41 protein-coding genes (2 of these 41 cut by a window edge) are annotated in these 57,671 nt (G+C 71.8%); 23 read left to right on the plus strand and 18 right to left on the minus strand.

Annotated elements, in window-relative coordinates:
* Nucleotides 1–806, plus strand: the 3' end of a protein-coding gene (locus ACVCAG_RS17585) for an FAD-dependent oxidoreductase (RefSeq protein WP_440082854.1). Its footprint begins 937 nt before the window's first position; only the last 806 of its 1,743 coding nucleotides appear in the window; its start codon lies beyond the left edge, outside the window; it ends in the stop codon at nucleotides 804–806.
* A gap of 173 nt (nucleotides 807–979) precedes the next feature.
* Here ACVCAG_RS17585 and ACVCAG_RS17590 read toward each other — a convergent pair whose 3' ends face one another.
* Together ACVCAG_RS17590 and ACVCAG_RS17595 are read right to left on the minus strand one after the other, a co-directional pair.
* On the minus strand, nucleotides 980–3,889 hold the full coding sequence (locus ACVCAG_RS17590) for a M36 family metallopeptidase (RefSeq protein ID WP_447190027.1): 2,910 nt from the start codon (nucleotides 3,887–3,889) through the stop codon (nucleotides 980–982).
* A 210-nt stretch (nucleotides 3,890–4,099) separates the two neighbouring features.
* On the minus strand, nucleotides 4,100–6,136 hold the full coding sequence (locus ACVCAG_RS17595) for a beta-propeller domain-containing protein (RefSeq protein ID WP_447190028.1): 2,037 nt from the start codon (nucleotides 6,134–6,136) through the stop codon (nucleotides 4,100–4,102).
* 146 nt (nucleotides 6,137–6,282) lie between these two features.
* Between ACVCAG_RS17595 and ACVCAG_RS17600 the strand changes: the two genes are divergently transcribed.
* From ACVCAG_RS17600 to ACVCAG_RS17635, 8 genes are all read left to right on the plus strand, one after another.
* The gene (locus ACVCAG_RS17600; RefSeq protein ID WP_440082857.1) at nucleotides 6,283–7,806 is read left to right on the plus strand and encodes a succinic semialdehyde dehydrogenase; all 1,524 of its coding nucleotides are present in this window, start codon (nucleotides 6,283–6,285) and stop codon (nucleotides 7,804–7,806) included.
* 93 nt (nucleotides 7,807–7,899) lie between these two features.
* The gene (locus ACVCAG_RS17605; RefSeq protein WP_447190029.1) at nucleotides 7,900–9,591 is read left to right on the plus strand and encodes a GMC oxidoreductase; all 1,692 of its coding nucleotides are present in this window, start codon (nucleotides 7,900–7,902) and stop codon (nucleotides 9,589–9,591) included.
* Between the two features lie 199 nt (nucleotides 9,592–9,790).
* On the plus strand, nucleotides 9,791–10,159 hold the full coding sequence (locus ACVCAG_RS17610; RefSeq protein WP_447190030.1) for a response regulator transcription factor: 369 nt from the start codon (nucleotides 9,791–9,793) through the stop codon (nucleotides 10,157–10,159).
* Nucleotides 10,152–11,930 carry a histidine kinase gene (locus ACVCAG_RS17615; RefSeq protein WP_447190031.1) on the plus strand — a complete coding sequence of 593 codons (1,779 nt, stop codon included), beginning with the start codon at nucleotides 10,152–10,154 and terminating at the stop codon, nucleotides 11,928–11,930. Before ACVCAG_RS17610 ends, ACVCAG_RS17615 begins: the two co-directional genes overlap by 8 nt.
* Nucleotides 11,931–11,934: 4 nt before the next feature.
* The gene (locus ACVCAG_RS17620; protein WP_447190032.1) at nucleotides 11,935–12,591 is read left to right on the plus strand and encodes a response regulator transcription factor; all 657 of its coding nucleotides are present in this window, start codon (nucleotides 11,935–11,937) and stop codon (nucleotides 12,589–12,591) included.
* 110 nt (nucleotides 12,592–12,701) lie between these two features.
* Nucleotides 12,702–13,637, plus strand: a complete 936-nt coding sequence (locus ACVCAG_RS17625; protein ID WP_447190033.1) for a hypothetical protein — start codon at nucleotides 12,702–12,704, stop codon at nucleotides 13,635–13,637.
* A gap of 111 nt (nucleotides 13,638–13,748) precedes the next feature.
* Nucleotides 13,749–14,366 (plus strand): LGFP repeat-containing protein, encoded by a 618-nt coding sequence (locus ACVCAG_RS17630; protein ID WP_447190034.1) that lies wholly within the window; start codon nucleotides 13,749–13,751, stop codon nucleotides 14,364–14,366.
* A gap of 58 nt (nucleotides 14,367–14,424) precedes the next feature.
* On the plus strand, nucleotides 14,425–15,054 hold the full coding sequence (locus ACVCAG_RS17635) for a peptidoglycan-binding domain-containing protein (RefSeq protein ID WP_447190035.1): 630 nt from the start codon (nucleotides 14,425–14,427) through the stop codon (nucleotides 15,052–15,054).
* A gap of 275 nt (nucleotides 15,055–15,329) precedes the next feature.
* Here ACVCAG_RS17635 and ACVCAG_RS17640 read toward each other — a convergent pair whose 3' ends face one another.
* Nucleotides 15,330–15,797 carry an Lrp/AsnC family transcriptional regulator gene (locus ACVCAG_RS17640; protein WP_362839792.1) on the minus strand — a complete coding sequence of 156 codons (468 nt, stop codon included), beginning with the start codon at nucleotides 15,795–15,797 and terminating at the stop codon, nucleotides 15,330–15,332.
* Between the two features lie 65 nt (nucleotides 15,798–15,862).
* Between ACVCAG_RS17640 and ACVCAG_RS17645 the strand changes: the two genes are divergently transcribed.
* Entirely contained in the window at nucleotides 15,863–17,257 is a 1,395-nt protein-coding gene (locus ACVCAG_RS17645) for a pyridoxal phosphate-dependent decarboxylase family protein (protein ID WP_447190036.1), read from the plus strand.
* 126 nt (nucleotides 17,258–17,383) lie between these two features.
* Here the strand turns inward: ACVCAG_RS17645 and ACVCAG_RS17650 are convergent, their stop codons facing one another.
* Nucleotides 17,384–17,791, minus strand: coding sequence for a winged helix-turn-helix transcriptional regulator (locus ACVCAG_RS17650; RefSeq protein ID WP_447190037.1), 408 nt, complete (start codon nucleotides 17,789–17,791; stop codon nucleotides 17,384–17,386).
* Between the two features lie 84 nt (nucleotides 17,792–17,875).
* On the opposite strand from ACVCAG_RS17650, the gene ACVCAG_RS17655 reads away from it, so the two are divergent.
* A complete protein-coding gene (locus ACVCAG_RS17655) occupies nucleotides 17,876–18,715 on the plus strand; it encodes an NAD(P)H-binding protein (protein ID WP_447190038.1) in 840 nt (279 codons plus the stop codon).
* A 185-nt stretch (nucleotides 18,716–18,900) separates the two neighbouring features.
* On the opposite strand, the gene lanL is transcribed toward ACVCAG_RS17655, so the two are convergent.
* Nucleotides 18,901–21,894, minus strand: coding sequence for a class IV lanthionine synthetase LanL (gene lanL / locus ACVCAG_RS17660; protein ID WP_447190039.1), 2,994 nt, complete (start codon nucleotides 21,892–21,894; stop codon nucleotides 18,901–18,903).
* Nucleotides 21,895–22,408: 514 nt separating this feature from the next.
* Between lanL and ACVCAG_RS17665 the strand changes: the two genes are divergently transcribed.
* Nucleotides 22,409–23,932 carry a DUF885 family protein gene (locus tag ACVCAG_RS17665; protein ID WP_440082865.1) on the plus strand — a complete coding sequence of 508 codons (1,524 nt, stop codon included), beginning with the start codon at nucleotides 22,409–22,411 and terminating at the stop codon, nucleotides 23,930–23,932.
* Nucleotides 23,933–23,981: 49 nt separating this feature from the next.
* On the opposite strand, the gene ACVCAG_RS17670 is transcribed toward ACVCAG_RS17665, so the two are convergent.
* A complete protein-coding gene (locus ACVCAG_RS17670) occupies nucleotides 23,982–24,728 on the minus strand; it encodes an SDR family NAD(P)-dependent oxidoreductase (protein ID WP_447190040.1) in 747 nt (248 codons plus the stop codon).
* Nucleotides 24,729–24,973: 245 nt separating this feature from the next.
* Between ACVCAG_RS17670 and ACVCAG_RS17675 the strand changes: the two genes are divergently transcribed.
* The 3 genes from ACVCAG_RS17675 to ACVCAG_RS17685 all read left to right on the plus strand — a co-directional run bounded on the left by ACVCAG_RS17675 (nucleotide 24,974) and on the right by ACVCAG_RS17685 (nucleotide 28,888).
* Nucleotides 24,974–25,858, plus strand: coding sequence for an SDR family NAD(P)-dependent oxidoreductase (locus ACVCAG_RS17675; protein ID WP_440082867.1), 885 nt, complete (start codon nucleotides 24,974–24,976; stop codon nucleotides 25,856–25,858).
* A 28-nt stretch (nucleotides 25,859–25,886) separates the two neighbouring features.
* The gene (gene guaA / locus ACVCAG_RS17680; RefSeq protein WP_440082903.1) at nucleotides 25,887–27,458 is read left to right on the plus strand and encodes a glutamine-hydrolyzing GMP synthase; all 1,572 of its coding nucleotides are present in this window, start codon (nucleotides 25,887–25,889) and stop codon (nucleotides 27,456–27,458) included.
* 173 nt (nucleotides 27,459–27,631) lie between these two features.
* On the plus strand, nucleotides 27,632–28,888 hold the full coding sequence (locus tag ACVCAG_RS17685; RefSeq protein WP_440082868.1) for an acyltransferase family protein: 1,257 nt from the start codon (nucleotides 27,632–27,634) through the stop codon (nucleotides 28,886–28,888).
* Here ACVCAG_RS17685 and ACVCAG_RS17690 read toward each other — a convergent pair.
* On the minus strand, nucleotides 28,858–29,700 hold the full coding sequence (locus tag ACVCAG_RS17690) for a polysaccharide deacetylase family protein (RefSeq protein WP_440082869.1): 843 nt from the start codon (nucleotides 29,698–29,700) through the stop codon (nucleotides 28,858–28,860). The genes ACVCAG_RS17685 and ACVCAG_RS17690 overlap by 31 nt on opposite strands.
* Nucleotides 29,701–29,991: 291 nt before the next feature.
* Between ACVCAG_RS17690 and ACVCAG_RS17695 the strand changes: the two genes are divergently transcribed.
* Nucleotides 29,992–31,581: a hypothetical protein gene (locus tag ACVCAG_RS17695; RefSeq protein WP_440082870.1), complete on the plus strand. Its 1,590-nt coding sequence runs from the start codon at nucleotides 29,992–29,994 to the stop codon at nucleotides 31,579–31,581.
* Nucleotides 31,582–31,602: 21 nt separating this feature from the next.
* On the opposite strand, the gene ACVCAG_RS17700 is transcribed toward ACVCAG_RS17695, so the two are convergent.
* The 3 genes from ACVCAG_RS17700 to ACVCAG_RS17710 all read right to left on the minus strand — a co-directional run bounded on the left by ACVCAG_RS17700 (nucleotide 31,603) and on the right by ACVCAG_RS17710 (nucleotide 37,385).
* Nucleotides 31,603–32,730, minus strand: coding sequence for a glycosyltransferase (locus ACVCAG_RS17700; protein WP_440082871.1), 1,128 nt, complete (start codon nucleotides 32,728–32,730; stop codon nucleotides 31,603–31,605).
* 56 nt (nucleotides 32,731–32,786) lie between these two features.
* Entirely contained in the window at nucleotides 32,787–35,678 is a 2,892-nt protein-coding gene (locus ACVCAG_RS17705) for a CDP-glycerol:glycerophosphate glycerophosphotransferase (RefSeq protein WP_440082872.1), read from the minus strand.
* Nucleotides 35,679–35,798: 120 nt separating this feature from the next.
* Nucleotides 35,799–37,385 carry an NAD(P)/FAD-dependent oxidoreductase gene (locus ACVCAG_RS17710; protein WP_440082873.1) on the minus strand — a complete coding sequence of 529 codons (1,587 nt, stop codon included), beginning with the start codon at nucleotides 37,383–37,385 and terminating at the stop codon, nucleotides 35,799–35,801.
* A 478-nt stretch (nucleotides 37,386–37,863) separates the two neighbouring features.
* Here ACVCAG_RS17710 and ACVCAG_RS17715 point away from each other — a divergent pair, with 478 nt between their 5' ends.
* From ACVCAG_RS17715 to ACVCAG_RS17730, 4 genes are all read left to right on the plus strand, one after another.
* The gene (locus tag ACVCAG_RS17715) at nucleotides 37,864–41,325 is read left to right on the plus strand and encodes a CDP-glycerol glycerophosphotransferase family protein (RefSeq protein ID WP_440082874.1); all 3,462 of its coding nucleotides are present in this window, start codon (nucleotides 37,864–37,866) and stop codon (nucleotides 41,323–41,325) included.
* A gap of 166 nt (nucleotides 41,326–41,491) precedes the next feature.
* Entirely contained in the window at nucleotides 41,492–42,481 is a 990-nt protein-coding gene (locus ACVCAG_RS17720) for a CDP-alcohol phosphatidyltransferase family protein (RefSeq protein WP_440082875.1), read from the plus strand.
* A 25-nt stretch (nucleotides 42,482–42,506) separates the two neighbouring features.
* Nucleotides 42,507–43,517, plus strand: a complete 1,011-nt coding sequence (locus tag ACVCAG_RS17725) for a sulfotransferase (RefSeq protein ID WP_440082876.1) — start codon at nucleotides 42,507–42,509, stop codon at nucleotides 43,515–43,517.
* Between the two features lies 1 nt (nucleotide 43,518).
* Nucleotides 43,519–44,562, plus strand: coding sequence for a sulfotransferase (locus ACVCAG_RS17730; protein ID WP_440082877.1), 1,044 nt, complete (start codon nucleotides 43,519–43,521; stop codon nucleotides 44,560–44,562).
* Between the two features lie 70 nt (nucleotides 44,563–44,632).
* On the opposite strand, the gene ACVCAG_RS17735 is transcribed toward ACVCAG_RS17730, so the two are convergent.
* The 8 genes from ACVCAG_RS17735 to ACVCAG_RS17770 form a co-directional block, all read right to left on the minus strand.
* Nucleotides 44,633–45,790: a glycosyltransferase gene (locus tag ACVCAG_RS17735; protein WP_447190041.1), complete on the minus strand. Its 1,158-nt coding sequence runs from the start codon at nucleotides 45,788–45,790 to the stop codon at nucleotides 44,633–44,635.
* Nucleotides 45,787–48,570 (minus strand): bifunctional glycosyltransferase/CDP-glycerol:glycerophosphate glycerophosphotransferase, encoded by a 2,784-nt coding sequence (locus ACVCAG_RS17740; RefSeq protein ID WP_447190042.1) that lies wholly within the window; start codon nucleotides 48,568–48,570, stop codon nucleotides 45,787–45,789. The genes ACVCAG_RS17735 and ACVCAG_RS17740 overlap by 4 nt, the downstream gene beginning before the upstream one ends.
* Before the next feature lie 289 nt (nucleotides 48,571–48,859).
* Complete coding sequence (locus tag ACVCAG_RS17745; protein ID WP_440082880.1) at nucleotides 48,860–49,978, minus strand: SRPBCC domain-containing protein; 1,119 nt, start codon at nucleotides 49,976–49,978, stop codon at nucleotides 48,860–48,862.
* A 184-nt stretch (nucleotides 49,979–50,162) separates the two neighbouring features.
* Nucleotides 50,163–51,080 (minus strand): pyridoxamine 5'-phosphate oxidase family protein, encoded by a 918-nt coding sequence (locus tag ACVCAG_RS17750; protein ID WP_447190043.1) that lies wholly within the window; start codon nucleotides 51,078–51,080, stop codon nucleotides 50,163–50,165.
* 6 nt (nucleotides 51,081–51,086) lie between these two features.
* Nucleotides 51,087–51,530 carry a VOC family protein gene (locus ACVCAG_RS17755; protein WP_447190044.1) on the minus strand — a complete coding sequence of 148 codons (444 nt, stop codon included), beginning with the start codon at nucleotides 51,528–51,530 and terminating at the stop codon, nucleotides 51,087–51,089.
* Nucleotides 51,531–51,708: 178 nt separating this feature from the next.
* Nucleotides 51,709–52,284: an ABATE domain-containing protein gene (locus tag ACVCAG_RS17760; RefSeq protein WP_440082883.1), complete on the minus strand. Its 576-nt coding sequence runs from the start codon at nucleotides 52,282–52,284 to the stop codon at nucleotides 51,709–51,711.
* A 99-nt stretch (nucleotides 52,285–52,383) separates the two neighbouring features.
* Nucleotides 52,384–52,590: a hypothetical protein gene (locus ACVCAG_RS17765; protein WP_440082884.1), complete on the minus strand. Its 207-nt coding sequence runs from the start codon at nucleotides 52,588–52,590 to the stop codon at nucleotides 52,384–52,386.
* On the minus strand, nucleotides 52,580–54,148 hold the full coding sequence (locus ACVCAG_RS17770; protein ID WP_447190045.1) for a PspC domain-containing protein: 1,569 nt from the start codon (nucleotides 54,146–54,148) through the stop codon (nucleotides 52,580–52,582). The genes ACVCAG_RS17765 and ACVCAG_RS17770 overlap by 11 nt, the downstream gene beginning before the upstream one ends.
* Nucleotides 54,149–54,290: 142 nt before the next feature.
* Here ACVCAG_RS17770 and ACVCAG_RS17775 point away from each other — a divergent pair, with 142 nt between their 5' ends.
* The 3 genes from ACVCAG_RS17775 to ACVCAG_RS17785 form a co-directional block, all read left to right on the plus strand.
* Nucleotides 54,291–55,505 (plus strand): PspC domain-containing protein, encoded by a 1,215-nt coding sequence (locus tag ACVCAG_RS17775; protein WP_440082886.1) that lies wholly within the window; start codon nucleotides 54,291–54,293, stop codon nucleotides 55,503–55,505.
* Nucleotides 55,506–55,644: 139 nt separating this feature from the next.
* Nucleotides 55,645–56,283, plus strand: a complete 639-nt coding sequence (locus ACVCAG_RS17780) for a response regulator transcription factor (RefSeq protein WP_350943408.1) — start codon at nucleotides 55,645–55,647, stop codon at nucleotides 56,281–56,283.
* A gap of 74 nt (nucleotides 56,284–56,357) precedes the next feature.
* A protein-coding gene (locus ACVCAG_RS17785; RefSeq protein ID WP_440082887.1) for a glutamate-cysteine ligase family protein crosses the window boundary here: on the plus strand, nucleotides 56,358–57,671 show its 5' portion. The gene runs 156 nt beyond the window's last position; the window shows 1,314 of its 1,470 coding nt (coding positions 1–1,314); its start codon is at nucleotides 56,358–56,360; the stop codon falls past the right edge of the window.

Here is a 57,671-nt window from a genome sequence, read left to right on the forward strand (position 1 = left end):
ACCCGGCGGCGTCGCGGTCGGACATCGACTACGTCCTCGACCACGTGAACGAGGTGCTCTCGGTCCCGCTCACCCGCGAGGACGTCGAGGGCGTCTACGCCGGGCTGCGCCCGCTGCTGTCGGGGGAGTCGGAGGAGACGTCCAAGCTCTCCCGCGAGCACGTGGTGGCCCACCCCGTGCCGGGCCTGGTCATGGTGGCCGGGGGAAAGTACACGACATATCGTGTTATGGCGAAGGACGCGGTCGACGCCGTGGCGCACGGCCTTGACCAGCGGGTCCCGCCCTCCTGCACCGACCGGGTCCCGCTGGTGGGAGCCGAGGGCTACCAGGCGATGTGGAACTCCCGGCAGCGGCTGGCCCAGTCCTCCGGACTGCACGTGGCCAGGATCGAACACCTGCTCCAGCGGTACGGGTCGATGATCGACGAGGTGCTGGCGCTGATCGAGCGGGACCCGTCGCTGGCCAAGCCGCTGACGGGGGCCGACGACTACCTCCGGGCGGAGGTGGTCTACGCGGCGACCCACGAGGGCGCCCGGCACGTGAACGACGTGCTGACCCGGCGTACGCACATCTCGATCGAGACCTTCCACCGGGGTGTGGGGGTGGTCGAGGAGACGGCCCAGCTGCTCGCCGAGCCGCTGGGCTGGGACGCCGAGCAGATCAAGCGCGAGGTGGAGTACTACACCAAGCGCGTCGAGTCCGAGCGCCTCTCCCAGGAGCAGGACACCGACCAGGAGGCCGACGCCATCCGCCTGGGCGCTCCGGAGATCGTGCCGGTGGCCGGTCCCGAGACGAACCCGGTTTAGCCCATTCGGGGGCCGGAAGCGGAACGCGCCCGGAACAGAAAGGTCCCCGGATCCCGAGAGACTCGGGACCCGGGGACTCCTCCGGAGGGACTGACGGGCTCCGGAGGGGCCGGGCGGGTGTCCGGAGGGCCTGCCGGCCCTTCGGGAGAGGCCGGCAGGAGATTCCGGAAGGACTAGCGGGTGAAGGCCTGGAACTCGGCCGCCCGCAGGTGGTCCCTGGTGGGGCTGGCGGTGGCGCAGTCGGTGGCGGAGTTGGGGTCGGCGTCCTGCTCACCGGCGTAGACCGGGTTGCCGGTGCACTGGGTGGAGACGGCCCGCAGGGTCAGGTGGGTCGCGGTGGTCGTGGGGATCTTGAAGGACTCGATGACCAGGTCGGCGCCGCGAGGACGCGGCCGGCGCGTCTCGAAGGCGTTGGACGGGCTGGTGTAGACGACCGAGAAGGACGCGGGTGAGGAGCAGTCCTTCTTGGTGGCGTCGCAGGCCAGGACCTCGAAGGCGCGCAGGGCGCTGAAGCGGTTCTGGGTGCCGGGGTCGGCCGGGTCGGTGGGGGCGGGGGGCCTGAGCATGGCGCTGACCTGCACGCGGCGGATCTTCTCCGGCTCGGTCCCGGCCAGGTCCACGGTGACGGACCTGCCCTTGACCGGGCCGGTGAGCGAGGCCCAGTTCGTGGCCTCCGTCTCGTCGATCAGCTTGGCCTGGTTGACGCCGTCACCGGTCGCGGTGGCGCCCAGCGCCGCCGAGGCGAGGTTCTTCGGCACCGCGAGCGGCAGCGGCAGCTTCAGCCCGGGCAGCACCGCGAACTTCACCCGGGTGTGCCCGAACCCGTTGCCCGCGACCACGAAGTCGTAGATCCCCGGGGTCATCTCGACGGTGTCGCCGAGCTCGGTCGCCGGGTCGGTGTCGGCCACCGGCACGACACGGCCCTCGTAGTCGCCGACGTACAGCCGGAGCGCGGCGTCCTTGGCCTCGAGCAGCGGCTTGAGCTGGATCTTCCCGTTCTTGCCGGCCGGGTCGACGAAGCTCGGCGTCGGGTCGGGGTCGTTGGCCCCGACGCTCGCCGCGCCCTGGCCGAGGCCGTGCTCGGCGAACGCGCGCCACATGATGGCCTGGTTCGCGCCGCCGAAGCGGATGGCGTCGGCCGCGAGCAGCGCGTCGCGGTGGTCGACGTAGCTGACCGCGCCGGAGGCCATCAGCAGCAGCGCGTCGAAGGAGACCTGCGCCCAGCGGCGGTTGCCGGGGCACTCCCCGAGCGGGGTCTTGCCGTCGGCGCACGCCTTCTGCCTGGCCGGGGTGCCCTGGCCGTACTTCTGCACGAAGGCCTTGCGCACGTCGTACTGGGTCGCCGACCAGATCTCACCGTCGGCGTGCACCTGCTGGCCGACGATGTCGTACGCGATGTCGCTGTAGTTCAGCGGGGAGTTGGACATGTCGTAGTTGCGGATGCCCGCCTTCTTGTCGCCGGTGACGTAGCCGCCGGTGACGTACGGGGTGTCGCCCGCGGGGCGGAAGCCGTACTCGGAGAGATACTCCATCGCGAACAGGTCGGAGGTGCTCTCGTTCATCGCCCCGGCCTGGGCGCCGCTCCACCCGGCGTTCGGGCCGCCGATCATGCGGCCGGAGATCGCGTGGGTGTACTCGTGCCCGATCACCGACATGTCGTAGTCGCCGTCCACGCAGGGCGAGTAGAACGCGCCCGCGATCGGCTGCCACATGTACATGTTGGTGATGGGCGCGACCCCGTCGGGGCCGGTGATCTGGTTGGCGTTGTCGCGCACGCTGAGCACCCGGGCGCCCGCCTGGGCGTTGCCCTGCTCGGGGTCGCCGCCGAGGCCGCCGCGCTCGCCGTTGTCGTTCTGCATGTTCCAGGCGGTCTCGGTGAAGCCGAGCCGGTAGGACCAGTCGTGCATGCGGTTGTGCATGACGTGCAGGTTGGAGATGGCGGCTTCGAGGTCGGCCTCGCCGGGCTGGTCGAGGGAGGCCGGGTCGCACTTGGCCGTGTACCACTTGTTGGTCCACGGGTAGACGTACTCGCGGTTCGGCGTGGCCACGTTGCCGCGCGTGCCGACGGAGAACGCGTCGCCGCTGGCGCGGTTCTCCACGGTCCTGGCGGCGTTGCCGACGCTCGTGTTCGTCGGGGTGTCCGTGGCGTGGTCGACGTCCCACGCCTTGCCGGTGGCCGGGTCGGCCCCGACCAGGTCGCAGCCGGGCCCGGCCGTGGCGCACCACGTCGCGCGGGTGTCGGTGGAGGAGTAGTCGGCCGGGGGGTTGGCCGGGAAGGCCTCCCAGCGGGGGTCGTCCGGCGCGCTGTGGTGGTCCACCAGGTTCTCGCGGGTCAGGATCTCGCCGCTGACCGCGTCCACGTGCGTCGTGTACGCGGCGGGCTCGCCCTCGCCGCCGCCGATCAGGGTGATCTGGAACGCGTTGTGCGTCCCGTCGGGCGCGGGTACCGCCGTGGCGGTGGCCTTCTTGACGGTGGCCGTGGCCAGGTCGATCCCGCCGTCCCTGGCCGCGATCTCCAACGCCTGCCGCTCGGTGAGCCTGGCGGCGGGAGGCGCCTCGGAGGAGCGCGAGAGGGTCGAGGTGACGTGGAGGACCTTGCCGCCCTTCACACCGACCACGACCTGACCGTCCACGCCCGCGGGCAGGCCGCCGAACCTCTGCCGCAGGAGTACGGCGTACCCGTCGCCGATGGGGTTGGCGGCGATCTTCTCCAGCGCGTCCACGGCCTCGCCGGAGAGGCCGAAGAGGCTCTCGTTCGCCTTGAGGTAGGCCCGCGCGGCCCGCTCGGGGTCGGCGTCCAGGCCCTCGGCGAGGGGGGCGGAGCCGGTGACGACGGCCGGGGTGCCGAGAGCGTTCCACCGGATCGTCGCGGCGCTCGCCGCCGACCTGGAGAGCGAGGTGGGGGGTGCGACGCTGCCACGCCGGTTGTCCAGGTCGGGCTTGGCGCCGTGTTCGGCCTGGAAGTCGTGGACCTTGGGGGGCCGGCCGCCGGGTTCGCCCTGGGCGACCCCCGGCAGGGGAATGACGAGCGCCGCGGTGGCGGCGGCGATGACGGTAACGCGTGACCAGGGTTTGGTCGGCACCGATCCTCCTGCGAAAGATGGCCGTCGCCGGCCATGCACACGCGGATCACGTGTGTTGCGCAAGAGGTAACACCGATTCAAGTGTCATGACAAGATCTTGTAAAGGTGTATATGTCAGTGTTATAGGGCGGTCTGGACCGTGCAAACGGGTGCACCCCCGGCGGTCGGGCCGGGGGCGCGGGCTCTGGGGTTCGCCAGGTCGCGAGGGGGTCAGGAGAAGGGGATCCAGGCCTGGTCGGCCAGGTCCTTCATGTCGCTGACCTTGAGGCCGAGGTCGGAGACCGTCCACAGGCTGTCGCCGATGACGACCGAGCGGCGGATGCCCGGGTCGTACGAGGCCACCCGGGTGTTCTCCGCAGGCTTGGGCCTGGGGTGGCTGACCGTGCCGGTCCTGGTGACCGCGGAATCGTCGATCTTGAGGACCAGGGCGGTCCCGTTGGTCTGCTCGGTCCCCGTCCACGAGCTCACCGGGATGACCGCCATCCCCGTCCTGGCCCAGTACAGGAAGGCGTGCGGGTCCCACTCGGCCTCCGAGCCGGAGTCCTTCTGGAACATCTGGGACAGGCGGCGGGGGTTGGCCGGGTCGCCGACGTCGAACAGCGAGACCTGGGTGCCGAGCGTGCGGCCCTGCTCGCTGGCCTCCTGGCCCACGCCGATCAGCCGCCCGTCGCCCGCCGGGTGCAGGTACGCCGAGTAGCCGGTGATCTTCAGCTCGCCCGTCCTCCTCGGTGCCGCCGGGTCGCGCAGGTCGAGCGTGTAGAGCGGGTCCACCTGCTTGAACGTCACCACGTAGCCGACGGGACCGATGAAGCGGACCGAGTAGATCCGCTCGCCCTGTCCGAGCCCGCCGACCTCGCCGGTCTTGACCAGGGTGTCGGCGTCGAGCACGTAGACGGCGCTGGAGGTGTCCGGCGCGGCTTCCGGGGAGCCGGTCGAGGTGTCCCGCGCGGCGGTCGAGGTGGTGGCGACCCGCAGGTGCCCCTCGTGCTCCGACAGGGAGTACTGGTTGAGCAGCCTGCCGGAGACCTTGCCCGAGGCGACATAGCGGGGTGCCCCGGCCGCGGTGATGTCGAACCGGTGGATCTCGGTCTCCTCCGGCGGCGGCTCCGGGGCCGCCGTCGCGGTCGGCGTCGCGGTGGGCGTCGGGGTGGTGGACGGTTCGGGGAGGAGGGTCGGGGCGGGCTCGGCGGCCGGTGTCGCCGGGGCGTCCTCGACGATCACCCGGTCGACCGGGCGGGGCCACCACCAGTGCGGGTTGCTGGCCACGTACAGGCTGGTGCCCGTCCCGTAGACGGTGTCGCCGTCGGCCGCGACGCCGATCGGGGCCGTCTCGGCGAGCGCCTGCGACAGGTCGAGGCTGTGCACGGTCAGCATCGACGTCCCGCTGTACTCCGCGGGGTGGCTGACCTGCCCGCAGTCGACCTTGCGGTCCGAGGTGGCGCCGTCCGCGGACGTCAGCTCGTACTTCGGCAGCCACGCCTCGATCGGCGCCCTGGCGACGATCTCCGCGTTGCGCCGGGTGCGCTCGTCGTCCGACAGGCCGGGCCCGGCGTCGGGGAACTCGATCCGCGGCTGGCTGCGGACCACGATCCGCACGGTCGAGCCGACCATCCTGGCGTCCACGTGGGCGCCTTCGGGGGTGAGCGCGCCGATCACCTTCGGCTTCCCCGACAGGTCGACGAGGACGTAGCGCGGTCCCGGGCTCGCCGCGTGCTTGGCCGTCGCGCCGTACGGGATGATCCCGCCGCCGGAGAACAGCACCAGCGCCCGGTCGCCGCTGACCAGCAGGTCGGCCGGGACCCACGCCTGCTCGGCGTCCACGAGCCTGAGAGTGCCGGTGACCTTCCTGGTCGCGGTGTCCACCACCCGCAGCACGCCGCGGTTCACGGTGATCACCCGATCGCCGTCGGTCTTCACCAGGTCGGGCTCGTCGACCCCGGCCTCGTGCGTGTTCGTGGTGGAGTGCTCGGGCGCACCGGACGCGCGCTTGGCGGAGGCGTCCGACTGCGTCTCCGCGTACATGACGACCGGGCCGCCGATGCCCCAGGGACCGACGTTCCTCGCCGTCGCCGCGCGCAGGCCGGCCAGCATGTCGTCGCAGCCGCTGTAGGAGACGAGCTTGACGTTCCCCAGATCGACCGGCGCCGTACGACCTCCGGCGGTCCTCGTCTCCGTCGAACTGCACGCCGTGGCGAGCAGGGCGGCGGCGAGGGCGACCGCGCCGGCCGTACGAATCGATGTCCTCATGCCCCTACGACGGATCGGGAGGACGTGTGGTTCAACACCTCGCTACCCGCCGGTAGCCAGGGCACGCCTCCCACGATTACGCTGCGAACATGGCCGTTCCCCCTGAAATGACACGGGCCGAGATGACAAGGGTCCTCGCTCCCCGCATGATCGAACGCGTCGTGCGGCACGTGACCTCCGACGGCAAGACGCGGGAGATCACGGCGCCGTTCACCGGCGAGGTCCTCGCCGAGATGCCCGTCTCCACCGCCGACGACGTCCGCTCCGCCCACGCCGTGGCGCGGGAGGCGCAGCGGGCGTGGGCGGCCCGGCCCGCGCGGGAGCGTGCCGAGCCCTTCCTGCGCCTGCACGACGCCATCCTCGACCGCCGCGAGGAGATCCTCGACGTGGTCCAGTGGGAGACCGGAAAGGCCCGCAGGCACGCCTTCGAGGAGGTCCTCGACGTCGCCGGCTGCACCCTCTACCACGCGCGGCGGGCCCCCGGCCTGCTGGAGCCGAGGAGGCGCGCCGGGATCCTGCCGGTCGCCACCAGGACGGTCGAGACGCGCCAGCCCCGGGGGACGGTGGCCCTGATCTCGCCGTGGAACTACCCGCTCTCGCTCGGCGTCACCGACGCCGTTCCCGCGCTGCTCGCCGGCAACGCCGTGGTCCACAAGCCCGACACCCAGACCGCCCTGTCCACGCTGTGGACGATCGACCTGCTGGTCTCCCTCGGCATGCCCAGGGAGATCTGGCAGGTCGTCCTCGGCGACCCCGCGGAGGTGGGCGAACCGCTGCTCGACGGCGCCGACTACGTGGCGTTCACCGGCTCCACCCGGGCCGGCCGGAAGATCGCCGAGGAGGCGGCCCGGCGGCTGATCGGCTGCTCGCTGGAGCTCGGCGGCAAGAACCCGATGCTCGTGCTCGACGACGCCGACCTGGACGCGGCGACCCAGGGCGCGCTGCGCGCCTGCTTCACCAACGCCGGGCAGCTGTGCCTGTCCGTCGAGCGGCTCTACGTCCACGACTCCGTGCACGACGCCTTCCTGGAGCGGTTCGTCCGGCAGGTCGGGAACATGAGGCTCGGCGCCGGGCTCGACTGGAACGTGCAGATGGGCTCGCTCTCCTCCCGGCGGCAGCTGGAGGCGGTCGCCGCCCACGTGGACGACGCCGTCGCGAAGGGCGCCCGGGTCCTCGCCGGGGGGCGGGCCCGCCCCGATCTCGGCCCGCTGTTCTACGAGCCCACCGTCCTGGCCGACGTCGACGAGAGCATGGACATGTGCCGGGCCGAGACCTTCGGCCCCGTCGTCGCGATCTACCGCTTCGGCGACGACGACGAGGCGGTCGAGCGGGCCAACGACACCGCGTACGGCCTCAACGCCTCCGTGTGGACCCGCGACGTGCCGCGCGGGCGGGCGCTGGCCTCCCGGATCAGGGCGGGCTCGGTCAACATCAACGAGGGGTACGGCTCGGCCTACGCCTCCTACGACGCGCCCATGGGCGGCATGAAGTCCTCGGGCCTGGGCCGGCGTCACGGGGCCGAGGGGCTGCTGAAGTACACCGAGGGGCAGACCGTCTCCAGCCAGGCGTCCTGGCTGGGCTTCGAGCCGATCCTCGGCATGGCGTACGAGAAGTACGCCGACACCCTCGCGACCGCCTTCAAGGTCATGAAGACGCTCCACCTGAAGTGAGGGGCTCCGGTGACCTTTGACGGTCGCCGGGAGGCCGTCGAAGTCACCGGAGGCCGCCGTGATCGACGGGGTCGTCGTTCGAAGGGAGCCGCCGTGTTCGACCACGACGTGCTGGTGATCGGATCGGGGTTCGGCGGGAGCGTCTCGGCGCTGCGGCTGACGGAGAAGGGCTACCGGGTCGCCGTCCTGGAGGCCGGGCGCCGCTTCGACGAGACCACGCTCCCCAGGACCTCCTGGCGGGTCCGCGACTTCCTGTGGGCCCCGGCGCTGGGCCTGAAGGGCATCCAGCGCATCCACGTGCTCAGGGGCGAGAAGGGCACCGGCGTGATGGTCCTGGCGGGTGCCGGGGTCGGCGGGGGCTCCCTGGTCTACGCCAACACCCTCTACGAGCCGCCGGACGCGTTCTTCCAGGACGTCCAGTGGTCGTCCATCACCGACTGGAAGGCCGAGCTGGCCCCGTACTACGACCAGGCCTCGCGCATGCTGGGCGTGACGCTCAACCCGACGGTCACCCCGGCCGACGAGGTGGTGCGCGCGGTCGCCGAGCGGATGGGCGTGGGCGACACCTTCCACCTGGCGCCGGTCGGCGTCTTCTTCGGCACCCCGGGCGTGGAGGTGGACGACCCCTACTTCGGCGGCGCGGGGCCGCGCCGCAGGGGCTGCACCGAGTGCGGCGAGTGCATGACGGGCTGCCGCCACGGGGCCAAGAACATGCTGATCAAGAACTACCTCTACCTGGCGGAGAGGGCCGGGGCCAGGGTCCTCCCCGAGACCACGGTCACCTCGGTCGTCCCGGTGGACGGCGGCTACCGGGTCGAGGCGCGCGGGACGGGCGCGCCCTGGCGCCGCAGCGCGCTCACCGCCGAGCACGTCGTCTTCGCGGCGGGGACGTACGGCACCCAGCGCCTGCTGCACCGGCTCAAGGCCGCGGGCACGCTGCCCCGGCTCTCCGACCGCCTGGGCACCCTCACCAGGACCAACTCCGAGGCGCTGCTCGGGTTCGAACGCCTGTCGGTCGAGGGCGAGAAGCTCAACCGGGGGGTGGCGATCACCTCCTCGATCCACCCCGACGCCCGCACGCACATCGAGCCGGTCCGCTACGGAGACGGTTCCAACGCGATGGGCATGCTCCGCACCCTGCTCATCGACGGCGGCGGCGCCCCGCGCTGGCTGAAGTTCCTCGGCGAGGCCCTGCGCGCGCCCCACCGGGTGGCAAGGCTGTTCAACCACCGCCGGTGGTCCGAGCGCGGCATCATCGCGTTGGTCATGCAGGCGAAGGACAACTCGATCACCCTGTCCGCGCGCAGGGGGCCGTTCGGCCGGAGGCTGCGCTCGGAGCGGGGCCACGGCGAGCCCAACCCCACCTGGCTGCCCGCCGGTCACGAGTTCGTCCGGCACGCGGCCGAGGAGGTCGGCGGCATCCCCGGCGGCTCCTGGCTCGACCTGTTCGACATCCCGGCCACCGCCCACTTCCTGGGCGGATGCGCCATCGGCGCCGATCGCGACACCGGGGTGATCGACCCCTACCACCGCGTCCACGGCCACGAGGGCCTGCACGTCGTCGACGGCTCCGCGGTCTCCGCCAACCCGGGCGTCAACCCCTCCCTCACCATCACCGCCCAGGCCGAGCGGGCGATGGCGCTGTGGCCCAACCGGGGCGAGCCGGACCCGCGCCCCGCCCCGGGCTCCCCGTACGCCCGCCTCGCACCCGTCGCCCCCCGCAGCCCCGTCGTCCCGGCCGCCGCCCCCGGGGCCCTGCGCCTGCCCATCGTCGAGATCACCTGACGGGGAGATACCGGTTCCGCCAGGCCTGGCCCTGGCCATGGTCCGATCGCGTAGCCGGTCTCCGCGTCGCGGTCCGACCGCCGGCTCGTGATCCCTTGTCGACCGAGCCGCCTGGGACGCGGGGACTCCGCCATGCTCCGGGCCGCACATCAGGGCCAGCACGGATGCGCGAAACGACGGAACGCGTCACAGTTACGCTGTGCCCCGAGAACGTCTGCTGATCGTCGACGACGACCCGGTCTTCCGCGTCGTCGCCCACGATCTGCTCGACGGCGAACGATTCACCGTCGTCGGCGAGGCGGCGAGCGGCTCCGGCGGGCTCGACGCGATCTGGCGGCTGAGCCCGGATGTGGTTCTCCTGGACGTTCAGCTGCCTGACGTCAGCGGATTCGACGTCTGTCCCGCGATGGTGGACTCCGGCGCGGCTGTCGTACTGACCTCGATCAGGGACGCCTCGTCCTACGGATCCCTCGTCGAGCAGAGCGGGGCTCGGGGCTTCATCCTCAAGGACCACCTGTCCGTCGCGGCTCTTTCCGCGGTTCTCGGTGAAAGCGGGCCGAGTGGCTGACGCGCCGGTGGAAGGGTGGCGCCGGTGGTGGAAGTCCGACACGGTGATCTGGTCCGTCGCGACGGCCGGGCTCCTCTTCGGCGCCTACACGACCACCGCCGCCGCCCTGTATCCGGTGGCCGACCCCTTCCGCGTCGTCCTGCACGCGGTAACCGGCGTCCTGTACCTGTCGGCCGGTGTCGTCGCGCACTACAGGTACAGCGCGAACGCCATCGGCCCGATGATGCTGGTCGCCGGGATCGCGATGTTCGCCGAGGACCTCCAGCTGTCGGACGAGGCGTGGCCGCACACGGTCGGCCAGTTCCTGGTCGCCTCCTCCGGCGCCGTGGTCACGCATCTGGTCCTGATGTTCCCCACCGGGCGGCTGGAGACGCGAGTCCAGAAGGCCCTGATGGCCGTCGCCTACGCGTTCGCGGCTCAGCTGGGCGTTGCGGTGGCCTTCTTCATGGACCAGACGTCGGACGACGACCACACCCCGCCGGGCATGCTGTTCGTCCGCGACAACCCGGTGGTCGGCGGGCTGGCCGAATCCTCCTCCAAGGCCGCCGCCACGGTCGTGGCCGTCGGGCTGATCGTCGTACTCCTCCGCCGCTGGGTCACCGGGCACCTGCTGATGCGCCGGCTCCTGAGACCGGTGATCCTGCTCGTGCTGGCCACCGGGTTCGTCTCGGCGACCGGGCTGATCCTGCACGCCGATCCGTTTCCCGGGGCCCGCGCGATTCGCGACGGGCTCCTGCGGTTCTACGACGTCTTGTACGCCTCTGTCCCCTTGGCCATGTTCGTCGGCACCCTGTACTTCTATCTCGGCAACGGCGCGGTCAACCGGCTGCTCAACGAGCTGCGCGTCCTGACCCGGGCCGGCGACGTCGAGAAGCTGCTGGCGAGGTCGCTGCGCGACGATTCGCTGCGTCTCGCCTACCCGGCGCCGGCCGGTTTCCTGGACGCCGCGGGAGCCCTGGTGAGGGTCGAGCCGTGGCAGGCCGTGACCTCGGTCGGCGGCCCGCGCGGGGCGGTGCTGATCCATGACGCGCTGCTGAAGGAGGATCCGAAGGTCCTGGACGTCGTGGCGACCGCGGCCGGTCTGGCGCTGACGAACCAGTCGCTGGCGGCGACGGTGGAAGCCCAGCTCCAGGAGGTGCGCCGGAGCCGGGCGCGCATCCTCGCGGCGGCCGACAAGGAACGCAAACGCATCGAGCGCAACCTGCACGACGGGGCACAGCCGTTGCTGACGGCGGCCAAGTTACGCATCGACATGGCCCGCAGCGCGCTCAGGACCGACCCGGACAAGGCCGACGAGCGGCTCGTCCAGGCGCTCGAGAACGTGCAGCAGTCGATCGAGGAGATCCGGATCCTGGCGAGCGGCCTCTATCCGCAACTGCTGACCACGGCCGGCCTCGTGACGGCCGTACGGGAACTGGGGCGGCAGTGCCCCGTCCCGGTCACCCTGGACCTGGACGCGCTGCCGCGACTGGATCCGCTGGCCGAGGCGTCGGTCTACTTCGTCGCCGCGGAAGGGCTGACGAACGCGATGAAACACGCGCACGCGACGCGTGCCCGCATCGAGGCGCGGGTGACCGGCGACGACGTGACCCTGAGCGTCGTCGACGACGGTCGTGGCGGCGCCACCATCTCGCCCGGCTCGGGCCTGGCGCGGCTGGCCGACCGGGTCGCGGCGGCAGGCGGCAAACTGACGTTGTCCAGTCCCGCGGGCGGCGGGACCAATCTTGAGGCGGTAATCCCCCGTGAACCTCCCGCACCCACCCCTGCCTGACCCGGTGGCTCCCCGGGTCGTCGTCGCCGAGGACTCCCCGCTGCTGCGCGAACTGTTCGTCGACGCGTTACGCGAATCGGGCATCGACGTCGTGGCCGACGCCGGCGACGGGCCCGGCCTGATGGACGCCGTGGCCCGGCATCGGCCGGACGTGGCGGTGATCGACATCCGGATGCCGCCGCTGGGCGAGACGCAAGGACTGCGCTCGGCGGTGGAGCTGCGCGCCGCCGACCCGCGCCTGGGCGTGCTCCTGCTGTCGTCCCAGCTCCAGACCCGTGATCTGTTCACCCTGATGGGCAAGAGCGGCCGTGGCGTCGGCTACCTGCTGAAGGACAAGGTCGCGGGGGTGGAGGCACTGGCCGAGGCGGTCCACCGGATCCACCGGGGCGAGTACATCGTCGACGCGGACGTGGTGGCCGACATGATGCGCCGCAGAGGCGGCGAACGGCTGCCGCACCTGACACAGCGAGAGAAGGAGATTCTCGCCCTGATGGCCGAGGGCCTGTCGAACAAGGCGATCGCCGCACGAGCGAAGGTGATGCCGCGCACGGTGGAGGCACACATCAGTCACCTGCTCAACACGCTCGGCCTGCCGCCCGCGCCGGACTACCACCGGCGTGTGCAGGCGGTCCTCGCCTACCTGCGCGGCGAGATCGGCTGATCCCCACCGCTGGACCGTGCCAACACCTCCGTGCCTGCACGCATGCGCGACGACCGTGCGCGCCCGACCATGAGAAAGGCGAGAAGAAACCGACAGGCGGGAGAGATCGGATGCCGTACTCAAGCAAGCCGGGCGTATGGAGGACACGGACCAGAAAGCTCAGAACCGCCCTGCTCACGGCGACGGTAACGGCGGGGACCCTCGCCGGTCCCGCGCAGCCCGCGGCGGACGCCACACAGGCCTTCGACACCTGTCCCCAGGGTTACGTCTGGCGGGAGGCCATCCCGGGCGACCACGTCTGCGTCTACCCGATCCGCCGCCAGCAGGCCCGAGACGACAACAGGCTGGCCGCCGGCAGGAGCAACGGCGCCGGCGCCCGGTACTGCCGTAACGGCTTCGTCTGGCGTGAGGTCATTCCCAGTGACCACGTCTGTGTCATCCCCGCTCGGCGCACCGAGACGTGGCACGACAACGCGCAGGCGGCGGGACGCGTCCGCGAGGCGTTGCTGGACGCCACGTCCGCGTCCGCGGCTCTGCCGGCCGCGGCCCTCAAGGGACTGGTCACCAAGAGGTTCAGCGAACTCGTCAGGGGCCGGAACTCGGACGTCGGCATCCGTGGAGGACGCGGGACGATCTCTGTCGTCAGCGACACCAGCGACGGGTTCGAGGGGCCACGCAACCGCGTCGTCCGGATCGGCGTCCACGGTTTCGTCAGCGTGTCCGTCGTCCCCGACCCGGAGTTCTACGTCGAACTGGACCTGCGGATCCGCTCGGTCCCCAAGGACGGCGGCGCCGACATCGTCGCCGACCTCACCCACCTGCGCGTCCGCACTTCGGGTTTCGGCCACGGCGCGCTGCTGAGGAAACTGCGCGGCGGTATCACCGACGCGTTCGCCCAGCCGGTGTCCTTCGCACACATCCCCGCGGGCACGGACTTCGTCACCGCCGGAGTCCCGCTGAACGCGAGCCTCAAGCTCTACTTCAAGAACACCGTACCCGGCCGCGTCGCGGCCGGCATCACGCAGCGAAGGCTCGACGACATGTAGGACGTGCCTGGCCGGTGGTCGTGCCCGTTGATCCGCCGGGACCCATCGGCAGCACACGATCGGCCCCGGCGAGCACGGGCTCGACCGGGACACCACACCAAGGAGAAGATCATGAAACGCGTCGTCCTCGGAACGGCCGCACTCGTGGCCGCCGGACTCACCATCGCCGTCCCGGCCCCCGCGCGGGCCTCCACCGCCGGTGGCGCGTGTGACGCCTCCCTGGTGGCGGGGCCGGGCAGCCTCATCGGCGGCCTGTGGCGCTCCAACGGTGGTGAGAACAGCGTCTACGGCTGTCCCGTCACCAAGGAGTCCGGCTACCCCGACAAGAGGGGATCTTGGCAGCGCTTCCGCAACGGCCAGATCGGCTGGTCCCCGAACCTCGGGAACGGCACCCTGGTTCGCGTCTACGCGAAGGGAGACAACATCGTCTTCAAGTGGAGCGGCCTGAGCCGCGACTGGGACTTCTTCCACGTCCGCTGGAGTAAGAACGGCGGTAAGGCCACCCAGGTCAAGGTCGGCCGGCTGTCCCCGTGGAGCGGCCAACATCTGATGCCGCCGCCATCGAACTGTGTCAAAGAAGGCGGCGAAGAAGGGTGCCCCACCACCAACGGTCACCTGATCGACAAATTCGCTTTCACTGTCCAGGGCTGCGATAGAACTGGGATATTCCAGGCCGGATCCGACTGCGGCCCCTGGAGCATTCCCACCTCCATCGGCATCGCCCGATGATCCGGGGGGCGAAGTGTTCAGGTGGATAGCGGGAATCGCGCTTCTAAGCATTTTACTCATGGGATCGGGGCTCATTCCCATGCCGCCGACCGACGCCGGGCTGAGTGACTGCCCGCCCTTGCGGGCGGGCCAGGCCGACCCGATCGACGGGAAGGACTGCGTGCGTATGATCCAGCGGAGACTGATTGACATCGGCTATACGAGCCAGCGGGTGGACGGTGTTTTCGGGCCGCTCACCAGGGCGAATGTGGTGGCCTTTCAGAAGGCCTCCGGGCTGCGGCCAGATGGCGAGGTCGGTCCGCGGACCCTTGCGGCGTTGATCGACGGCTCCACGCCCCTCATTCTCGCCGGGCTGAACCTGGGCTCGCCGAACTGCCGAGACGACGTCTGTCATTTCGTCGTTCCTCGGGGTGTCACCCGTCAGGTGGGAAACTGGCTGGCAAACAATCCCGGCCTTGCCGTACATGTGTCCGTCAACCTGCTCGTGCGCGGCGTTTGTGGCCCGGCCAGGGTCCCGGCGATCGCCAGGCTGAGCTGCGAGAGATTGGTGTACAAGGAAGTCGGTGATTTTATCGCGACGCTCGGGTCCGCCGCCGGGAGGAACGCCTGCGTGCGGATCTCCGTCGGCCTTCCCGGGGGCAGGAAACCGAAATTCCTCAGATTCACCTCCGTGGCATGCCGGAGCTGAGGGCACTTTCTCGCCCGCCGATTGTCCCTCGGACGGGGATCTCGGCGTCGGCACGGTCGGTGCGGGAGGATCTCGTGTCCGGCCCGGACACGAGATCCTCGCTCACTCCGGTCACCTCGATCCCCGCCGAGCGCCCCCGGACGGCGTGCCCGAACGCATCCACGCTCTGCGCGAGTTCGAAGTCTCATGCAACGGGCACGACCCCACCGGGACGTCCGGGACCGTGGTCACCTAAGCGGTCCACCACGGCCTCCGTGGCCTCTTTCCAGGTGAGGTCAGCCGGTGGGCCGCTGGACGGGCTGGGTCTCGGTCCGGTAGATCAGGGTCGTCTCGACGTGCACGATCTCAGGCCGGATCAGGAACTTCTCCAGCAGCAGGCGGTGCAGGCGGTCGGCGTCGGCGACCGCCACGTGGACCAGGAAGTCCTGGGGGCCGGCCACGTGGAACAGGGCGATGGTCTCGGGCAGGCCCAGGACGAAGGCCCGCAGCGGGTCGACGAGCTGGCTGGTGTGCGGCCGCACCCGCAGGGCGAGCAGCGCCTGCAGGGGACGGCCCAGCGTCGCCGGGTCGACCTCGGCGCGGAAGGCGCCGATCACCCCGCGCCTCCGAAGCGAGCGCACCCGCTCCAGCGCCGTGGAGGGGGCGACGCCCACCCGTTCGGCCAGGTCCTTGTTGGGGAGTCGCGCATCCTTCTGCAGCTCGGCCAGAATTCGCCGGTCCACCGAATCCAGTTCGACACTCACCGGGTTCACCTCCGTCCAATTCGGCTCGCCTGGCGAGCTGTCGTGAATTCGACCAGTATCCCCGTGTGACGTGGAATGTTGAGGAATTCGTGAACGCGGCGACCATGACCGTCGACGAGCTGGCCGCCTACGTCGACGAGAGCCAGCGGGGCGTGCCACCCGTGCTCGGCCGCAGACCCCCCGGTGAGCTGGCCGAGCGGCTCGGGCTCGCCCGGTGGATCCGCGAGGGCGGGATGACCGCCGGCGACCACGCGGAGTTCCTGCGCACCTACCTCGCCGAGGGCACGCGGCTGCACCATCCCGCCTACCTCGGGCATCAGGTCGCCGCTCCCGACTTCCCCGCAGCCCTCGCCGACCTCGTCCACGGCGTGAGCAACAACCCGATGGCGATCTACGAGATGGGCGCCTCGGCGGCGACCGTGGAGTTCGAGGTGCTGCGCTGGATGCTCGGCAAGGTCGGTTTCGGCGAGGCGGGCGGCGGGGTGCTGACCCACGGGGGATCGCTGGCCAACCTCACCGCGCTGCTGGCCGCGCGGGCGTCGGTGGCCCCGGAGGCGTGGACCGAGGGCGTCCCCGGCGACCTCGCGCTGCTCGCTCCGGCGTCGTCGCACTACTCGCTCACCCGCGCCGCCGCGATCCTCGGCCTGGGGGAGCGGGCCGTGATGCCGCTGGAGGTGGACGGGCTCGGCAGGATCGACGTCGCCCGCCTGCCCGAGGCCCTGGAGCGGGTGCGCCGGGCGGGACGGCGGCCGATGGCCCTGGTGGCGAACGCCTGCGCGACCGGGACCGGCCTCTACGACGACCTGCGCGGGATCGGGGAGTTCTGCGCCGCCAACGGCGTCTGGTTCCACGTGGACGGCGCCCACGGCGCCTCCGCGCTGCTGTCCGGCCGGCACCGCCACCTGCTCGACGGGATCGGGCTCGCCGACTCGCTGATCTGGGACGCGCACAAGATGCTGCGTACCTCCAGCCTGGCCGCGGCGGTGCTGACCCGGCGCGAGGGCGACCTGGACGCGGCCTTCCGGCAGCGGGCCAGCTACCTGTTCTACGGGGAGCAGGGCTTCGACCTCATCGGCAGGACCGTGGAGTGCAGCAAGGCCGAGCTGGGCCTGAAGATCTTCCTCAACCTGGCCTGGCGGGGCGAGCGCGGCCTGGGCGAGTACGTCGCGCGCCGGTACGCCACCGCGCACCGCTTCTGGGAACTGGCCCGCGAACGGCCGGGCTTCGAGTGCCCGTACGAGCCGGAGAGCAACATCGTCTGCTTCCGGTACGGCACCGGCGACCAGGCGGACATCCGCGAGCGCCTGATGGAGGACGGGGCCTTCCAGCTGACCTCGGCCGAGGTCGGCGGGGTCCGCCACCTGCGGGTCACCGTGATGGCCCCCGCCACGGACGACAAGACGCTGGAGGCGCTGCTCGACCGGATCGCCGGACCTGAGGCCACGGCCGGTCCCCGGTGAACCCCCGCGAGGAGCGCCGGGCCGCTCCTCACCGAACCCGGTGCGGCCGGTGCGGCCGGTGCGGAAGGCCGGTCCTCGGGGGTCCGGGCCGGTCCCCGGGGGATCCCGGGGCGGATCCCGGCGCCCTCAGCGGATCCCGGAGTCGGGGTGGGCGGCGTCCCAGCGGCGGCGTGACTCGGCGATGCCGTCGCGGTGCTCGGCCGACCAGTCGACGAGGGTCCGCAACAGGTGGGTGAGGCTGTGCCCGGACGGGGTCAGCTCGTAGTCGACCTGAGGCGGGACGACGGGGTGGACGGTCCTGGAGATCAGGCCGTCGCGCTCCAGGCGGCGCAGGGTCAGGGTGAGCATCCGCTGCGAGATGCCGGGCAGGGCCCGCTGGAGCTCGCGGAACCGGCGCACCCCCTGGGCCAGCTCCACGACCACCAGCACCGACCACTTGTCGCCGATCCGGTCGAGGACCTCACGGATGCCGCAGTCCTCGCCTCCGCAGGAGACGACCGGCTCCGTGGTTACCGCGGTGTGCCCCACTGACATCGAAGTGCCTCCTTATGCCACGTGTCCTGGTTGTCGATGATGGACCCGGTTACCGAAGAGAACCACTCATACGGGGGAGATTCCATGATTCTCATGACGGGGGCGACGGGCGCACTGGGGCGGCTCGTCGCCGTGCGGCTGGCCGGGCGGGACGACGTGGTGATCGGCAGCCGTACCCCGGAGGCGGTCCCCGCCGGGACACCGGCCCGCCCGGTCGACTTCGAGGACCCCGCCTTGCTGGAGGAGGGCTTCGCCGGGGTGGACACGCTGCTGCTGATCTCCGCGGGCTACGGCGAGGACGACGTGGTGATCGCCAGGCACGGCGCGGCGATCGAGGCGGCGGAGAAGGCCGGGGTCTCGCACATCGTCTACACCGGCCTCAGCGCCGCCGGGGACCACCTGGCCTACGCGCTCGCCCACCGCTGGACCGAGCGCAGGCTCCGCGAGGGGGCCGCGAACTGGACGATCCTGCGCAACGGCCTCTACGCCGAGCTGCTGGCGACGCTCGCGCCCGCCGTGGACGGCAGGATCACCGCGCCGCTGGGAGCGGGACGGCTGGCCGCGGTGGCCCGCGAGGACCTGGCCGACGTGGCCGCCCTGGTCGTGACCGGTGCCTCCGCGCACGCGGGCCGGACCTACGAGCTGGTCGGGGAGGATGCGGTCGGCGGCGCGGAGCTGGCCGCGGCCCTCACCGGGGCCACGGGAGGCACCGTCTCGTACGAGCCCGGCACCCTCGCCGGGGCCCGCGAGGCGTTCACCGCCCTCGGCCTGGCGCCCTTCCAGGTCCCGATGCTGGTGAGCACCTACTCCTCGATCGCGAACGGGTTCATGGACGCGACGGGCGGCGACCTGCGGGCCCTGCTCGGCAGGGCTCCCCGGTCCGCCCTGGAGGTCATCGTCGCGGGACTTCGCGAACAGGGGTGAACAGGGGCAGGGCGCGCGACGGCCGAGGGCCCCCTGCCCGGCCGCGGAGAGGGCAGGGGGCCCGTGTGATCAGTTGTCGGTGCAGAACATGTGGATACGGCAGTTCGTGACGCGGCCCGCCTCGACGGCGGCCGGCTCGCGCTCCTGAAGACCCTGAAGGTCCTGAACGTCGAACGACATCGATTTCACCTCCTCGCCGATCTCGTGGCCGCGCCGGGCGCGGACCGCTTCTCCTTCCGCCGCCCCGGAGCGGGCGGCGAGCCTGGGACGGGGGGACGCCAGGCGTCCCCCACGACGTCGTCGAGCATCCACGGGCGCGCGTGCCGGTGGCGCAGCCGGACGAGGAAGGCGACGATCCCGGCCGTGCCGCCGAGGAACGTCGGGACGACCTTCGAGAAGGGGTCCGGCACGAGCAGCCTGCCGGAGCGGGTCACGGCTCTGGCCTCCAGGCATCCGGCCAGGTCCCCGGCCCAGCGCAGATACCGGTCGTCGGCCGTGAACCCGGCCATGTCGAGGAGGAACTCGCCGTCACCGGGCAGGCCGTGGCACGGCACCGCCCCCGACTGCCAGCGGGTCCTGTGCACCGCGACCGCCGCCTGACCGGCGAGCCGCAGGGCGTCCGGGTCGCCGGTGGCGCGCCAGTACCGGACGAGGAAGGAGCCGACCCCCGACGAGCCGCTGCACCAGTGCGGCCGGCGCGGCAGGACCGTCCGCGGATCCCCCGCGAGGGCCGGCCACCAGGCGGTGTCGCCGTCGACGTCGGCGTGCTCGTACAGGGCGCGGGCGACCTCGCGCACGGTCGCCATCCACTCCGGGCGGCCGAGGGTGACGGCGGCGTAGAGCAGCGCCGTGCCGACCCCGGCGATCCCGTGCGCGAAGCCGAGATGGTCGGCGCCCGCGAGACCGGAGTCGAACGACTCCGGCGTCGGCCACCGCGGGTGCCCCATCCGGTAGGACCGCGCGCCGTGCAGGTTCTCGAACGTCTCCACGGCCCGCCCGCGGAGCACGGGGTCGCCCGAGCGCAGGGCGAGGCGCAGCACCGTCATGCCGGACCCGGCCAGCCCGTGCGTCACGTCGGGGCTCGGGTGGTCCACCGGAAGCCGGGCCGCCGCCCGCAGCGCGAACTCCCGCGTCTCGTCGTCGCCCGCGGCCTCCGCCGCGTCGTGAAGGGCCCAGACGGCTCCCGAGCGCCCGAAGTAAAGGCCGGGGGTCCAGACGTCCTCGTCGGAGAGACGGCGGCGGAGCCACCCGGCCGCGGCGACCGCCGCGCCTCTTGCGCCCGCCGTGTCGTCTGTGAAGGCGTTGTCGGTGAGGGCGTTGTCTGTGACGGCGTTGTCGGTGACGGCCGCGCGGGAGGCGAGCGTCAGGACGGCCAGGATGCCCGGTACGCCCCCGTTCACCGAGCACGGGTCCGCCTCGGCCCCGCCGGCCCCGGCGACCGCGTTGGGCCACGGCGACGGGCTGTCCCGCCGGGGGTCCATGGTCTCCACCAGCCGCGCCAGCCCGTCCGCCATCAGGAGGTCCGCCTGTCGCACCCCGCCCGCCCTCGCCCCCGCGAGGACGGGGCCGGCCTTCCCCGTCTCCCCCGTCTCCCCCGTCTCCCGCGTCTCCCGCGTCTCCCGCGCCGTCGCGAGGTCGGCGGCGGGAGCCGCGGCGGGGGAGCCGGTGAGGCCGGTGGCGGAGGCCGCCGGGGCGAGCGCGTCCAGGTACCTCGCGCAGCGGTTCAGCGACCAGCGCTCCTCCGGCTCGGTGACCAGTCCCTCCACCAGGGGGCGGAGGAGGGCGAGGGTGGGGTTGGCCGCGGACACCGCGCCGACGTGGTCGAGGAGGCGCCGGCCGCGGGCCGGGCCCGTCGTGCCGTCCTCGGGGAGTTCCAGCCCGGCGCCGGTCGCGAGGAAGTACGCCAGCCCGCCGAGGCCGAACAGGTCGGCCGTCTCTCCCGGCGCCGGCCGGAGTTCGCCGGTGTGCGGCACCAGTTCCGGAGCGAGGTAGCCGGGGGTTCCACCGATCATGACGATGTCGCCCGGCACCGTCGCGTACTCCAGGTCGACGAGCCGGAGGTCACCGCCGGGCAGGAGCATCACGTTGTCCGGCGAGAGGTCGCGGAAGACGTGGCCGAGGTCGTGGACGGCCCGCAGCGCGTCGACGAGGCGCCGCAGGATCGGCCGGACCTCGGCGGCGCCGTTCCCGAAGCCGTCGTGCCCGAGGGGCCCGGCGTTCCCCTCGGACCAGCGCCGCAGCGTCGTCCCCGGCACGCGTTCCTCGACGAGGAACGCGTGCCCGCCCTGTTCGAAGAAGTCGACCACGGCAGGGACGACCCCGCTGGACGCCAGGGCCTCCAGCCGGGACCTCTCCGTCGCCAGCCGGTCGCGCGCGTCCCGGCCCCCGAGATCGGACGACGCGTGCGGCCGGCCCTCCTTGATCACGACTTCGGCGCCGCTCTCGGTGTCCTCCGCGATGTACACGCCGCCCCTGTTGGCGTGTCGCACCGCCTCGCGGACCACGAAACGGCCGTTCAGCAGCACGGCGGGCCGCTGCGGTGGCCCGGGGACCCCGAAGGCGCGGTCCGCCGCTCCGGAGGCGCCGGGCGCGGTGAAGGGCGAGACGGCGAAGGAGGGCGGGGAGAACCGTGGCAGCCGCTCGTCAGGGATCGCCGTCCCCTCCGGCGTGCGGAGCCGGACCTCGTAGAAACCGTCGTTGCCGAGCACCCGGTGCCCGCCGAAGGCCCCGTAGCGGTAGTGGACGATCCCGCCGGGCCGGTAGGGGTGGTCCGACAGGATCGCCGGGCCGGGAAGCCCCCGGGTGGCCTCGTCGAGCAGTGGCGCCAGCCGGGCCGCCTCGGCGCCGCCCGCCGGGTAGGCGGTGACGAACTTCCCCGCCTGGGCACGGGCGCAGTGGGGGGCGAGCAGCTCCCAGTAGTCGCCCAGCCGCGCGGGGAACTTGAAGGCGCACCCCTCGGCGGCCAGCACTCGTACGACCCGGGAAAGCACGATCGGAGCGGAGAGCATCGTCGCGGAGACGTGAAGTTTCCAGCCCTGCGCGGGCATCGCGTATCCGCCGGGAACGACCAGGCACCAGAATTCCCCTTCGGTGACCGACCAGTCGCGGGCCGGGACCCGTCCGATCTCGGCGATCGCGATGTCACGCAGGAGGGCGCTGTCGCCCGGTGGGCTTTTCACGGGAGGTCATCCTTCGGCTGTCGCGGTTCGACGTCATGCGGGAATCGGTCCGACGTCAAACGGGAAATACGTCAAACGGGAAACGCGTCACACGGGTGGGAGGGACGCGGGAAGCGCGCGAGGTGTTCACGCCCGGGAGCCGGGCCGAGGGCGTGGATCCCGCCGGGGCGCGGCCGCCGCCTCCGCTCCCGTCACCGGGACCGCGTGGTGGTGATCGCGCATATGTGAGATCGGCGGAGCCGCCGCATTCTTTTCCGCCTGCCGGCGCTGGAAATACGAAAACACGGTGGATGCGGGTGTGCCATGTAAAAGTACGCACTTCTCGTCCGGCACGTGGATCCGCCGAGTATTCAATGCGCTTATTTCATATTCCCATATATTAATTCCGGTCCGCCGTGGCGCGCTTCACGTGGACGCCCGGCAGGAATCGGGTGGCCGGTTCCCGGCCCGGCCCTCGAATGCGCGGGTGTCGTTCCCGGGCTGGGCGGACCTGTCCTGATATAGCGTCGCGTCCATGACCGAACTCGACGGCCGCCTGCGCGCGGTGTGCGACCTCACCGTCTCCGGCGTCCGGGAAATGGCCGGGCGGCACGAGTACGACGGCCTGATCCAGGACCTGTCGCCCGAGGGGGTGCGCGCCGGGCTGGCCGCGCTGGGCCGGGGACCGCTGCCCGCCGACCCGTACGACGCGGCGCACCTGCAGATCTTCGAGGAGGCCGCCCGGGTGCAGCTCGGCGAGCTGGAGCTGCACCGCCGCAGCCCGCTGGAGCACCTGGGCAACCTCGACCTGGCCACCTACGACCGCGAGTACGCCCCCGAGGCCGAGCGGCACGCCGCCAAGCTCGCGCACCTGGCCCGCTGGCCCGAGGCGGTGGACAACGCGGTCGCCTCGCTCGACCTGCTCAGCGCCCCCGTCGCGACCGCCCTGCTCGGCGCGGTGCGGGGCCTCGCCTCCGGGGTGCCCGAGGACGCCGAGGAGAGCACGCGCGAGGCGGCGTTCAGGGCGCACGCCCGGCTGGTGGAGCACGTCGAGAAGGCCGCGCACACCGGCGACCCGGACGCCTCCCTCGGTGCCGAGGGGCTCGCCAGGCTGATGGGCGCGGGCGACGGCCTCCCGGTCGACCTGGGACGGCTCGCCGAGCGCGCCGACGCCGAACGCGACCGCCTGATGGCCCGGCTGGCGGAGTCCTGCGCCGCGCTGGGGTTCGCCGGACGGCCGCCGCTGGAGGTCTCGCGCGAGCTCGTCAGGCAGCACCCCGGCCCCGGCGGCGTGATCGAGGCGGCCAGGATCGGCACCGAGAGGGCGATCGCCTTCACCCGGGAGAAGGACCTGGTGCCCTACCACGACGGGGAGTGCCGGGTCGGCATCGCGCCCGAGTCGCGCCGGTGGGCGATGGCCATGATGAGCTGGTCTGCGCCCGGCGAGCCCGACGGCCCCTCGTGGTACCACGTCACCCCGCCCGACCCCTCGTGGCCCGAGCGCGACGTCGAGGAGTGGCTGGAGGTCTTCAGCGAGACCACGCTTCCCGCGATCAACGTGCACGAGGTCGCCCCCGGGCACTTCTCCCACGGCCGCGCCCTGCGCCACGCCCGCTCCGACGTGCGGCGCACGCTGATGTCGCTGGCCTTCGCGGAGGGCTGGGCCCACTACGCGGAGGAGCTCTGCGTCGAGGAGGGTTTCGCCCCCGACGACCCGCGTTTCGAGATCGGCGTGTGGCTGGAGGCGCTCATCAGGGTGACCCGGCTGGCCTGCGCGATCGGCGTGCACTCCGGCACGATGACCGTCGAGGAGGGCGCCCGCCGCTTCGCCGCCGACACCCACATCGCCGGTCCCGCCGCGCTCTCGGAGGCCGCGCGCGCCACCTTCGACCCCACCTACGGCCGCTACACCTGGGGCAAGCTGGAGATCCTCGACCTCCGCGACCGCGCCAGGGCCGAATGGGGCCCCGGCTTCGGCCTCAACCGCTTCCACACCGCCATGCTCGACCTCGGCTCCCCGCCCCTCGGCCTGCTCGGCCACGCCCTCGCCGGTACGTGACCGGCGGTCCCCGGCGGCATGTCCACCCGGAGGCGCGGCGGGCGCGTGGTCAGCGGTCGACGGCCGTGGCGCCGCCGTCGACGACCAGGTGGGTGCCGGTGACGAAGGACGCCTCGTCGCTCAGCAGGAACCGTACGGCCGCCGCGATCTCGGCGGGCCGGCCCAGGCGGCCGAAGAGCGACCTGCGGGTGAAGGACTCCAGATAGCCCGCGTCGCCGCCCGCGGCGGTGGTGAGCAGCGGGGTGTCGACGTAGCCGGGGCAGACGGCGTTGACCCGGATCGGCGCCAGCTCATGGGCCATCGAGCGGGTCAGGCCGAGCATGCCCGCCTTGGACGAGCAGTAGGCCGGGATGAAGGCCTGCCCGACCAGGCCCTCGATCGAGGAGATGCCGACGATCGCGGAGCCCTCCTGGCCGCGCAGGTCCTCCAGCAGTGCCTTCACCAGCAGGGCGTGGGCGCGCAGGTTGACGTTGAGCACCGCGTCCCACGAGGCCTCGGTGAGGTCACCGACGGCCATGGGGGCCACGATCCCGGCCGCGTGCACGAGACCGCCGATCGAGGTGAGGGCGTCGCGGCTGGTGGCGATCGCCTCGGGGAAGGCCGAGGAGTCGGTGACGTCGACGGGGACGGCGATCGTGGCGACGCCGTGCGCGGCGGCGAGCGAGGAGGTCTCCTTGGCGCCCGCCTCGTCCAGGTCCCAGATCGCCACCGGGCGCCCGGCCTCGGCGAGCGCCAGCGCGCAGGCCCGGCCGATCCCCGACGCCCCGCCGGTGACGATGACTCCGGTGCCGGTCATCGGCGACCTCCTCGATTGTTCGGGGGCTTCACGTTAGGTTTGTGCCCAATCGGCCGCCAGGTACGGCGGTTCCGTGGCCGGCCGGCCGTCGGGTACGGCGGCTTCGTGACCGGTCGGCCGTCGGGCGGGGCGGCTGTTGTGCCCGGGCGGTCGCAGGGTACGGCGCGAACCGGAGGCGGCGCGAGGTGTGAACCGCCGGTCCGGAGGTAACACGATGCGTGAACCATGATGCTGGAGGAAGCGCTATGCGTGAACTGTCGGGCAAGGTCGCGGTCGTCACGGGGGCGGGCAGCGGGATCGGGAGGGCACTCGCGCTGGGCCTGGCCGCGGAGGGGATGTCCCTCATGCTCGCCGACGTCGATCCGGGAGACCTCGCGGAGACCGCCTCGCTGGTGGAGGGGAGCGCGGCGAGGGGAAGCGCGGCGGAGGGCAGGATCCTCGGGGGCAAGGTGCTCACCGAGATCACCGACGTCTCCGACCCGGTGGCCGTGGATCACCTCGCCGACCGTACGTTCGGCGAGCTGGGTGCGGTCCACGTGCTGTGCAACAACGCGGGGGTCTTCCAGGGCGGCCGGATGTGGACGCGGGAGCCGGAGGACTTCGCCTGGATGCTCGGGGTGAACCTGTGGGGCGTGCTCCACGGGGTCCGGGCCTTCGTGCCCCGCATGATCGACCAGGACACCGAGGGCCACATCGTCAACACCGTCTCCGCCGCGGGACTGTTCGCCACCCCCTACTTCGGCCCCTACTCGGTCTCGAAGTACGCCGCGTTCGCCGCCTCGCAGTCCCTCGCCCAGGACCTCGCGACGGCCGGTTCCAAGCTCCGGGTGACCGCGCTGTGCCCCGGCGGGGTGCGCACCGGCCTCAACCGCTCCAGCCGCCACCGGCCGGAGAATCTCGTGGCCGCCGAGCGCACCGAGGACGAGGCGGCCTCCTCCGCGATCATCGACGGCCTGGTGGAGGGGGGCATCGACCCGGTCGAGGTGGCGCTCGCCGCGGTGGCCGCCATCCGCGAGGAGCGCTTCCTGGTCCTCACCCACCCCGGCCACGCGGATGCCCTGCGCGAGCAGACCGAGGCCCTGATCGCTGGGGCACTGCCCTCGTTTCCCGGCTACGACCAGGCGCGCTGACAGGCGCCGATAGACTGGGGCCACCGCTCTGTTCCTTTTGGGGGTCTTGGTGTCTGACTTCGACACGGTCCTGGTCGTCGACTTCGGCGCGCAGTACGCGCAGCTGATCGCGCGAAGGGTGCGTGAATGCCACGTCTACTCCGAGATCGTCCCCTCGACGATGCCGGTCGAGGAGATGATGGCCAAGAAGCCCAAGGCGATCATCCTGTCCGGCGGCCCCTCGTCGGTGTACGCCGAGGGCGCCCCCGCCGCCCCCGCGGGCCTGTTCCGGACCGGTGTGCCGACCTTCGGCATCTGCTACGGCTTCCAGATCATGGCCCAGGAGCTCGGCGGGGAGGTGGCCAGGACCGGCACCGCCGAGTACGGCGGCACCCGCCTCGACATCGGACAGCAGGGCGTGCTCTTCGCGGGGCTGCCCGCCACGCAGTCGGTCTGGATGTCCCACGGCGACAGCGTCTCCGCCGCCCCCGAGGGCTTCACTGTCACCGCCGCGACCGCCGAGACGCCCGTCGCCGCCTTCGAGCACCCCGAGCTGGGCCTGTACGGCGTCCAGTTCCACCCCGAGGTCCTGCACTCCGAGCACGGCCAGGCCGTGCTGAAGCACTTCCTCGACGCCGCGGGCTGCCGCCCCTCCTGGACGATGCTCAACATCGTCGAGGACGCGGTCGAGGCGATCCGCGCCCAGATCGGCCCCGAGGGCCGCGCCATCTGCGGCCTGTCCGGGGGAGTCGACTCCGCGGTGGCCGCCGCCATGGTCCAGCGGGCCATCGGCGATCGGCTGACCTGCGTCTTCGTCGACCACGGGCTGCTGCGCAAGGGTGAGGCCGAGCAGGTCGAGCGCGACTTCGTGGCCGTCACCGGCGTCAAGCTCCGCGTGGTCGACGCCCAGGAGCGCTTCCTGAAGGCGCTCGACGGGGTCACCGACCCCGAGGAGAAGCGCAAGATCATCGGCCGTGAGTTCATCAGGGTCTTCGAGGACGAGCAGCGCGCCATCATCGCCGACGGCCCCGTCGACTTCCTCGTCCAGGGCACTCTTTACCCGGATGTGGTCGAGTCCGGCGGCGGCACCGGCACCGCCAACATCAAGTCCCACCACAACGTCGGCGGCCTCCCCGACGATCTCCAGTTCTCGCTGGTCGAGCCGCTCCGCGCGCTGTTCAAGGACGAGGTGCGCCGGGCCGGGGAGGAGCTTGGCCTGCCCGCCGCCATGGTCTGGCGCCAGCCGTTCCCCGGCCCCGGGCTGGGCATCCGCATCGTCGGCGCGGTCAGCCGCGAGCGCTTGGAGATCCTCCGCGAGGCCGACGCCATCGCCCGCGAGGAACTCTCCCGCGCCGGTCTCGACCGGGACATCTGGCAGTGCCCGGTCGTCCTGCTCGCCGACGTCCGCTCGGTGGGCGTCCAGGGCGACGGCCGCACCTACGGCCACCCGGTCGTGCTGCGCCCGGTCTCCAGCGAGGACGCCATGACCGCCGACTGGTCGCGCGTCCCGTACGACGTGCTCGCCCGCATCTCCACCCGCATCACCAACGAGGTCCGCGAGGTGAACAGGGTGGTGCTCGACGTGACCAGCAAGCCCCCGGGCACCATCGAGTGGGAGTAGGCGCCCCGGGAGGCCGCGGCCGGGGCGAGCCGCCAGGGCCGAGCCGCAGAGGTGAGCCGTGGGGGTGAGCCGCGAGGGCTGAAGCGCGGAAGTGCTCCGCGGGGGTGGGTCGCCCAGGCCCGTCGGCGCCGATGGCGCGGTTTCGCCAGGTGCCGGGCGGTAAGTTGGGGCGGGTGTCCTCCACCACCCCCATCGGCACCCCCGGCGGCGCAGACTCCCCCCCGGCCTCCGGCACCCGCCTGGCATGGCTCGACGCGTTGCGTGGCATCGGCGCGGTCGCCGTGTTGCTGGAGCATCTGCTGCCCTGGTTCATGCCCGCCCTGAGGCCGTACTGGTTCAACCTCGGGATGTACGGCGTCCTGGTGTTCTTCCTGGTCAGCGGCTACATCATCCCGGTCTCGCTGGAGAGGCGCGGCGACGTCAGGGCCTTCTGGATCAGCCGCGTGTTCCGGCTCTACCCGATCTACCTGCTGGTCGCGGCGGCCGTCCTGGTCATGGCGATCTGGATGCCCGTCCGCGAGCAGGTGCCCAGGGACCTGTCGTCGGTGTCCGCGCACGCCACGATGCTGCTGGACGTGGTGCACCTGGGCGGCCTGGCCGACACCATGTGGACGCTCTCCTACGAGATGGTCTTCTACCTGGTCGTCACCGCGCTGTTCGTCGGCGGGGCGCACCGCGCGAGCGGGACCTACGCGGTGGGCTTCGGTGCCGTCGCGGTCGTGGCGGGACTGCTGCTGACGGGACCGCTGCTGGAGGGGCCCTGGCCCGCGTACGTCTCCGGCGTGCTGTTCTTCGCGGGCCTGGCGTGCCTGATCAGCGGCCGGTTCCAGAAGGCCGCCGCGTACGTCCTCGGCGCGATGGCGCTGGTGCTGCTGATCTTCTCGGGCTTCGTGCCCTGGCTGGGGGCGGCGATCCTCGCGGTGATGTTCGCCGGGACCGCGATCCGCCGCTGGGAGCAGGGCGCGGGCGGGCTCTGGCCGGTGGCGGCGGCGACCGTGCTGGTGGCACTGGCCCCGGTCTGGTCGGAGCAGGCGGGCTGGTGGTGGGTGCGGCCGGGGCCGTGGTTCGCGACCATGGCGCTGGCCGGGGCGACGTTCGCGGCCGCGATGGCCCTGCGCGAGCGCCGGCTGCCCCGGTTCCTCGTCTGGCTGGGCCTGGTCAGCTACTCGATCTACCTGCTGCACCACCCGCTGCTGCGGCTCATGCACGCCGTTGTCGGTGACGTACGGGACGCGGGGCAGGTGGTGCAGCTGTCACTGTCGGCAGCGTTCGTGCTGGTGGTGCTCGGCCTGAGCCTGCTCACCCACCGCTACGTGGAGCTTCCCATGCAGCGGCTGGGCAGGCGGCTGGCCCGCGGGCCGGGTGCCTCCCCAGCCGCTTCCTCCCGTGAGGCCGCGGCTCAGAGGCCGTCCTCGGGGGACTGGGCGTAGGCGTCCGGGTCGCCGGTGGGCGAATCGGAGGACAGGTCCTCGTCCTTCTCGGAGCCGACCGGGTAGACGTCCCCGGCCTTGGTGGCCTTGGCGCCGCGCAGCGAGGAGACCGCGACCACGTGGTATCCCTGCTTCTGCAGGGCGGCCAGCAGCTTCGGCATCACCGTGACGGTCTGCGGCACCCAGTCGTGCATGAGGATGACCCCGTCACGCTTGGCGTTCTTGAGCACCTCGTCGTAGATGGCCTTCTCGTTCTTGGTCGCCCAGTCCCGCGAACCGCCGTTCCACAGGACGATCGGCATGCCCATCTGGGTGGCGATCGCCGCGACCCGCTCGTCGAACTCGCCGTAGGGCGGGCGAATCGTCGTCGGGTACTTCCCGGTGGACTTCTTGACGATGTCCTGGGTCTTGGTCAGCTCCTCGCGGATCTTGTCTTCCGACAGCTCCCGCAGGTGCGGGTGGCTGTAGCTGTGGTTGCCGATGTCATGGCCCTCGGTGACCATCCGCTTGGCGAAGGCGGGGCGGGACTTCACGTACTGGCCCTCGAGGAAGAACGTCGCCTTGGACTTGTACTTCTTGAAGGTGTCGAGCAGCTTGTCCGCGTACTTGCCGGGGCCGTCGTCGAAGGTGAGCGCGATGCACTTGACCTTCGCGCAGTCCACGGGCACGGGCTTCGGCGTGGGGGTGGGCGTGGCCTTGGGAGCGGGCTTGGCCTTGCCCGCCGTCGTGGCCGTCGTGCTGGGCTGTTCCGCGCTCCACGCGGTGGTCGGGATGGAAAACATGGCCAGCGCACAGGATGTGGCCAGCAACATTCGGACAGGAGACTTCATGAGGGGAGCTCCGGGTCAAATCGACGTCGGTCGAGTGGGCATCCTATCGAGGCGTCTGATGCCTCCCGGGGCTGAAGCGTCACAATGTCCTGTGAAAGGCGCATTTTCCCGTGATCGGGCTACGGTGCCGCACGTGGTGCCGCGCTCCGCGCAAACTTGATGTTTCCCCAGGTCATGGCTGTGTATAACGGGCCGGGCCGACCCCTGGCGTGCCCGATGATGGGCATCGGCCCCCTGCCGGAGCACGCTGGGAAAACCATGATGATCAGTACGGTGAGCCCGAAACCGGTCAAGGAGGAGCGGGGGGAGACCGGCGGGGCGCCGGCCCGTGACCGGTGGTTCACCCTCGCCTGTTACGCGACCGCCCAGCTCGCGCTGCTCGGCTGGTGGCTCGCCTTCCACCCGGGACTGATGAGTCCCGACTCCGTCACCTACGTCGCGCACGTCACGACGGGCCCCTGGGTGGCCGGGCAGTCGGTCGCCTACGACGCCCTGCTCGGGCTCTCCCTGAGGGCGACCGGCGACCTGTCCCCGGTCACCCTCCTGCAGACGGCGGCGATGGCCGCCGCGCTGGCCCACCTCGCGGGCGCGATCCGGTCGCTGGGGGTACGGGGGCGCCCGCTGCTCGTGGCGGTGGGGTGCGCGGCGCTGTCGCCGCCGCTCGGCGCCTTCACGGTGTCGATGTGGAAGGACGTGCCGTTCACCGTGTGCGCCGTGCTGGCCGCGGGCACCGCCGTGCGGCTCGCGGCCCGACCCGGTGCCCGGTCCCGTGCGCGTGGCGTGGCCGGGTCCGCTGTGCGGGACGAGGACCGGGCGGGGGGCGTGGCCGGGTCCGTGGCGCGGGAGGGGGTGCGGAGGCGTGGCGGAGCCCGGAGGCGGGGCGGGGCCGGGCACAGGGGTGGGCGCGGCGGGTGGGCCTGGGACCCGCGCTTCGCCGCCCTCGGGGCGGAGCTGCTCGGGCTGGGGCTCTTCCGCAACAACGGCTTCCTCGTGGCGTCGATCGCCGCCGCGCTGCTGGTCGCGCTCCTGTCCGGCCGTCCGGGGGCCCGCCGGTGGGTCGCGACCCTGGCGGCCGGGGCGGTGGCGGCGCCCCTGCTCCTGCTGGGCGTCGGCTACCCGGCGATGGGCATCGCGCCGCCGTCCCGCTCGTTCGCCTACCAGACGGTGTTCGGCGACCTCGCCGTGGCGTACGGCCAGAGACCCCGGCTCTTCGACGACGAGCAGCGGGCGCTCCTGGCGGGGATCGCCCCGCTCGACGCCTGGCGGCGGGGGGCGACCTGCCAGACCATGGCGGGCGTCTTCTTCGACCCCGGGTTCGGCCACGCGCGGGCCGAGCGGCGGATCTCCGACGTGCTGGAGCTCTGGCGGGACCTGCTGGTCCGCGCCCCCGGCATGATGCTGAGCACCCGGGTCTGCCGCGCCGCGCTCGCCTGGCAGGTCGCCTCGACGTCGGACGAACCCGGCGGTGAGCTCTACCGCTTCTCGCTGAGGGATCCCCGGCTCCCCGAAGGCTGGCAGGGCACCCCGGCGGCCTCGGTGATGCGGCAGCGGCCGATCTCCGCCGGGCTGCTGGCCGCGGGGTTGTTCGCGCTGGACGCGAGCACGGTCAGGCAGCTCGAATGGCTGCTGTGGCGGGCGCCCTTCTGGTGTTACCTCGCCTACGCCGCCGCCGCGCTCGTGTGGTGGCGGACGGGGAGCCGGGCGGCGCTCGCCGGGGCGGCCGTGGTCGCGGGGCAGCAGATCGGGGTGATCCTCACCAACACCGCGCCGGACTTCCGGTTCATGGTGTCGCCGATCTTCGTCGGGGTCCTGTTCGTTCCCCTGCTCCTGCGGGAGGCGGCGGCCCTGGCACCCCGTCGATGAGCGGGCCCCGGAGCCCGCCCGTCAGCGGTCGAGCTCGTCGAACAGCGCCTCCCACCGGTCCAGGACGCGGGGCAGCCGGTACTCCCTCATCCGTTCCCTGCCCCTGGCCCCCATCCTCCGGCGCAGCTCGGCGTCGGACATGAGGCGCTCCAGCGCGGCGGCGAAGCTCCCGGTGTTGCCGGGCTCGGTGAGCATGCCGTTGTCCCCGTCCTCGACCAGGGTCCTCACCCCCGCCGAGGCGTCGCAGGCCACGGCGGGCAGGCCGCAGGCCGCGCCCTCGGCGAGGACCAGCCCCCACCCCTCGAAGTCGCTGCTCAGGGTGACGATGGAGGCGTCCAGGTACTCGGCCTCGACGTTCTCGACCTGTCCGCGGAAGACGATCCGGTCGCCGAGCCCCGTCTGTGCGGCCTGCGCCTCCAGGACCGCCCGGAGCGGCCCGTCGCCGATGATGTGCAGTTCCCACGGCTCGGCGACGGCCGGGGCCGCGGCGGCGAAGGCGTCGATCAGCAGGTCGATCCGCTTCACCCTGACCAGCCGCCCCGCCGAGACGATCCGCGGGGTGCGCAGCGGGGCCGCCTCCCTGGGGAAGACGCTGACCGGGTTCAGCATGGTCCCGCAGTTGGCGAGCCGGTGTCCGGTGAAGGACGCGGCGTAGTCGTCGCAGAGGAACAGCGCCTTGTCGAGGTGCGCGTAGTGTTTCTTGATCAGCCTGAGGTTCGGGGAGTCCACCGCCTCGGCGTACGACTGGTGGTACTGGCCGATCTTGGCGATGTGCGGCATGGACAGGTCGGCGATCCAGTGGGCGGCCCAGGGCGAGGCGATGACCAGGTAGCCGTCGCGGGTCCGGTCCGTCAGCCGCAGCAGTTTCCGCCGGGCGGCGGCGACCTCCTCCGGGGTCCTGCGCTGCCTGCCCCTGCGCCATGGCAGCGAGCGGGCGGCGGCCTCGGGGGCGGGCGTGTCGTACAGCGTGGTGTGCCGGTAGACGGGGTCGGCGACGTAGGTCTGCGGCTGCCGGGAGGGGTTGATGCTGATCAGGGTGACCTTGTGCCCGCGTGAGCCGAGGCCCTGGGCGAGGGTGTGGATGACCCGCTGGGACCCGCCCATCGAGTCGCCGTCGGTGCTGAGGAAGAAGACGTTGCGCGATCTCACCGCGTGACCTCCGGGAAGAAGCGATCTCACTGTGTGGTCTTCGGGAAGAAGCGATCTCACCGCGTGACCTCCGGGAAGAACGCGTCCACGACCCTGCCGCTCGCCTGCCCGTCGTCGAGGCCGCACCAGCGGTCGCGGAACTCCGCGTAGCGCCGCCCGTACCGTTCGGTGATCTCGGCGAGCCCGTCCAGGGCCCCGGCCAGCTCTTCGGGGTCACGCAGCAGCGGCCCGGGGGCGACCTCGGCCAGGTCGAAGCAGACGCCCCGCTGGGTGGAGGCGTAGCGCTCGTAGTCGTCGACGTAGTAGAGGATCGGCCTGCCGAGGCAGGCATAGTCGAACATGATCGAGGAGTAGTCCGTCACCAGCACGTCCGAGGCGAGCATCAGGTCGTTGACCTCGGGGAACGCCGAGGCGTCCCGGACGAGCCAGCCGAGCGGGTCGGGCACCGCGAAGCGGTCGTACTGGTGGGCGCGGACGAGGATCACCCAGTCCGGGGGCAGCACGCCGGCGAGGGCGGGCAGGTCGAGCCGGATCGAGTCGCCGCTGAAGCGCCGGCTGTCGCGGTAGGTGGGCGCGTAGAGGATCACCCGCTTTCCCGCGGGGATCTCGAAGAACTCCCTGACCCGCCGCGCCCGCTCGCGCTGTGCCGGTTCCATGTGCCGTACCAGCACGTCGGTGCGCGGGTAGCCGGCGTGCAGCAGCTCGCCCCTGAACCCGCTGGCCTCCGCGAAGTCGCGGCGGAAGTCGGGGCCCGGCGTGAGCAGCACGTCCCAGCGCGCCACCGCCTCGGCGTACTTCCTGGCCAGGGACGGCTGCGCCCGGTGCCGGGGCTCGTCCAGTCCCATCTTCTTGAGCACCTGACCGTGCCAGGTCTGCAGGTAGCGGGTGCTCCTGCGCTTGCGGTAGCAGTAGGGGAGGTTGTGGCTGTCCACCCAGTGCCCGGCGCGCGCCAGGGTCCAGGCGTAGCGGAAGGTGTCGCGCCGGACGAGGTCGACGTCCTCGGGGAAGCGTTCGGGGACGTCGGCGTGGGACCAGACCGCCCGCAGGCCCGTGGCGCGCCGCTGCAACTCCTCGTGGACGTAGCGCGGGTTTCCGGTGTAGCCGGTGCCCTCGGCCGACTCGAACAGCACCAGGCGGCGGTTCACCGGCACCGTCGCGCTGACCAGCCGGTAGAAGCGGCCCAGGTTGCGGGGGGTGGCGAGGTCGGACAGCAGGTCCCGCCAGAGGTCCGCCACGTTCGGGAAACGCCGCCCGGACGCGGGGCCGAGCCTGCGCGCCGTGAGGCGGAACGGGATGTCGGCCGACGCCTCGAGGACCAGGCGGCCCGAGCCCGCCGGACCCACCGCGCCCACGGAGGTGAACGACAGCCCCGGGATCGCGAGGAGGGGCCTGATGTTCCGCCGCTCGCCCTCGTGGAGCGAGATCGTGACCGCCTGCGGCCTGACGGCGTTGTCCGGCCAGTCCAGGTCGGGCAGGAAGATCGACACCGTTCCCTCCAGGATGCCCGTCCCCTCGGGGGGAGCTCCCGGCATCCGCGGGATTCTCGGTCTCTCCGGCTCCTCCGGGTCCCACTGTCCTTCGAGCCCCTTCGGGGCCTGTTCCTCCCGTTCGCCCGGCGCCCCGATCACGACGGGTGCCATCTGGACGGGGATCGAGGCGATCGCCCTCTTCCTGCCGCCGATACGGAGCCACGCGGTCAGCGTGCGGCCGTCGAGCACCCGGCCCGGGTCGTAGGTCCGCAGGCTCAGCCGGATCTCGTCCCTCGACGCCTGCAGGTCGACGAGCTCGTGCCGGAGCAGCGCGCCGGACAGCGGCTGCTCCGCCAGGTGCAGCTCGGTGACGTCCAGCTCGCTCCGTCCCTGCTCGCCTCCGGGGAGCGTCGCCCCCCAGAACACCCGCTCGCCGTCCGCGGTGACCGCCCGGGGCGGGATCGAGTGCCTGCCCCCCAGCTCGACGGCGGCGAGCGCCGCCTCCGCTCCGCGCCGCTCGCGGACGAGCTGGACGCACACCCGCTCCGCCCGGGTCAGCCGCCCGATCGCGGCGGGGTCGAGCGTGTCCACGTACGGGATGACGATGTCGGCGAACTCGGAGATCCACGCCGGGTCGCGCTGGGGCAGGTCGCCCAGGTAGAGGCGGAGGTCGTGGGAGAGGAAGCGGAAGTCCTTGTCCTCCTTGAGGTCGAGGGAGTGGGTGCTCGCGAGGACGCGGTCGCTCAGGACGGCGGCGGCGACGCGCTGGCGCACGTTCTCCAGCTCGTGCCGCCGGGACGAGATCGACCTGGTGGCGGGCGTGGCGGCGAGCAGCCAGCGGTAGACCGGCCACGGCACGATGGCGAACAGCTTGCTGCGGCAGAACAGCTCCGTCGACCAGACGATGTCCTCGTGGTGGATGTCCTCGGGGAAGCGGATGCCGGTGACGTCGAGGAAGGTCCGCCGGTACAGCTTGTTGGTCGCCAGGCAGTTGAAGAGCAGCTCGGGCTCCGCGCGGATGCCGTCCACGACCCGTCGTTCCGCGAACAGCTGGGGGTACCAGAGGGTGACGGCGCCGGTCGCCTCGTCGACGCGCTCCACGGTGCCCATGACGAAGTCGGCGCCGGTCGCCTCCGCCTCCAGCAGGAGGCTCTTGCAGGCGTGCCTGGGCAACTCGTCGTCGCTGTCGAGGAACATCAGGAAGGGCGAGCGCGAGGCGTCCATGCCCGCGTTGCGCGGCGCGCCGCAGCCGCCGCTGTTGGCGGGCAGCCGTACGTAGCGGACCCGGCCGTCCTCCTCGGTGAGCGCCTTGGCCACCGCGGGGGTGTCGTCGCCGGAACAGTCGTCCACGATGATCACTTCGAGGTTCTTGAGCGTCTGGCTGAGCACGGAGCGCACGGCCCGGGGTAACCGGGCCGCGTCGTTGTAGGTGATGACGATGACGCTGACGTCCGGGGCCGTGTATCGCTGTGTTGTCATGTGCGCAACTCCAAGGCGGCTGGGAGGAGAGCCTTGACCTGCGGTGGTTCAGGCCCGGTGGGCGCGAGCCAGGCAAGGCGTCATGGGATCGCTGGTGTTGGTCCGGGGGGAAGGGGCGCGTCAGGCCGGGGCGGGCGCGTCCGAGAGGAGGACGGGGGCGTCACGGCCGGTGCCGCTCGCGGCCCGCTTCCGGTCCGCGCGCTCCTCGTGGTACTCCGCGTCGACGTTGACGTCCCAGACGTCGTGCCGGGCTCCGTCGACGATGTTCTCCACGGTCAGCATCGCGGTGAGCATGGAGTGGTCCTGGTTGTTGTACCGGTGCATGCCGTTGCGGCCGACCGGGTGGATCTCCGGCCACTCCACGTCGAGGTACTTCCTGAGCACCTCGACGTTGCCGGCGTAACCGGCGTCGTAGACCGGGTAGGCCTTCGGCATCCGCACCACGTATCCCCGCTGGACCGAGCCGGGGGTCACCAGGCCCAGGTGCTCCAGTTCACGGGTGCCGAACGCGACGAGGTCGTCGTCCGGGGCGCGCCACAGGTCGTCGCCCTCGTTGACGAAGTACTCCAGGCCGAGACAGGTCCGCCCGGCCTGCACCAGGTACGGCGACCAGGAGCCGTAGTTCTGCACCCGGCCGAGCCGGACCTCGGGGGAGTGGATGTAGACCCAGTTGTCGGGGAAGGAGAACCGCTCGGGGACGACCAGCGCGACGGTGAGGAAGTCGCGGTGTCTCAGCCCCGCGGCGGCCTCGGCGACGGCGTCGGGCACGTCCGGCCCGAACGCGCGGATCAGGGCGTTGAGCGGCATCGAGGAGATGAGGTCGTCGCAGTACACCTCGCGGGTGGCGCTCCCACGTACCTCGCGGACGGCGCTCCCGCCGCCCGGGTGAACGGTGCCGGTGTCACCGGCGGAGCGGACGTCGCCGGTGCCGTCGTCCTGGCGGGTCGTACCGCCGTCGTCCTGGCGGACGGTGACGGCCAGGCGGCCCCGGTGGCGGCGGATGCGCTCGACCCGGGTGCCGAGGTGCACGGTGGAACCCCGCTCGCGGACCCGGTCGGCGCAGGCCTCCCACATCATGCCCGGTCCCAGCTTGGGGTAGCGGAACTCCTCGATGAGGCTCGTGACCTCCTTCCGGTTCCTCCCGGGGGTCAGCGCGTCGGCGATGGCCTTTCCCAGGGAGAGGTTCCTGATCCGCTGCGCGGCCCAGTCGGCCTGGATGCTCGCGGCGGGAACGCCCCACACCTTCTCGGTGTAGGTCTTGAAGAAGATCCCGTAGAGTCGCCGGCCGAACCTGGCCGCGACCCAGCCCTCGAAGGTCGACTGGTCGGCGGGCGGCCTGACCCGGGCCCAGGCGTACGAGCCGACGCAGCGCAGGGATTCGAGGACACCGAGGTTGAGCAGGGCGTTGGACGCCTTGAGCGGGTAGTCGTAGAAACGGCCCTTGTAGTGGATGCGGCTCATTCTCGGGCGGAGCAGGAAGTCCTCCTCGCCGAGGATCTCGTTCCAGAAGTCCTCCACCCGCGGCACCTTCGTGAAGAAGCGGTGCCCGCCGATGTCGAAGCGCCAGCCGTCGCGTTCCTCCGTCCGGCTGATCCCGCCGACCACGCGGTCGGCCTCGAAGACCTCGCAGGGGTGTCCTCGCCGGGTCAGCTCGTAGGCCGCGGTGAGCCCGGCGGGCCCCGCTCCCACGACCACTGTTGAATCCATGCGCTTCCCCCCGCGAATGCCGTTTCCCACGATCTCGCCCGTCTCGGTCACCCGATCGTGTCGGACGGTCAGGGGGGACCGAGGGGTCATCACGTCTTACTAGGACGTGTGCATTCCCAGCCTTGACCTGGGCTTGGGGAAGGCGTTGCCGCGTCACGGACCGGCCGCCCGCGGGAGATGCACGGGAGATGGTCAAGTCTCGGTCAGCTCACTCCATCGCGGTCATGTTTCGGGTTCGCCCGGCCTGTCGCGAAGCCATGCTGCTGACGTGACGTCTACGTCGCGCTCATGGCCGCCAGGTTGTGTCGACGGGCACACGGGCCCCTTCCGCCGCTTTCCGGCGACCGCTGGGCCTCCCGCCGCGCGCCCGTGACGTCTTCCACGATGAGTGGATCTTCACCTGCGTGCCGTGTCCGGCGTTCACGCCGATGGACCGGACTGTGAGCTTTCGACTACCGGAGGACCGATCGTGGCCCCAGTGAGCATCATCGTGCCCATCTACGACGTGGAACCGTACCTTGAGGCGTGTCTGGAGTCGTTGGTCGCGCAGACCTGGAGTGACATCGAGGTCGTCATGGTGGACGACGGTTCTCCCGACTCCAGCGCGGAGATCGCCGAGGCCTTCGCCGAGCGTGATGACCGGTTCAAGTTGATCCGGCAGGAGAACGGGGGGCTTGGCACCGCGCGCAACACCGGCATAAGGCACGCCACCGGTGATTTCCTCGCCTTCTTGGACAGCGATGACATGCTCCCGCTGACGGCCGTCGAGACGATGGTGTGCAGCCTGCGGGAGAGCGGGTCCGATTTCGTCACGGGCAACGTCCTGCGCTTCAGCGGGCAGGGGGTGCGCCAGTCGGCGATGCACAAGGTGATCTTCGCCGGCTCCGCCAGGCGGACCCACGTGACCGGCGACGAGATCCTGCTCAAGGACCGGCTGGTCACGAACAAGCTGTGGCGCCGCTCCTTCTGGGACGAGCAGGGGCTGAGCTTTCCCGAGGGGGTCCTGTGGGAGGACATCTCCGTCTCCCTGCCCGCCCACTTCATGGCCGGGGCGGTGGACGTGCTGTCCACCCCGGTCTACCTGTGGCGGGAGCGGGAGGGGGAGAGCGTCTCGATCACGCAGAACCGGGGGCACGTCAAGGGGATCGAGGATCGGTTCGCCGCCGTCAACTCGGTGCGGAGCTTCCTCGCCAGCACCGGGCGGGCCCAGCACCTGAAGGCGTGGGACCGGATGGTCCTCGACAGCGACCTGCCGAACTTCCTGCAGGTGCTGGACCAGGCGGGGGAGGAGTTCCGCGAGCGTTTCCTCGACCTGGCGTGCGCCTACCTCGACCAGGCGGGGCCGAAGGTCCTCTCGCTCATCCCCGCGCAGCGCCGGGCGAAGTGGGCTCTCGTACGGGAGCGCCGGATCGGCGACCTCCTCCAGCTGCTGGAGTGGGACAGGACGGTCAAGCCGACCGCCCGCGTCGTCGGCGGCGGCCTGCGCGGGTACCACCTCAACAGCCCCGTGCAGGTCGAGCGGCCGATCACGCGGATGCGCGAGGAACTGGACCTGAGGCAGCGGGTGGACAGCCTGGACTGGAAGGACGACAAGCTGGTCGTCGAGGGCCGGGTCTCGCTGCGCTACCTGCGCCCCCGCAGGCGGATCCAGCAGCACGTCCTCGCCTGGCTGGTGTCCGAGGGCCCCGGGAGCCGCAGGGTCCGGCTCCCGGTCACGATTCGGCGCGGTCTGTCGCTGGTCGACACCGGCCCGCGCAGGCGCAAGGACTGGTGCGGGTTCCGGCTGGCCGTCGACCCGGCCGCGCTTCCGGCGGGCTCGACCTGGCGGATCGACCTGTGCGTGCTGTCCCGGGGCCTCCTGCGCAGGGGCAGGCTGTCCCAGCCGAGCCCGGCCGCGCGGCGGCTGGAGTTCACCGGGCGCGAGTCGGGGACCGTGGCGTGGACGGAGTGGACGCCCGCCGAGGAGTTCAGGCTCCGGGTGGAGCGGCCGGGCGGATGGGTCACCGGCCACCGGGTGGCCGAGGGCAGGCTGCGGATCAGCGGCCGGTGTGACGACGACCTCGGCGCCGCGCCGGCGCTGCGGCTGACCCGGCCGCAGGGCGGCCGCGACCGGCGCTACCCGATGACCGTGACGGACGGCGCCTTCGAGACGGTGATCGACCTCGACGAGGTGCTGTCCGAGCGCTGGCCGGACCTCGACCCGGCCGGCCTGGAGATGAGCGCGCTCAACCCCGGCGCCGAGTGGCACTTCGAGGTCCTCCCGGACAACCCGGAGCGTCCGGAACCCTCGGAAAACCAGGGGCGGGGTCAGGCCAGGCCGCTGCTCGTCGGCCGCGACGTGGAGCGCGGCCTCTACCGGCTCCGCGGCCGCGACGTGGTGCTGGACCGGTCGCAGGCGGGCGGGCTCGTGCTGCGCGAGCAGCGGCCGACGTTCTACGTCGAGCGGGTGGAGTGGACCGACCTGGGCCACCTCAAGGTGACCGGGGCCCCGATGCGCCCGATCGACGGCCCGGCGTGGCTGGTCGTCACCTCGCGCAACCGGCTCAGCGAACGGCTCTTCCCGCTCGACGGCGGCAGCGCCACGGTGACGCCCGAGGGGAGCGACACGCTCGGCGGCCGGCTGCCGCTGCCGGCGGGCACGCACGGCTTCGCGATCCGTACCGGCACCGGCGACATGCGCGTGGAGTTCCGGCTGTCCGCGCCGCTGGAGCACATCTCCGCCACCCGCACCTTCACCTTCGACACCGACCTGATGGACGAGGCCGTCTTCACCGTGAGCGACGACCTGCGCGCCTCGGGCAGGCCCAAGCAGCAGCGGCTGCTGCGCGAGGACTTCTACCCCGCGAGGTCCCGGGAGCCGCTGCGGCCCGCCGTCCTCTTCGACAGCTACGGCGGCAGGCAGTTCTCCGACAGCCCGAAGGCGATCTACGAGGAGCTCGTGCGGCGGGGTGCCGACCTGGAGTTCATGTGGATCGTCAGGGACGGGCAGGTGGAGCTGCCCGAGGGGGTGACGCCGGTCCGGCGGTACGGGCGGGAGTTCTTCGACGCCCTGGCCCGCTGCCAGTACATCGTCACCAACAGCCACCTGCCCTCCTGGTTCGAGCGCAGGGAGGGCCAGACGGTGCTGCAGACCTGGCGCGGCACCCCGCTGAAGCGCATCGGCTTCGACGTCGAGAAGGTGCCGTTCACCCGGTCCGACCACCACGAGCGGCTGGCCAGGGCCGTCGCCAGGTGGAGCCACCTGATCTCGCCCAGTCCCTGGTGCACCTCGGTCCTGGACAGCGCCCTGCGGTTCGAGGGGGAGGTCCTGGAGATCGGCTCTCCCCGCGACGACCTGCTGCGCCGCGCCGGGGCCGCCACGCGGACCCGGGAGATCCGGGAGCGACTCGGCCTGCCCGAGGGCAGGAAGGTCGTCCTGTACGCCCCGACCTGGCGCGACGACAAGTTCTACAGCAAGGGGCGCTACCGGCTCGACCTGCGGCTGGACCTGCGGCACATGGACGAGGAGCTGGGCGGGGACCACGTGCTCATGATCCGCAAGCATCCGAGCGTCACCGACAGGCTGCCCAGGGTCGGCACGGACTTCGTCCTCGACGTCTCGGTGTATCCGGACATCCAGGAGCTGTACCTGGTGGCGGACATGCTGATCACGGACTACTCGTCGGCGATGTTCGACTTCGCGGTGACCGGTAAGCCGATGCTGTTCTACACCTACGACCTGGAGCGCTACCGCGACGAGGTGCGCGGCTTCTACTTCGACTTCGAGGCCGAGGCCCCCGGGCCGCTGCTGCGCACGACCGAGGAGGTCGTGGCGGCCGTACGGGACGCCGACGAGGTGCACGCCAAGTACCGCAAGCCGTACGACGCCTTCACCGCCAGGTTCTGCCCGCTGGAGGACGGCGGCGCGTCGGCCAGGGCCGTGGACCGGATCTTCCGGTGACCACCCGCCCCGCGAGGGCGAAAGGCCGGGGAAGCCCTCCTCGGCCTTTCGCGTCCTCAAAGCCCACGATCTCTGTGGCGCGGGTCGGTCAAGAAGTGGCATGGAGATCTTCTAGTAGTTACAGAGCGTAGATGGGAGGGGACGCCGCGTGGCCATGCTGGAACGCATGAGGGCCTATTCGTTGGACGACGTTCACGCGACCCGGAAACGAAAAGACTCCTGGTGGACCGTTTTCCTGGTCGACCCGGTGGCGTGCAGGCTCACCCTGCTCGTCGCCAACCACACGTCCATCACCCCCAACGGGCTCACCCGCTTCTCCCTGATCCTCGGGATGTGCTCGGCGATCTGCTTCGCGTCCGGACGGCTGGTCGCCGGGGCCCTGCTGTTCTACGTGAGCTTCATGGTCGACTGCATGGACGGGAAGATCGCCCGGCTCAAGGGGACGGGGACCGCGTTCGGGCTCTGGCTCGACTACGTGGGAGACCGGATCAGGGTGGTGTGCTGCGCCGCCGGCCTGGCGTCCGGGCAGTACGTGGCGACGGGGGACGTCTCCTACATCCTGCTCGGCGCCGGGGTGGCCGTGCTCGACCTGTTCCGCTACGTGAACGCGCCGCAGATGAAGCGCGTGCGCGAGGTGGTCAAGGAGAACCGGCTCGGACGCCTGGCGCCCGTCGAGTCCGTGGTGACCGTGGGACACCCCAGGCCCGGGGAGGCGACGGTGGCCGCCGGGCACACCGTCCACGCGGGACACGCCGAGCACGCGGGACACGTCAGGCCCGTCGAGGTCATCACGCCCCGCGAGCCGATGCGCGTCGCCGGGTTCGAGAACCGGGACGAGAACCCGGGCGAGGGCCGGGACGGGAAACGGGCCGGGCGGGGCCCCCGGGGGGGCAGGCGTCCGAAGCTGCCCCGCAGGTTCGGCCGCCTGCTGGCCCGCCACCGGGTGCGGACCCACCTGATCAGCGGCATCGAGTTCCACGCCGCGGTGTTCGTGGTCGCCCCGCTGATCGGGCCGGTCGCCCTGGTGCCCCTCTCGGTCGCGGCGGGTGTGCTGCTTCTGCTGAACGAGGTCGTCCTGATCTATCGAATGTGGCTCTTCGCCCGGGTGGTGCCCGTCATGCCGCTCGTGCAGAAGGCGCCACGCGTATCTGTTTGACCAAGCTTTACGGGGGTTCGTTGTCATGCAGTCCGACCGTCCGATCTTCGTGATCGGTTGTCCGCGTTCCGGCACCACGATGTTGCAGCTGATGCTGCACTCGCACCCACGCATCGCGGTGCCTCCGGAGACACGGTTCGTGGTGCCCGGCTACTACCGCAGGTTCTCCTTCGGGGACCTGCGCGAGGAGCGCAACCGGCGCAGGGTCGGCCGGTGGATCGTGAGCGACAAGGACACCAAGTTCAAGGAGCTCAAGCTCGACGGGGACAGGCTGATCGACGACATCGTCGCGGGGCCGCCCACGCTGGGGTCGGCGATGGGCATCACCTTCCGCTCGTACGCCGAGCAGTACGGCAAGAGCCGCTGGGGTGACAAGCGGCCCAGCTACTACCACCACGTGGACCTGCTGACGCGGCTGTTCCCCGACGCCCAGTTCGTGCACCTGATCAGGGACGGCCGCGACTGCGTGGCGTCGCTGAAGGAGATGCCCTGGTACACCAAGGACGTCTTCCACGCGGCGGTCAACTGGAGCGAGGCGATCGACTACGGCCGCCGGCACGCCAAGAGGCTCCCCGCCGACAGCTACTACGAGCTGCGCTACGAGGACCTGACGGCCTACCCGGAGACCGAGCTGAGCAAGCTCTGCGACTTCCTGGGCGAGGACTACGACCCGGCGATGACCGAGCCGTACCACGTCGCCAGGGTGGCGATCCCGCAGCACAAGGTCTGGCACAGCAACACCCACGGCGACGTCACGACCGCGCGGGCGGGCTCGTGGAAGGCCAGGCTGGAGCCCTGGGAGATCTCGGTGTGCGAGACCGTGCTGGCCGACCGGCTCACCGCCAACGGCTACGAGCTGAGCGGCGCGCCCAAGGCGAGCAAGGCCCACGTCCAGGCGTGCGAGAAGGCGGCGTCCAAGCGGCGCTGGGCGCGCAGGCGCAAGGAGATCCGCGACCGCATCAACCGGTTCCGCGAGCCCAGCCCGGTGGCCGCGCGGCTCACCAGCCGGCAGCTCGGCGAGCTTGCGAAGGTCTGACATGACGTCCGATCGCCCGATCTTCGTCCTGGGCTGTCCCCGTTCGGGGACGACGATGCTGCAGCTGATGCTGCACGCCCACCCGCGCGTCGCCATCCCGCCGGAGACCCGGTTCATGGTCTCCACCTACCAGCGCCGGCTCCAGTTCGGCGACCTCAACGCCGCCGAACGCCGGCGAGAGCTGGGCGAATGGGTGGTCGACCGGCGCCAGACGCGCTTCCACGAGCTGGATCTGGACCGCGACGACGTGCTGGAGCAGATCGTCGACGGGCCGCCGACGCTCGGCTCCGCGCTGGGCATCGTGCTGCGCGCGTACGCGGCCAGGCACGGCAAGCCGCGCTGGGGCGACAAGCGGCCCTCGTACTTCCAGTACACCGACGTGCTGCTGCGGCTGTTCCCCGACGCCCAGTTCGTGCACCTGATCAGGGACGGCCGCGACTGCGTGGCGTCGCTGAAGGAGATGCCCTGGTACAACGGGAGCGTCTACAGCGCGGTGTGCGCCTGGGCCGAGGCGATCGACTTCGCCCGGCACGGCGCGCCGAAGCTCCCCGAGGGCAGTTACCACGAGCTGCGCTACGAGGACCTGACCGCGGAGCCCGAGGCCCACCTGCGCAGGCTGTGCGAGTTCCTCGGCGAGGACTTCGACCCCGCCATGTGCGATCCGGGCGCGGTGGCCGACATCGCCGTACCCGCGCGCAAGACCTGGCACGCGCGCACCTTCGGCGAGGTGACCACCGTGCGGACCGGCTCGTGGCGCGACCGGCTCGACCCCGGCGAGGTCTCGCTGTGCGAGAGCGTGCTCGGGAACCGGCTGGAGACGTACGGGTACGAGCTCACCGGCGCGCCGAAGGTCGAGACCTCGCGGATGGTCTCCTACGAGCGGACCGCGGCCAAGCGGAAGCTGGCCCGCGTCAAGCGGGTCACGTTCGACCGGCTGATCCGGCTCCGCGAGCCGAACCCGCTGGGGGCACGGCTCACCTCCGCCCAGATCGTGCTGGCGGGAGTGCCGCTGCCGCGCAACGAGCCCGTCGCGGTCAACGGGTGACCGGTCCGACCGGCCCGCGGCGAACCGGTGGGGACCGGCGGGTGACCCGCTGAGCACGAGCCCGTGCCGCTCAGCGGGTGACCTGCTCGAACAGCGCCTCCCACCGGTCCAGGACGCGGTCCGGGCGGAACGCCTCGACGTGCGCGCGGGCGGCGGCTCCCAGCCGCCGCCGCTCCTCGGCCGAGGCCATCAGCCCGGCCAGCGCGGCGGCGAGCGCGGTCACGTCGGCCGGGGGCACCAGCACCCCGGTCCGCCCGTCCAGGACGAGTGACCTGAGCCCGCCCGACACGTCGAACGCCACCGAGGGCACCCCGTAGGACGCCGCCTCGCCGACCACCAGGGGCAGCCCCTCGTGCTCGCTGGACAGCGCCAGCACCGACCCGCCCAGGTACTCGTCCCCCATCAGGGCCGCGGGCACCGCGCCGCGGAACACCACCCGGTCGCTCACCTCGCACGCGGCCGCGTGCGACAGGAGCCGCCCCCGCTCGACCCCCTCGCCGATCAGGTGCAGCTCCCAGTCCTCACCCGCCGCGCGACGGGCCTCCACGAGCTCCGGGTGATCTCCGGCACCTCCGGGACCCGGCCGGCCGCACGCCTCCGCGAAGGCCGAGATCAGCCGGTCGAACCGCTTCACGCCCTCCAGCCTGCCGACCCCGAGCACCCGGCGGGCGGTCAGGTCCGCGGTCCGCGACGGCCAGGCGGGCAGCGGGTTCGGGATGGACCAGGTGTTGGGCAGCAGGGCGTGCTCGGAGAACAGCCACGCGTCCTCCTCGCTGAGGAACACCGCCTTCTCCAGGGTGGCGTAGTGGCCGCGGACCGAGCCGAGGTGCCAGGATCCCCGCGCGTGCTCGTACGAGCCGTGGTACTGCCCGATCGGCAGCAGTCCCTCGGGCAGCAGGCCCCCGATCCGGGCGACCACGCTGGGCGAGGCGAGCACCGCGAACCCCGGCCCCACCTCCCGCAGCAGCCTGCCGAGCGCCCGCCGCTCGCGGCGCCTGCCCAGCCGCGAGAGCCTTCCCACCGGAGTGCGGTGGATGACATGGCTGGTGTAACGCGGCCTTTCCACATAACGGAACGGCTTCTCCGCCCGGTGCAGCCCGACCACGTGCACCTCGCGGCCCCGCTCGGCCAGGCCCTGCGCCATGGTGTGGGTGACCCGCTGGACGCCGCCCAGGGTGTCGGCGTCCATGCACGCGAACACCACCGCCCCGGTGTGCCCGCCGCTCACCGCGGCCGTCCCGGCAGTGACAGGCGGCTCAGCTGCCGCGCCCCGGCGGGGCGGAGGGCCTGGACGTGGGAGCCTTCGAAGAAGGCGTCCACCACCTTCGCCGCGGCGTGGCCCTTCTCGTCGGCGCACCACGTCCTGCGGAACGCGATGTACCTGGAGGCGAACGACGCCGTCAGCCCCTCGAGGTCGCGCAGCGCCTCGATCAGCTCCTCGGTCGTGGTCAGGCAGGGGCCGGGGGCGATCGCGGGCAGGTCGTGATAGACCCCGCGTTCCACCCTGCGGTACTCGTCCCAGTCGTCGATCAGGAACAGCATCGGCCGTCCGGTGACCGCGTAGTCGCACATCAGCGACGAGTAGTCGGTCAGCAGCGCGTCCGAGAGCAGCATCAGGTCGTTGACCTCCGGATAGGACCCCGCCTGCCGGACGAAGTGGCGCAGGTGCTCGGGCACCTCGAACCGCTCGACCGGGTGGGTCCGCAGGACCACCGTCCAGTCGCCCGCCAGGGCCTCGGCCATCGCGGCGAGGTCGGCCCTGACCGACCGCCCGGACCCCTTGGCCCGGTCGCGGTAGGTGGGGGCGTACAGCAGCACCCTGGACCAGTGCGGGATCTCCAGCGCCTCCCTCGCCCGTCTGACCGCCTTTTGGTCGCCGTGCACGAGCACGTCGCAGCGGGGCGAGCCGTGCCGCAGCAGCCGCCCCCGGTAGCCGTTGGAGGGGACGAAGACCCGCTCGAACTCGGCGCTGGGCGAGACCAGCGCGTCCCAGCGGTCCACCGCGGCCCGCCAGGTCGCCCTCGGCCCGTCGAAGTCGGCGCGCAGGTCGGGCGCGTCGAAGCCGACCGACTTGATGCCCTGGCCGTGCCAGGTCTGCAGGTAGCGGGTGCCGGGCGGTTTCGGATAGGCCAGCGGCATGCCGTGGCTGTCGACCCAGTAGCCCGCCCTGGCCATGGTCCAGACGTGGCGCCAGCTCATCCGCCGCACCAGCCTGACGCCGGGGGGGAAGTCCCCGCGCGTCCCGGCGGCCGACCACACCACCTTCAGCGGCGTGTTCCGCCGCCTGAGCTCCTCGTAGATGTAGCGCGGGTTCCCGGTGTATCCGGTGCCGACGTCGGACTCGAACAGGGCCAAGTTTCCGCGCGGCGGCATCACGGAGATCAGCCCCTTGTAGACGCGGAGCTTCACCTCCGGCCCGCCCAGCTGCCGCAGCAGACGGGTGGCGGCCCGCTTGAGCCGGGGCAGCTGCCGCAGCAACCCCTGGCGGCGCCAGAGCACCCGCAGGAACGCGGCGGTCCCCTCCGCCTTGACGACGACCTCGTGCCACAGGATGGTCGTACCGAACGGCGCGGTGCGCGGGTCGACGAGCAGCCGGTCGGAGGTGACCCGCCCGTCGGGGTTGACGATCTCGACCACCGGGTCGTAGCGGCCCTCGAAGCCCAGGCGGCCGTGGCGGATCGCGGTGAGGTCGATCGTCGCCTCACTCGGGTAACCGCCGTCGCCGTCCGGCGCGCGCGGTTCCAGCCGTACCCGATGGTTCCTGAACCGCAGGAACGCGGTCCAGCCGGGCGTGGCGGCGAGCACCCCGAACGGGTCGTACGTCGTGATCGCCAGCGTGATCAGCGAGCCCTCCCCGGTGACGACCGCCTCGTGGCGCAGCCGGGAGGCGCTGTAGGGGAGCTCGGCCATCCGGAGCGAGGTGATCTCCCGCCTCTCGTCGGCGACGGCGCCCCAGTAGGTGCGCCCGCCCTCCCGTACGGCGACGCGCGGCGGGGCCTTCGGCCCGTTCAGCGACCGGGCGGCCACCAGGAGCTCGTCGGGCCTGCCGTCGAGGATGAAGCTGCAGCAGACCCGCAGGAGCGGGTCGACCGTCTCGAACACCACCGGGTCGAGCTCCGCGAGGTAGGGGTGGATCACCGAGACGAACTCCTCGATCCACGCCGGATCGCGCGAGGGCAGCGGGTTGAGGTAGACCCGCAGGTCCTGGCGGATGAAGCGGCGCTGCCGCTCGTGCACCAGGTCGCCGAGGCCGCCGAGGCCGCTGTCCCGCAGGATGTCGTCGCTCAGCCGGGCCGCCCTGATCCTGGAGCGGACGTTGGCCATGTCCGTCAGGCACAGCGAGATCGACAGCCGCTCGTCGCTCTCCGCCGAGGCCCGGTGCCAGAGGTAGACCACCCAGGGGACCACGGCGAACCGCCGCGCCGCGCAGTACAGGGCGGTGCTGAAGACGTGGTCCTCGTAGTGCATGTCCTCGCGGAACGGCACCCGCCGCAGCAACTCGGCCCGGTAGAGCTTGTTGGTGCTGAAGGAGTCGAGGAACATCTCCGGCTCCCTGGCGATGCCCTCCACCGTCCTGCGCCTGGTGAACAGGGCGGGGTAGTAGCGCGCGGTCTTCCCGGTCTGCTCGTACAGCCGCGCGATCTGCCCGGTGACGAAGTCCGCGCCGGTCCGCTCGATCTCCAGCAGCATGCTCTTGCAGGCGTGTCTCGTCAGCTCGTCGTCGCTGTCCAGGAACATCACGTACGGCGCCCGCGCCGCCGCCACCCCCCTGTTGCGCGGCACCCCGCAGCCGCCGCTGTTGACCTCCCCGCGCAGGTAGCGGACCCTCGCGTCCCTGCGCTGCAACTCCCTGGCCACCTTCCCCGTGCCGTCGGTGCTCGCGTCGTCCGCGATGATCACCTCGATGTTGCGCAGGGACTGCCGGAGCACGGACCGCACGGCCCTGGCCAGCCGCGCGGCATCGTTGTAGGTGATGACCACAACGCTGCATTCCGGGATATTGATCACGATCCGAGGTATTCCCGAGAAAAAGTAGTCAGTTGTCCTACTTGTTCACTGATGACACTGTTTTTGGGGTTGTGTGAAAGTCAGGGAAACAGGTCGGCGCGGTGCTCGGGAAGGCGGACGGCGGGGGAGCGCGGGCGGGTGAGAGAACAGGGAAGGGTGGGGTGACCGGCGGCAAGAAGGGATGTCCTGTCCTTCCGGCATCACTGTTTCCGACGCGGCCTCGGTGGCCGACCGGTCGGACGACGCCGAGAGGTGCGTCTACCGATGATCGCGGGCCGCGCTCCGGCGGCTAGTGCCGCAGGGCGCGGCGGATCAGCCAGGCGAGCAGGACGATGCCCGCCAGGGCGGCGACCAGGGGGGCGACGCGCTTGAGCAGCGGCAGGCCCGCCACCTCCAGAAGGTTCAGGGCCTCCTCGTCGGGGCTGAGCGAGGTGCGCGAGGTGCCCGCGGGGTGGCTCTGGCGGGACTCCTCCTTCTCGCCGATGGCGAGGCCGGGCGGCGTCGGCACCGCGCTGAGGTGACGCTCCGGCCCGTCCGGGACGCCGGGGCCGTTCAGGTCCTCCGGGCCGCCGGGGCCGCCCAGTCCGGACGCCGCACCATGGTCCGTGCCGCCGGAGGCCGTCGTGCCCTCGTGGCCTCCCGGGCCGTGCCCCGTCGAGCCCGCCGGGCCGGGGAACGCCGAGCCGGTGGTGCCGGGGCTCTCCTGGCCGGAGGCCGTCGAACCCGCGGGACCGGCGGACGCGGCGGGTGTGGCGGACGCGGCCGTGGAGTCGACGGACTCGCGTGAATCGTCGGAATCGCCGGCATCGGCGGGGCGCGCCGGTCCGGGACCCCAGGTCTCCGAGATCGCCGGAACGTCGTCCGGCCCCGTGAACGCCGGTTCCCGCTTCGCGCTCGCGTTCCAGCCGCCCACGCCGGCCGTCCCCGAGACCGTCTCGGCGGCCGTCTCCACGCCGGGACCCTCGCCCAGCAGGCGGGAGATGCCGGCCGCGAACCTGTCGACCAGCTTCTCGCCGACCTCGGTCATCACGCCCCGGCCGAACTGGGCCGGGCGGCCGGTCACGTCGAAGGAGGTGTCGACGGTGACCCGGGTGTGCGGGCCCTGCGGGTGCAGGCGCGCGACGACCGTGGCACCCGCCGTGCCCGGACCCCTGGCCTCCTTGCCGGTGGCCCTGAGGGTCATGGAGTGGGTGTCCTCGTCCACCTTCTCGAAGGCGACCCGGCCCTGGTACGTCACCGTGATCGGCCCGATCCTCATCTTCATCCGGCCGGTGAAGGAGTCACCCTCGACCTTGTCCACGGCGGCTCCGGGCAGGCAGGGCGCGATCCGCTCGACGTCGAGCAGCACCGGCCACGCCTGGTCGACAGGTACGGGAACCGTGAACTCGTGCTCGAATCGCATCGCCATCGCTGCGCTCCTCACCGGTCGGCCGCTGTCGCGACATTACGACTACACGGGGGCGTACTGCCAGTATGCCGCCCTGAACCCCGGCCGGACCTCCTGCGACGGTCCGTGTCCGCACTCCAGTTCGGTGCCCGCTCCCTGGTACTGCCCTCGTTGGCGGGGACGATGCGCCCATCGCGCCGCGCCCTCAGACCGGCGGGTTGTGGCGGGAGTACTCAGCAAGCCTCCAGCGGAGCGGGACGGCTCCCCGTACGCGGACGATCCGGTCCACCTCGAAGCGGACCAGCCGCTGCGCGCCCGGGACGTTCCCCGGATCCCAGTCGACGTGGGCACGCCCGGTCAGGTGCAGGGCGCCGCCGCTCTCCCAGTCGAGGAAGAGCAGGCCGCAGCCGTCGTCCAGCTCCAGGTTTCCCAGCGTCATGTACATGGAGTTGCCGACGTAGTCCGGCCAGACCAGCCGCCGGTCGTCCACCACCCGGACGAACCCGGGGTTGCCGCCCCGGTGTGACAGGTCGGCGCCGAGACCGGGCGCGGAGGTGGCGACGAAGAACGTGTCGGCGCCCTCGATCCACGCCCGGTCGTCGTCGCCGAACACCGTCCCCGAGGAGAAGCCGGCGGAGCCGAGGGAGTCGGTGGATCCGGTCGATCCGGGGGAGCGGGTGGCGGGCTCCGCCGGTTCCGCGACGATCTCCCGCGCCTGGATGTACTTGGGACAGTTGGCGTACGCCTGCTCGGTACGGACGATCAGCCGCCCGCCCTCCCGCGAGACCGTGCCGTTGACCCGCATCCTGCGCCTGCTCGCCGGCTCGATCGCGAGCATCCCGATCTTGCCCCCGTCCAGCCCCGCCAGCGGGTCGTGCTCGCCGGGAACCGCGTCGATCACGACCGTCCGCTCGTCCGGCGCCCGGGCGAAGCCCTCGGGCCCGGTCAGGGCGGACGCCCACAGGAGCCCGTCCCGCCCCGCCGCCCCGATCAGCAGCATCCGCTGCCGCCCCAGGAACTCGGCCGCCACCGCCGGGATCTCCGGCCGGGTCCTGGCCGAACCCAGCGCCACCGCGCGCACCCCGGCCCTCCGCTGAACCGCGAGCTCTCCTGCGTGCTCCACGGTCGTTTAGAAGAAGCCGCAGGTGGGAGCGGCGGTCACCGGCACAGGGGAACCTTCGGCGCCGGTGGGCGCGTAGATCTCCAGCCGGATCCCGTCCGGGTCCTCGAAGAACACGCCGCCCGAGGACGCGCCCTCGCGGTGCGCCACCACGCCGTCGTGGTGGAGCGTGGCGTCGGCCTCCCTGATCGCGGTCTCGGCCCGGCGGACCGTCTCGATGTCCGGAACCTGGAAGGACAGGTGGTGCAGGCCGGGCAGGCCGGTGGCGAAGCGGCCCTCGCTCTGCTGCCAGAGGGTGAGCACCAGCGTGCCGTCGAGGCCGAGGAAGGCGTACCGGCGGCCCGCCTCGCCGGACTCGCCGAGGACCTCGAAGCCGAAGATCTTCACGTAGAAGTCCCTGGACCTGTCGAGGTCGGAGACGTTGAGGCCGACGTGGCCGGTCTGGAAGGTCATCTGGTCTCTCCCTTCAGGCTTTCTAACGGCTCGTTCCGTTAGTCTGGCCGCAGGGTAAATCTAATGCATAATAATCATTTTTCCCATTATAAATATGTGATGTAAATCACACTGGTGGGAATCCAGGCGTGAGATCCGCCGGTCGGGGCGTGAAAAGGGGAGAACCGGCCGGGCGGGGTCAGCCGTCGCGGTGCTGGTGGTAGTGGCGGGCCGCGCGGGCCCGGTTGCCGCAGCCGACCGAGCACCACTCCTGCCGGGCGTGCTCCTTGAGGAAGTAGAGCACGCAGCGCGGCGCGGGGCAGGTGCGGAGCCGCTCGCGCCGGGGTCCGGCCAGCAGTTCGATCGCCGACGTCGCCAGGGCCGCCCGGATCCGCGCCGACTCCGTGGCCCCGTCGCTCGGGACGGTCCGTGCGCGGGGAGCGTCGCCGGCGGGCCACTCCAGCCGCGCGGCCAGCGGCACGGCCAGCGCCGCGGCGTTGACCAGGTCGAGCGACTCGGCGAACCCCGGGAGCCGGTGCGCGTCCGCGCCGCTCGCGGGACCCGGCTCCACCGCCCTGGCGAAGAGCGCCCGCACGGCCTGCCGCAGCTCCACCACCTCGCGCCGCAGCTCCTCCGAGGCGAGGAAGCCCGGGTCGATCCCCAGCTCGGCGGCGTGCGCCCGGCCCCACGCGGTCATGCCCTCGACGTCGGCGAGCGTGTCCGTCAGACCGGCCCGCGTCGCGCGGACGGTGCTGACGAACTCCAGGGCCGACATACTCCGACCCTAATGCCTGATCTGGTCTTTTGCCGTGAGGTCCTGCCGTCGCCGGTGACCGCCGGCGGCACCCGCCACCGGCCCGCCGGGACGGAACACCTAGCGCCGGATGGCCTTGGCCAGGATGGCGACCAGGCCCGCGAAGCCCAGGCCGCTCACCAGGACCATGAGCATGACCAGCGGCTGGACGGACGGCTCGCTGATGAAGACGATGCCGGCCGCGATGAACACCACCCCGCTGAGCAGGGCCATCCAGTCGGTGCGGTGCACGCGGCGGCGCTCGGTCCTTTCGACGTCAGGCCGCACGGCGCACCTCCACGTCCCCGAGGCCGGCCTTGATGTTCAGCACGATGGTGGCCACATCCCCTTCGGGGAGCACCTCGGGCTCCAGGATCTTGTTGTGCTGGATGTCGGCCCCGCCCTCCACCGCATGGTCGATCTTGACGTCGCCGAACCTGGTGGAGCCGTTCACCTCGACCCTGGCCGTCGGGGGCAGGATCACCCTTATCTCGCCGACCGAGACCGAGGCGTTCACGACGGTCCGCGAGCCGGGGGGCAGGGCCAGGTCGCCCAGGTCGAGACTGCCCTCTCCCACGTCCACCGAGTAGGTGCGCGCCACCTCGGACAGGGCGGTGGGCCGCCAGGTGTAGTCGCCGAACTTCTTCGGCACGCCGCCCAGCGTGGACCCCGCGATCAGGGCGAGCGACAGGACGGTGCCGGTCGCGACCAGCCCCGCCCCCCGGCCGAACCAGGTGGCGACCAGCAGGCCGGCGCCGATGACGACGAGTACCGCGCCGCCGGCGACCGTCATGTTGACCGATCCCGAGGCGGACTGGATCGCCACGATGATCCCTCCAACGATGATGGCCAGGAAGATGGTGATGCTCCCGACGAGCGATCCGCGCCGCCGCGGCCTGGGCGGCGCCGTCACCGTCCCCAGGTACGCGGACGGGTCGTAGGGGAGGTACGGCTGCTGCCGTCTCCGGGGATCCAGAGGCTGGTAGGGGCCGTAGGGCGAGAAGGGCTCGCCGGAGGAGTCGAACAACGGCCTCGCGGCGCCGTACGGGCTCGGCGGGGTGTCCCGCGGCCCGTGTTGCGGCGGTCCGACGGGGCCCGGGGGCATGCCCGGCGCCTGCCCGGCACGGTTCTCGAAGGCGGGCATGGGCCGGGTTCCGGAGGCGGGCGGCGGGACCGTCGCCGATCCCGGGCCGGCCGCGGGCGCGTACGGTTCCGCGACCGTCTCGGCGGCCGGAGAGGTGGCGGCGTGGGCGACCGGATCCCGCTCGCCGACGGGGCGCTGCCCGGCGGCGCCCGGCGTGTGGGCGGGCGAGCCGGGCCACCGGCCGGCCGGGGACGAGGACGGGGCGCGGTGCCTGCGCAGCCGGTCGGGCAGCGACCTCGCCACGGCCAGCAGGTCGACCCCGCGGGAATGGGCGGCGAGCAGGGCGATGGCGAACACCGTGCCGACCACGACCGTGCCGGTGCCGATGCCGTCCGAGGAGACGTTGACGATCAGTCCGAGGGCGAACAGGCCGGTCAGCAGGGTCAGGACCGTCTCGCCGTCGAAGTCGCGCCGGATCCACTGCTCCAGGTAGCCGGGGCCGCCGTCGGTCTCGCGCATCAGCAGGAACGCCGCGATGTAGAGCATGATGCCGATCCCGGAGCCGAGCACCAGCACCGCGAAACCGACCCGGAGCACCACGGGATCGATCCGGGCGTATCTCCCCAGGCCGGCGCAGACACCCGTGAGCATGCGCCCCTCGTTGCTGCGCCTCAGGTCGCGCCTCTCGAAGTCGCGCTCCTCGAAGGGGGAGGAGGCGGACGGCGAGCTCGCCGGATCCTGGGCCCGCCCGGTGTCGTTCATGTTCCTCATCGTGGCCTTTCCCGGCCCATGACGCATCCGGGAGACCCCTGAGTCGTCCCGGAGAGGGCAGGTCTCTCTCAGGGTCGCTTCAGGGGAACGCCTGATGCACTGGCAGGCTGGTTCATGTGACGATGCTGACGATATGGCTGACCGACAGACAGTTCGCGACGCGGCGCCCGTGACCTCCGACGACGCCCCCTTCCCCCGCCTGGTGAGACCGGTGGAGGGGCGGCTGGTCGCCGGGGTGGCCCAGGGTGCCGCCGCCCAGCTCCGGCTCGACCCGGTCGTGCTGCGGCTGGCCTTCGTGCTGCTCACCGTCCTGGACGGGTTCGGAGCCCTGGCGTACGCCGCCCTGTGGATGTTCACCCCGCGCGAGCCGTACGAGGGCAGGGAGCCGGGGAGGGACTGGAGCCAGTTCACCGCGTACGCCGCGATCGGGCTGGCGCTGATGGCCCTGGGCTGGCTCACCGGCACCTCGGGTGCCGGGATCGGGGCCTGGCCGATCGCCGTGGGCGGTATCGGCTCGCTGATCCTGTGGCAGCAGGCCGACCCCGACCGGCGGCAGCGCTGGATGAGCAACACCGTCGGGCAGGTCCGCCAGAACCGGGTCCGCACCTTCCTCGGGCTCGTGCTCGTCGTGGTCGGCGCGATCGGCTTCCTGGTGGCCAACGACGAGCTGGGCAGCGCGCGTCCGGGCATCGTGTTCACCCTGGTGGTCGTGGGCGGTGTCGCGCTGATCGCGGCGCCCTGGCTGGCCGCCCTGTGGAAGGAGCTGCAACGCGAACGCCGCGAGCGCATCCGGCAGGAGGAACGCGCCGAGGTGGCCGCGCACGTGCACGATTCGGTGCTGCACACCCTGACGCTCATCCAGCGCAACGCCCAGGACCCGCGCGAGGTGATGCGGCTGGCCCGCTCCCAGGAGCGTGAGCTGCGCAACTGGCTCTACCAGCCCCAGCAGGACGCCGACGCGTCGGTGGCCGCGGCCGTGCGGCGGGTCGCGGCCGAGGAGGAGGACGCGCACGGGGTGCCGATCGAGGTCGTCTGCGTCGGCGACGGCCCGCTCACCCCCGAGCTCTCCGCGATGATGCAGGCCGCGAGGCAGGCGATGGTCAACGCCGCGAAATACTCCGGGTCCGAGGTCGTCTCCGTGTACGCCGAGACGGAACCGGATGAGGTCACCGTCTTCGTCCGGGATCGGGGGATCGGGTTCGACATGGACGATGTGCCCGAGGATCGTATGGGTATCCGCCAGTCGATCATCGGCAGGATGGAGCGCCACGGGGGCAGCGCCCGTGTGCGGACCGAGCCCGGCGAGGGCACGGAAGTGATGCTGACCATGAAGCTGGAGAAGACGTGAGCGGCGAGCGAGCCACGACGCGGCGAGCCGGGGCCCCGCCCCCGGGATCGCGGCGGGCTGGAGAGCGGATCTCGGGATCACCCTCGGGATCGCGACGAGCAGGAGAGCGGCCCTCGGGACCGCGAGGGGAAGAAGTCCGATGAGTGTGGTGAAGGTCCTGATCGTCGACGACCACCGTCTGTTCCGCTCCGGCGTGCGGGCCGAGCTGGGCGACTCCATCGAGGTGATCGGGGAGGCCGAGGACGTGGAGTCCGCGGTCAAGGCGATCGCCGCGCTGGGACCCGACGTGGTCCTGCTCGACGTGCACATGCCCGGCGGCGGCGGCCAGGAGGTGCTGCGCCGGGTGCTCGGCTCCGGTTCCACGGTCCGCTTCCTCGCCCTGTCGGTCTCCGACGCGGCGGAGGACGTCATCGGCGTGATCCGGGGCGGTGCCAGGGGATACGTCACCAAGAACATCAGCGGGCGCGAGCTCACCGACGCCATCCGCCGGGTGGCCGAGGGCGACGCGGTCTTCTCCCCGAGGCTGGCCGGGTTCGTGCTGGACGCGTTCGCCTCCAGCGAGGCCCCGCCGATCGACCCCGAGCTCGACTCGCTCACCCAGCGCGAGCGCGAGGTGCTGCGGCTGATCGCCCGCGGTTACGCGTACAAGGAGATCGCCAAGGAGCTGTTCATCTCGGTGAAGACCGTGGAGACCCACGTCTCGTCCGTGCTGCGCAAGCTGCAGCTTTCCAACCGTCACGAGCTGTCCCGCTGGGCCACGGCGCGGCGCCTGGTCTGAATCCCCGGCGTCCACGGCATCCTCACCTCGCGGACTTCTGTACGAGCAGTTACTTCTGTGCGACTCTGCGAAGTATGGGACGCGATGTACCTGCGATGGTGTTCAGCCGCGAGGACCGGCGGCGCTACCGGGACAAGGTCCGCCGGTGCCTTGACGTCTTCGCGCAGATGCTGCGCGAGTCCAGGTTCGAGTTCGACGAGCCCAGGGCCGGGCTGGAGATCGAGCTCAACCTCGTGGACGAGCGCGGCGAGGCCACCATGAAGAACATCGAGGTGCTGGAGGCCATCGCCGAGCCCGACTGGGCCACCGAGCTGGGCCAGTTCAACGTGGAGATCAACGTCCTGCCCGAGTCCCTGGAGGGGGACGGCGCGGTCCGGCTGGAGAAGGTGATCAGGGACCGGCTCAACCACGCCGAGGAACGGGCCCGTACCGTCGGCGGGCACATGGTGATGGTCGGGATCCTGCCCACGCTGCGAGAGGGCGACGTGCACGAGGGCACGCTGTCGGCCAATCCCCGCTACAAGCTCCTCAACGAGCAGATCTTCGCGGCCAGGGGCGAGGACCTGCACCTGTCGATCGAGGGCGAGGAGTTCCTGGAGGCCTACGCCGACAGCATCACCCCCGAGGCCGCCTGCACGAGCCTCCAGCTCCACCTCCAGGTCAGCCCCGAGGCGTTCGCCGCCAACTGGAACGCCGCCCAGGCCATCGCGGGTCCCCAGGTGGCGCTGGCGGCCAACTCCCCGTTCCTGTTCGGCCGCAGGCTCTGGCAGGAGACCAGGATCCCGCTGTTCGAGCAGGCCACCGACACCCGCCCGGTGGAGCTGAAGACCCAGGGGGTGCGGCCCAGGGTGTGGTTCGGCGAGCGGTGGATCACCTCGGTCTTCGATCTCTTCGAGGAGAACGCCCGCTACTTCCCCGCGCTGCTGCCCCTGTGCGACGACGAGGACCCGCGCGAGGAGCTGGCGCGCGGCGTCACCCCGCGGCTCGGCGAGCTGACCCTGCACAACGGCACCGTCTACCGGTGGAACCGGCCGGTCTACGCGGTCGTGGACGGCACCCCGCACCTGCGGGTGGAGAACCGGGTGCTGCCCGCCGGGCCCTCGGTGGCGGACGTCGCCGCCAACGCCGCCTTCTACTACGGGCTCATGCGCGTCCTCCCGTACGCCGAACGCCCGGTCTGGACGCGCATGTCGTTCGCCGCGGCCGAGGACAACCTGCACGCCGCCGCCCGGTACGGCCTGGACGCCCGGCTGTTCTGGCCGGGGCTCGGCGAGGTGGTCGCGTCGGAGCTGGTCCTGCGCCGCCTGCTGCCGCTCGCCTACGAGGGACTCGACCTGTGGGGAGTGGACCCCGGGGCCAGGGACCGGCTGCTGGGGATCGTCGAGCAG

Source organism: Streptosporangium sp. G12, from assembly GCF_052983175.1.

Excerpts from the sequence above, each read along its gene's own strand:
- ACVCAG_RS17595 (WP_447190028.1), bottom strand. The coding sequence starts at position 6,136 with ATGAGGACATCGATTCGTACGGCCGGCGCGGTCGCCCTCGCCGCCGCC.
- ACVCAG_RS17720 (WP_440082875.1), top strand. The coding sequence starts at position 41,492 with ATGAGGGCCTATTCGTTGGACGACGTTCACGCGACCCGGAAACGAAAA.
- ACVCAG_RS17625 (WP_447190033.1), top strand. The coding sequence starts at position 12,702 with ATGCCGTACTCAAGCAAGCCGGGCGTATGGAGGACACGGACCAGAAAG.
- ACVCAG_RS17745 (WP_440082880.1), bottom strand. The coding sequence starts at position 49,978 with ATGGCGATGCGATTCGAGCACGAGTTCACGGTTCCCGTACCTGTCGAC.
- ACVCAG_RS17650 (WP_447190037.1), bottom strand. The coding sequence starts at position 17,791 with ATGTCAGTGGGGCACACCGCGGTAACCACGGAGCCGGTCGTCTCCTGC.
- ACVCAG_RS17655 (WP_447190038.1), top strand. The coding sequence starts at position 17,876 with ATGATTCTCATGACGGGGGCGACGGGCGCACTGGGGCGGCTCGTCGCC.
- ACVCAG_RS17600 (WP_440082857.1), top strand. The coding sequence starts at position 6,283 with ATGATCGAACGCGTCGTGCGGCACGTGACCTCCGACGGCAAGACGCGG.
- ACVCAG_RS17725 (WP_440082876.1), top strand. The coding sequence starts at position 42,507 with ATGCAGTCCGACCGTCCGATCTTCGTGATCGGTTGTCCGCGTTCCGGC.
- ACVCAG_RS17665 (WP_440082865.1), top strand. The coding sequence starts at position 22,409 with ATGACCGAACTCGACGGCCGCCTGCGCGCGGTGTGCGACCTCACCGTC.
- ACVCAG_RS17780 (WP_350943408.1), top strand. The coding sequence starts at position 55,645 with ATGAGTGTGGTGAAGGTCCTGATCGTCGACGACCACCGTCTGTTCCGC.
- ACVCAG_RS17760 (WP_440082883.1), bottom strand. The coding sequence starts at position 52,284 with ATGTCGGCCCTGGAGTTCGTCAGCACCGTCCGCGCGACGCGGGCCGGT.
- ACVCAG_RS17710 (WP_440082873.1), bottom strand. The coding sequence starts at position 37,385 with ATGGATTCAACAGTGGTCGTGGGAGCGGGGCCCGCCGGGCTCACCGCG.
- ACVCAG_RS17770 (WP_447190045.1), bottom strand. The coding sequence starts at position 54,148 with ATGAACGACACCGGGCGGGCCCAGGATCCGGCGAGCTCGCCGTCCGCC.
- ACVCAG_RS17690 (WP_440082869.1), bottom strand. The coding sequence starts at position 29,700 with ATGTTGCTGGCCACATCCTGTGCGCTGGCCATGTTTTCCATCCCGACC.
- ACVCAG_RS17775 (WP_440082886.1), top strand. The coding sequence starts at position 54,291 with ATGGCTGACCGACAGACAGTTCGCGACGCGGCGCCCGTGACCTCCGAC.
- ACVCAG_RS17730 (WP_440082877.1), top strand. The coding sequence starts at position 43,519 with ATGACGTCCGATCGCCCGATCTTCGTCCTGGGCTGTCCCCGTTCGGGG.
- ACVCAG_RS17705 (WP_440082872.1), bottom strand. The coding sequence starts at position 35,678 with ATGACAACACAGCGATACACGGCCCCGGACGTCAGCGTCATCGTCATC.
- ACVCAG_RS17670 (WP_447190040.1), bottom strand. The coding sequence starts at position 24,728 with ATGACCGGCACCGGAGTCATCGTCACCGGCGGGGCGTCGGGGATCGGC.
- ACVCAG_RS17630 (WP_447190034.1), top strand. The coding sequence starts at position 13,749 with ATGAAACGCGTCGTCCTCGGAACGGCCGCACTCGTGGCCGCCGGACTC.
- ACVCAG_RS17675 (WP_440082867.1), top strand. The coding sequence starts at position 24,974 with ATGCGTGAACTGTCGGGCAAGGTCGCGGTCGTCACGGGGGCGGGCAGC.
- ACVCAG_RS17635 (WP_447190035.1), top strand. The coding sequence starts at position 14,425 with ATGGGATCGGGGCTCATTCCCATGCCGCCGACCGACGCCGGGCTGAGT.
- ACVCAG_RS17755 (WP_447190044.1), bottom strand. The coding sequence starts at position 51,530 with ATGACCTTCCAGACCGGCCACGTCGGCCTCAACGTCTCCGACCTCGAC.